Origin of the sequence: Pseudoalteromonas sp. Angola-4 (genome assembly GCF_028599265.1) — a bacterium.
GTDB classification, from domain to species: Bacteria; Pseudomonadota; Gammaproteobacteria; order Enterobacterales; family Alteromonadaceae; genus Pseudoalteromonas; species Pseudoalteromonas atlantica.
In genome coordinates, this window is the sequence record NZ_JAQREK010000025.1 from 1 (window position 1) to 41,051 (window position 41,051).

Consider the following 41,051-nt stretch of genomic DNA (forward strand, 5'->3'; position numbering starts at 1 on the left):
AAGCTGTATGTGCGAATATGAGAAAGCTCATCCATATATGTTTTGGTGTAATAAAAAACCAAGAAGCGTTTAAGCTCCAAGTAAGTTAAGTACGACCTTGAAGCTTAAAATGAGAGATGGTATCTACTGACAAAATTAACACCGAGGTAAATTACCCTGTAGACGCGCAGCTTGCTGGCGTTTTAAAAGCAACGCTTTTACCTGCTAAACGTATTCGTTAACGTTTTTCTTTAACTTTTACGTGTGATCATCAACGTACAAACGCCTGCAATTATTCCCCAAAACGCAGAGCCCACCGAAAGCATGGTTAAATTAGATGCGGTTACCAAAAACGTAACTATTGCAGCCTCTGTGTATTGGGCTGAGCTTAAAGCTTGCTGCAAGCTATTAGCAATGGTGCCAAACAACGCAATACCCGCTAAGGCTAAAATTAATGCCTGGGGTAAACTTGCCACTAAACCAACAAGCGTTGCTGCGCAAAGTGCCATAACAATATAAAATACGCCTGCGGCAATACTTGCCCAATAGCGTTTATCAGGGCTTTTATCTGCCTCGTCGCTCATACAAATAGCAGCGGTAATAGCGGCTAAATTAATAGAGTACGTACCAAACGGGGCTGTTAAAATATTAATAAAACCAGTTACATTAAGCGTAGCCGAGATAGGCGCTTTATAATTATGAGCCTTTAGTACAGCAATACCCGGTAAGTTTTGTGAGGTCATTGTTACTATATAAAGCGGTAAGCCAATACTTATACACGCTTGCAAGTTAAACACCGGCGCTATGTATGCAAATTCACTTATTTTCCAATGAATAGCGCCAGTATCAATATGCCCCATTTGCCACGCCAGTAGCACGCCTGCAACTAAAACGCTAAGCATGGCAAAACGCGCAAAAAAACGTTTTCCTAAAAAATACATAAGCACCATTAGGCCTATAACCAGTGGTAGCTCATTCATAAAATTAAATACATCTATACCAAAGGTGACCAATACGCCTGCCAGCATGGCACAGGCAAGTTCGCTCGGTATGCGGTTCATTATTTTTTCAAACCAACCGGTTACCCCCGACACAAAAACCAATGTAGCGGCAAACATAAATGCACCAATGGCTTCGCCTAATTGGTAGCCCTGCGCGCTGGAAATAAGTAAAGCCGCCCCGGTGGTAGACCATGCAATTAAAACGGGCACTTTATAATAATACGACAACCCAATAGTGGTTATGCCCATTACCAGCCCTAGCATTAAAAGCCAGCTTGCGACTAAATCGGGCGTGCCGCCAAGGGTTATAACAACTTGATAAATAAGCGCAATAGAACTTGAAAAACCAATAATAACAGCCACCAACCCTGCGGTTGCTCGATTAAGCAGCTGATCGGAAAACATCATAAAATCCCTCTTAATTTTAGATTTTTAAGCCCACAACATACGTTGCCTATTTACGCTTTGCAATTAGCGTTTAGGCTATTAAGCGTGAAAAATATTCATTATTTTAAAATTTTTTTTACCTATAAAGATCACACCTTTCATTGCCAAATTAAAAACAAAAACAATTATTCGCTTATGCTTACACCCCGCTAAAACTCTATAAAAACCCATCCTTTTTAGCTCAAAAAACCAAACCCATTATAGGTAAATTGTTTATTTACAATCATTTACAATGTAAATAATTAGCACTTTTATACTACCATCACCAACTTGATCTAATTCTCTAGATGATATAAAACGTAACAATTAGTTAACTAAAAACCCCGTAAGAGAAACAAATGAAACGCGCTATTTTAATAATTGTTGCCCTTGGTCTATCTGCATTTGCTATTTATAAGCTGCTATTTAATACCGAAAAACCTCAGCAGGTAACGGCGCCTGTTGCAGTGGATATAGTGCCCGTTGACTCTCAATTTGCAGCAAATAAAAAAGCACCGCAGCCCATAGATATGAGTAAAGATCCCGTTAACGTAAAACCTAAAACCATTGAGACACCAGCGCAAAGCAACCAGTTTGAGGCTATAAACAAGGTATCTGAAAAAGCTAAAGAGGTACTTACCAACGCCAACGTACTACCAAGCGATTTAAACAACGAAGCCTACATAGAGTTCGACCTAAATACGTTACACGCCCTTGAAGCTGGCGACTCGTTTGATATTTCAATCCCGCAAACCGTTGAAACCTACAGCGCCGAAATCACCTCGTTATCAGAGGCGAGTAATGGCGATAAAAGCATATTTGGCCAAGTTATTGGTGCCGATGGGCAATTACACACCACGGTTATGACCGTAGGAAACGATGCAATTTATGGGCAATTTACTGCACCTAGCGGCAATTACGTTTTTGAAAGTAAAGGGAAATATGGTTGGATTGCAGCAAAACGCGACTTATACCAAAACCACATAGAGCATCATGTAGATGCGCCCACACCAAAAACAGATAAAACCATCGATATGTTTGCCCCAAAAAAAACTGAACAACCCAACACGCAGTAACCCAACTAAATCAATCAGCAGTAAAACTTCCAACCACTACATAAGTAAGGAAATATAAAAATGAAAAAACTAATCACTACGGCAGCCATTGCCAGCGCGCTATTTGCAACCAGTGCAGCACAGGCAGTAACGATTGATATTGGTATTTTATATACCGACCAATCGGCCGCAGCTACGAGTAACATAAATACTAAAATAAACCAGCTGATCGCCTTTAGTAACCAGGTTTATAGCCAAAATGGGGTAGACATTACACTGCGTTTAGCGGGAACAGAAAACCTAGGCGATTACGCAATTACACCGTCTGAAGATTGGTTAGATGCAGTAACTAACAGCAGCTACGTAGATGGTTTACGCACTAGCTGGAAAGCCGACATGGTTGCCGTACTTGGTACCGGCCAAAGTGCGGGTAATGGTTTAATCTCGTGTGGTTTAGCTTGGGTTGGCCAAGGCACTAACGGTAATTTATACAGCTCAATGAGCGACCGTATGTACTCTATTACTGCTATTGACTGTGGTGCCACTACGTTTGTACACGAACTTGGTCATAACCAAGGCCTAGCGCACTCACGTAAACAAGGCGATACATCGGGCGGCGTATATGTTGATGGTATGGGCCACGGCGTACAAAACGAATTTGCAAGTATAATGGCTTACCCGCATGTTTACGGTAGTGCAACGCAGTACGATTACTTCTCTAACCCTAATTGGAGCGTAAATGGCTTGGCTTTTGGTGTAACTAACCAAGCGTATGCTATTCGTACGGTTACCGACACTAAAACAAGCATTGCTAACTTTAAGTAAGTGATTTAAAGCAGGCTGCATATAGCCCACTTATAATTATTTCCCTTTAGAGCGCATTTGCGCTCTTTTTTATTTGGCTTAAGGTTTGTTGATCTTTCAAGGTTAAGTCACTAAAAGCCTAAAAGTGCGCAGCTAATTAATGCACTACTATTTTTTGTTTTATAGCAGGCATTAACGTTTTACCGTCACCATCTACTTTACTTAAAAGCTTAAGCCCCATTACTTTGGCAAGTACCGGGTAAATATCAAGATTATTTACCTTTTCAAGGCTTAGCCCTTGTTTAAAAGCAGGCCCTACAGCAATTAACGTAGCCGCCATATTATCGGTATAGGCATAGCCATGAGTACCTAAGTACATTGCTTTGCCTTCGTTAGTAAATACCGCTGGCGCATTAGTTTGCACAACAATATCGCCCACACGGGTGCCCTTACTATAATGATACCCAGCTAATTGCTCGTCGTTTAATACCGTATAACGCCCGTTTGCTGCTTGTTGCAAACGTTGTTTGTAAGTTGCAATTTGCTCGCTTGTTACAGCAGGCTTTGCATAAATAAGTAACCGCGGGCCGGTATTTTTAACTATAAAATTATCGTTTTTAGGCAATGTAGAAACATCAATACTTTGCTCTGGGTTTACATGCGCCATACCGTGATCGGATACAATAACAAGGTTAATCTCTTGCTCTAGCTTGCTCAAACGGGTTTGTAATTGGCCCATTAGTTCATCTAATTGTTTTACCGCATCGCGAGTTTGCGATGCGTCTGGGCCAAACTCGTGGCCCATGCTATCAACAAGTGAAAAATAACTTGCCACAAAACGTGGGCGCTGCGCTTTAGGTAAGCTTAGCCACTGTATTATTTGATCAACACGGCCTTGGTACTCACTGTATTTAGAATAATGAAAGTAATAGTCGGGCGTCATACCATTAAAGCGCGCATCCGACTCTGGCCAAAAATAAGTAGCCGACTTTAGCCCCTGCATTTTTGCTAAATTCCAAAGTGGAATGCCGTTTACCCACGTGCTATCGCGCATGCCTTTACCCATACTGTAACATTCGTTTTTACGGGCTTTATCACAAAAGTTATTATCTACAATGCCATGATTTACCGGCAGCAACCCTGTAATAATAGAAATATGATTAGGAAACGTTTTTGTTGGGTAAACCGGCATTAGCTTTTGCGCGCGTACACCCTTAGCAGCCATTGCTTTTAAATTAGGCGCGCCGTGTTTTTCTATATAATCCCAACGCATGCCATCTATTGATATAAGTACAACGGTTTGCTCTTTTGCCGCATATGCCGCTTGGCTGGTTAACACTAAAAGAGCCAACATCATGGCCTTTAAAAATACATACTTCATTACAAATACTCGCCTACATTAAAATGCGTTAAATACTGAAAAATATAGCTTTATAATACAATTGCCAGGCCTTAAATGATACAAGCACCTGTACCGAACTCGTCTAGATGTATATATTAACAAGTAAGTATTTAAAACGAATGACAACGCGCATTTACTTTGCCAGTCGTCACCACTAAGCAAGGACTCCGATGACTATCGACTTTAGTAAAAAAATAACCCCAGCGCGCATGTATCGCACGACTGCAAATTTACAAATGGCGATGGAAAGCGATCGTGGTCGTATAATTAACAGTGCAGCTATTCGTAGGTTGCAGCAAAAAACCCAAGTTTTTCCGCTGGAGCGAAACGCAGCGGTGCGCTCGCGCTTAACTCACTCACTAGAAGTACAGCAAGTTGGCCGTTTTATAGTACAGCGTATTTTTGCAAATTTAAGCTTTGAGCAACAAACCGAGTTTGGCTTAAAAGGGCTAGAGCGCCCACTAGAAAGCCTAGTAGAAATGGCCTGCCTAATGCACGATATAGGCAACCCACCCTTTGGACATTTTGGCGAAGCTGCCATAAATCACTGGTTTAATAACAATTTAGCAAGTGTTACACCAGCGCGCTGCCAAGAGCAAAATACCGGTATAGGGGTTATTTTTAAGCACCTAGCGCACGATATTTGTAATTTTGAAGGCAACGCCCAAGGCATACGCATAATACATTCGCTACTGGGGTTAAACTTAACTTATTGCCAAAGCGCGGGCATTTTAAAGTACACCCGCCCCGCGGGGTTAAACCCAAAAGACATACCGCAAAATAAAAACTACTTAATGAAAAAAGTAGGTTACTACTACAGCGAAAAAACCTTTGTAGAGGCATTGCAAAACGAGCTGGTTATAGAGCCATACTGCCGCCATCCGGCAAGTTACATTATGGAAGCCGCCGACGATATATCCTATTGCTTAGCCGACATAGAAGACGCCGTAGAAAAAGACATAATAACCACCGAGCTACTTTGTCAGCAGCTAAAAAGTGAATATAAAAAAGCCCTTATAAACCTAACCATTGACGACACCGAACACCTAAATTTTGTAAATAAAGCAGTAGATTACGCACTAGAGCGCGCCAACGCGCAGCCTTACAACTTTAATAGCGAATTTTTTATTTACCTACGCGTGGCCTTACTTCACCCGCTTGTAAACCACGCCGCCAAGCGTTTTATAGAGCACATTGAGCCTATTTACCACGGCGACTTTAACCAAGCCCTATTAGAAGATAACAGCCACCTACACGCCGTTACTAAAACCCTTAAACAGGTGGCACTTAAGCATGTGTTTTCTCACAAAGAGGTAGAAAAACTCGAACTACAAGGCTATCGCATAATTAACGGCCTGCTCGATTGTTATAAACCACTGCTACAACTTAACAGCGACGATTTTAAACGCGCATTAAATGGCGACTCACGATTATTAATCGAATCGCGTTTGGTTAAAAAGCTCTCTAAAAAGCACTTAAATAGTTATCAGCACGCCATAGATGCCATGCAAGAAGAGCCCGACCACTTTGCCGCTTACGAGTTTTACTACCGTTGTAGGCTAATTCAAGATTACATAAGTGGCATGACCGACCAATTTGCCTACGACGAGTACCGCAGCCTAATGGTGATTGACTAACGAGGGCGTGCTGTTGGATGGTTTTTAAAAACCTAACGCCGCGATTTAACCCCCTTAGATTGAACAAATTTTCAATCCACAAAGGTCAACACGCCCTTAGTGCCTAGATATATTTTAATTTTGCGCTTAAAATCAGACTATTGATACTTAAGCGCCGTGTTTTATGATTATTAGACTCTCTCAACTTATTTTTTGCTTTGCTTTATTTTACAGCAACCAAAGTGCTGCCTATAACGAAGCCATGTGTATTTTAATTAAGCAAGAAATGCAGCAGTACAGTAATAATAAAGCCAGTGCTAAATACCGCAGCGCCGCACGCGATTTTAAAAGAAACTGTAATAAACCCAAGCAAGTACAAACAAAACCAAAACCAGTAGAGCCGCCAGTTGTTGAACAAGAGCCACAACCACTTGCCCTTACCCCCGAGCAAGAACAACAACTGCTTGAGCAAATAACTGCGGCCGAAAAAGCTATAAAACAAAGCGCAAGCAAAGCAACTACAAGCTCTCAGCCTACAAATCAAATAAGCCAGCAAAGCTCAGAAACTAACGAGCCAGAGACTGCGCCAATTAATACAGTAAAGGATGCGCCAAGCACACCTAAGGGTGAACTTGCGCCTAATAGCAGCGAGTTAATACCTACCACTAGCCAAGCGCAGCCGGTGGCCACTGAAACAGCCCCAAAAGCAGCGCCTAAAATAGAGCCTAAAAAAGAGCAGCCAACGGTTAATACAACGCCCAAACCCGCACCTGTACTTATACCTGCGCCAGTTGCAGAGCCACCAAGTTCATTATTGTTACCAAGTTTGCTACTGCTTATTGTGGTATTAATTGGCGCCATGGTGGTTATACGTCTACGCCGCGCTAAACAAAATAAGCCCGAGCCGCCTGTTGCTCCACCGGCTACAGCCCCAAAAAATAACAACATAAGCGCAGAGCAAGCAGCACCATCCAAAACGGCTCCAGCCCCAAGTGATGAACTTTCAAAACCAGTTGTGCCACCGGTTTCGGCCTCGAGCGTGCCAGAGCCTGCAAGCTCTAATGCACCAAAAAACGAGGCAATTAACGAGCCACTGCCTGCCGATACGCAAGCCGCAGAGGCTGAGCCAGAACAAGCTAAACCAGAAGAAGATGCACCAGCACCTGAACCTAAAAAAGTAGCGCCAGAGCCAAACACCGCAGAGTTTGAAGCCGCCGCAAAAAATACATTAGCGCGTATTCAAAATGCAAAAGGCTTTGCAGAGCCCGAGGTAAGAGAGTTTAACCCAGACGCACCTTCGGTTAAGCGCACGCGTAAGCACAAAGCCGCCGCAGTAGAACAGCCAAAAGCAGAGCCCATTGAAGAAGTAAAACCACAAGAGTCTACTCTTATAAACGAACCGGCTGCGCCTAGTAACCCTATCAATGAGCCTAATACCAACGCGCATCTGCATACAGCCGATAAAAACAGTGAGCTTGATCAAACCACGTTAAATAGCGAACACGACTTTAAAGAGCCCGAAATTCGTACCTACAATCCAGATGCCCCTTTAAAACCAAGTAAAGAGCCTGCACAAGCTACAGTTTCAGCAAAACCAAATAACGAACCCACGTTAGATGCGCCAATATCAACAGCTCACCAACCACAGCCAGCTCAAGAAAAGCCAGCGCAACCAGAGCCTGAAAGTACGCCCAAGCAAAGTGATTCTAGCAACCCATTTGCAAACCTTTCGCTAGATGAAAGCTGGGACCCAAACTCAGATAAAAAGCCCGTGATTGAGGAAAAAAAGAAAGCGCCTAAATCACAAGCCTTAATAGAGGCTGAAGAACGCGCTAAAAACATGCAAACAAAAGAATAGCCGAGCAAATAAGCTTGATATTATTGCTCTAAACAAACAATTTTTAACGCAGCAAATACGCTATTTAAAGATAAAATTGCTATTACTCAATTACCAGCACAAAAAAGCGGCCACAAGGCCGCTTTGTCGTTTAAAAGTATAGAGTTGTATTAGTTCGCTTAATTATTTTAAGAATGGGAAAACGTTTTATTGCTAAAAATGCCTTGTTTAGTTGTTAAAACTAACTAGTTGTACATTGCTGTACTTTTAGCATCTTTGTATTTGTAACACAGCTAGCGCCAAGTTTGGCGGCTTAAAGTAATTAACTATTATTACGCTTAGTATTATTCGGGGGGCATGTTTTTAATATTTAAATCGTATTGTAAAATACCATCGTTATTAACCGCCACACCCGCTAATTGCACAGAGTGATTAGCAAACTCTTCAGACGCCGACAAATGCGCTAACACGCCGGCTATGTCTTCGTGTTTAGGTTGGCCGTCGGTTGCCACAATACCTGCATTACAATCGTTTTGCTTACACTCAAAGCTGTATAAAAATAGCGACTTTTCAGCAAAGCTGCTTTGCACTTTATCTAAAAACACTTGCTCTGACTGCGCTAAATCAAGCGTACTCTGAATTTGAGCAGCGCCTTCTAGTTCAGAGTATTCACCTACCTCTTGGGGAGTAATCACTATTTGCTCGGTAAGTGCAGTACCTTCTTTATTAGTTACATCGTGGCTACTTTGCATTGCTTGTATATCTACCACCAGAGGTTGAGCAGGCTGCACAGCCGTGGTGTTAGTTATTGAGTTGGGTAGATTATTTTGAGCCAAGGCGGTCAAATCGTTTTTAAACACGTACAAAGTTGCAGCAGTGATAGCGCATGCAATGAGTAATTTGTTCATAATACTTCCCTCCTTCAACCAATTTACGCAATACAATTAAGTGAAATGCTTTTTAAGTGTAGCCAATGTTAATATTATGTTTTGTTTGGGTGTGTACTGTCAATCTTTAATACTAGACAGTGCAAATTAAAAGAACAATTTTATCAATGTTAATATTTAATGAACCACTGGTAAGCTCAGCGCGCCACATTATAATGCTGGCAATAGCTACACGCTCATTTTGCAACCAAGCAGTACGTTATTTATTTGTAACAAACTGTAAAAAGCAACTCTTTTTATGACCACACCCCAAGCAAAAAGTTTGCGTTTATTGTTACTAAAACTTAAATAAAATTACCCAAAGTAAATAACCGCATAATTAAAACCGCACACAGCAGCTTTAATTTGCTAAAAGATGCAAAGATTACATAAAGAAAGGCACTAACATGTAGGCGCGAAACTTGCTCGCACAAAATGACAGGAGCGTACCTCACGTTTGGTATGAAATTTTTCGCGGCATATAAAGCCGCTGCTACTAGTTAATTGCACCACAAAGGGCACAGAGGCGCTTCGCCTACACGGAGAAAACACAGGAATAAGTAAGTCACTTCTCCTGCTCTTCTCGGTGGTGACATAATCACTTTTGAACAGAACCAATGCGCGTCTACCACTAAATTAAAATACTGTTTTGTAGAGCGAATTCTTACTTATGTGATCATTTATTAAATCACTTATGCTCTAGCTCTAAAAGCGCAGCGTCTCTTAACCTCTTTGTGAATAATTGGCTTAACTTGTTTTTCACCACCGAGGGCACAGAGGCGCTTAGCGCTACACAGAGAAAATACGGGGGTTAATTGGTCACTTATCACTGGTGACATAATCACTTTTGAACAGAACCAATGCGCGCCTACAAAGTTAAATTTTACGCTGACGTGGATGTGGTGCGTAGGCGCGATTTTATATCGCGCTTGTAGATACAAGACGTTGAGCTTGCTCACGTTAGAAATGCAGCTTCTCATTACTTAATAAATTAACACCGTAAAAGCCCTGCTTTTAAACGAAAGCAATGCGCGTCTACAAGGTTACTTCAAGATTTGCTGTTAGCACTCGATGTAGGCGCGAAGCTTGCTCGCGCTCTGTATTTTTAGTTCCCTATGTCGCGTTGGCGTTGGCAACCAAGGGGCGCAAACGCATCAGAGCGCGCAAGGTAACTTTTACCATAATTAAACTCACCTCGGCCAGTTTGTGTATTTAACTTAAAAAAACCACAAATTATGGGGCTGTCTTCTAAACCGTCAATAAATACATAAGCTTCAGAAGTCATCGTTAATCACCTGAGTCTTATTGCTTTTACGCTGTCTTGCATTATAACCGCCCACATCTGCGGCTAGCTCGTTAATTTCATCCAGCAATGAGCCTTGCAATTGAAGAACAACAAGGGCTTCAAACAATATATCGCTTTTTACTACCTCTCCTTGTTCAAGCTTTTGTACCGTGGAGCGAGATACACCAATCATCTTAGCGAACGTGCTCTGGGTATAAAGTAAAGTACGATGCTGACGAATTAAATCACCCAAGCGACGCGCCAACTTTAATGCTTGTTCAGATCTCATAAATGACTACCTAATCGGTCATTAATAAACTAATGATTAGTTTAGCGGTATTTAATATGATTGCAATATTATTTAAATAGAGACGTAATGAGCTTCGAGGAGCGGCGTTCAAGCTTACCTTAGGGGCGAAGCTTGCTCACGTTAGAGGCGCAGCTTCTCATAACTTAATAAATTAACACCGTAAAAGCCTAGCTTTTAAACGAAAGCAATGCGCGTCTAACAAAACAAGCTAAAAATTATGTGGCTTAAATGGCGTTTTTAACCATTTTGAATAGTCATGATTAAACGCAGGAAACTGTTTAAATAACATCGCGTTTAATTGATCTTTCGAAAGCTTGTTACAGGGGTTTTTCTGCTCTGCCAGCATAATATTTTTAAGTAATACTCTGCCTGATTGGGTATCCATTAAAAAATAAATTGCAGCCCAGCTACTAGCGTAAAGTATACTGCTGTCGCCTTTTTGCCACGTATTATTTAACCCGGTTAACCGATTAAGTCTAAACACGTTTTTAGTAAGCTTATTATTACGTACCCAGGTTTGATTTGGCTCTACAATAGCAGTTTGCATATTGTTATGGGTAAACTCAAAATACTCAGCAACCCCTTCATTTAACCACCTAGGCGTGTACCCTAAAACTGCTTTATTAATAGCATGCACTGCTTCGTGCACTGCCGTTCTCATGGTGTTTTTTTCGCCACTAAAATTAATAAACGCAGAGTTAGTTGCATGAAAATACATTCCTGCTGTATTTTCTGGGTTGCCGCCACTGTTCCTAATAGCGGCGTTATAAGCCCTACGGTTAGGTAATACAGTTAAGTTTAGTTTTACCTTTTTTAGAGCATGCGCACCAATAATTTGTCCATACACCTTAAATACTGTATTGAGTTTTACTTGTAGCTTTTGGTTAAATGAAGGCGGTAAATTTGGCGTGTTTAAATTAAGGTCAAAATAATCCAGTGGCTCAGAAAAATTACTCTCGTACGTTGCAACAGCAAAGCTAGGCTTGGTATCGCTAAAATGTGCAATACCCGCCTTGTCGGTCCAAGTGTATATATCACCGTTACGCTTATATTTTACGTCGCCTAATGATACATCTGTACATTGTGTTTTATCTGCTTGAGGCAAGTGATTACGCGTAGGCACAAAAGAGCTGCTGCCCGCCGGCGTTTTTATAGAGTTTACGGGTTGTACTTTAACTAAAGGCTTACTTGGCTGAGTTACGTTTAAATCGTTATAAATACGCTTAACTTCACCTATCGGGTCGTGATAATTAAACACCCGCCCTGTAAAATGATTAGCAATAAGCGCTGAGGCAATAAGCATTACAACAAACATAAATACTATGCGAAGCTTAGTATTAAACATAGTTACGGGCGCCCCTGCCATTGGGTCTCAAATACTTGCTTTTGCGCTACTCTATACTCGCTACACCAAACAAAATCGCTTGTCTCCATCCCTTTTTTACGACACCGCTTAGGCAATCTATAAAATTTAGACCACGCCTCAAGCTTAGCTTTGTTTTTATAGCTGGCACTGTGCAAGGTCATGTTTGATACCTTTTGATTGAGTAACCAGTTGGTGTTCGCCGAATGTGTAGCATGCGGGCGGTATGAGTTATTACTCTTTTTAAGTTTATTACAGTGCTTTGCCAATTGGGTAAATAACACTTTGTCGCGAGCAGTTAATCGCTCACCTTTTTTAATGCTATAACCCTGCCTAAATTGAGAGCGAATAGATTCACGCTCCTTTTCTATGCTTTCGCACTTACTTTGCATGTAGGCCTCGCCTGCATATGAGTGCGTTGAAATAAAACTAAGCAAAACTAAAATCCATTTAATCATTATTCACTCCTTTAAATAACATCTTAAATAAGTGTACCTATTTAAGGTTGGTAGCGCATTAAATATTGCCCTTGTTTTGCTTCATTAGTACTTACGGTTTAGGAGAAATTAGCCGCAGAGTTGGCTCAAGTTAAATGGTCGATGTTTAATTTTTCTTGTAGACGACCTTGCTCACGTTAGAAGCGCAGCTTTTAAACAAAAGCAATGCGCGTTTACAAGGTTACATCAAGCTTTTCTTTTAACACTCGATGTAGGCGCGAAGTTTGATCACGCTCTTTTTTTAAAGCTTCTTTTACCGCTTTAGCCATGACTATCAAATGGCCTTCTTTTTAAAAATAAGCTCTGCTGTAAATTAATTATCATTAATCAATTTCGGGCGTGGACATAATAGGAGTTATCTCTGCAGCCGCCTTCAAATTTGTTGTTAATAAAAACGTTGGAGATATTTGACTAAAAAATATATGCGATTTATTATGGTGTCGTACCCATTAAAGTAAAAGGAATTACCATGGCGATAGATATAGTTATTTGTTTTGATCCAATTACAAAAAAAGCAGTTCAATGCAAAACAGACAAAAAAGACGTTTTTTCAAAGGACAACAGCCATATAAAAAATGAAGTAATAACTTCTGGTACACCATATATCTGGCGCAAAGAATATTCTCAACTCTCAGATAACCCTACCTCAGAACAAAAAAATATACTCAGACAATTTTCGCTACTACCAGCTCAATCAAAAAGAAATATTGCAGGTATGTTACGTGATTTTGGGAGTGAAACCTTGCTTGCAATTTCTGACTTTCAAGCTCAAGTGATACCATTTTTAGAAAGTAACACACATGCTATTGTTGGTTCAGGTGCCACATCAATAGAAGCTCGCAGTTCAAAATTTGTTGCTTTGGCGGGTAAATATGAAGCATCTTTAAAAGACATTCGAGCCGCACATAAATCAGGTATGCCTAAATACCACATGCTTGCTTTAGAGCAAAAAGCACTTGCTATATTTAAAGACCTGCAAGTTAAATACCAAGCTGAATTACAGCGTTTTATGAATACTAACCGTGCAAGTCGAAGAGGTACTGTTTGGTCTAACCCTGACCGTGGTGTTCATATAGCCAAAAGTGCCAGACATTCATCTAAACTTGATATAAATAGTACTGCTGAATTAAACAAAATAAAACGCCTCGAAAATAATGCTCGTTGGCTAGGTTATGGGATGATTGCCTTCGATGCTGTTGTGCGAGGAGTTTCTGTTTATAGTGATTATAAAAATGGTGGTGACTGGCATAGAAGTATATCAGCTGAAATGGCTGGTTTTGGAGTTTCAACTTTAGCGGGAATTTATACTGCTACAGCTACAACAACAGCCTTATCGACAATTTTAATGCTAACTCCTTACGGTTGGGTCGTAGCTGTAGGAATAGGCTTACTTGTTGGTTTTGGAGCTAGCTTATATGTTAATGAAAAAGCAAAAAAGATTACTGAGAATTTATATGATAGACAACCTCTAACAAAAGAACTTTTCTAATGCCCATACTAGAAATACTATTATACAGCACTATCTTTTTCTTTTTTTATCTTATGATAATGGCTGTTTTATTCCCGCGAGTTTCAATTAAATACATTGATAATAAAATGATACTAGATGGAATAAGCTCCCCAAGCTGGGATAAAGGAATCGGTGCAAGCGCGCCATTTTACGCTATGGCTATTTTTTTTAAAAGGGCACGAAAACCAACTCCACTATTTGATGGTAGCCATGTTGCAAAGTATGCAAGACCAATAGACAAGTTTTTAGCTTTTTTGCACCTTATTTCTACTACAGGCTTTTTGTTGAGTCTATTTTCTATGATGATTTTAGAGGCTTTTTTTTACTAGGCCGACAAATTACTTATACATGTCGCATTGGCGATGGCAATCAAGGGACGGATATCGCCCCTTGGAACCCCACGGCGATGGGTGGGTTATTGCGTTAGGTGTAGGACTATATGTCGGTTTTGCTGCGAGTAATGAAATGAGGAAATTTATGAAACAAACCTCTAAAAACATATACGACAGAAAACCTATATTTGAAGGGGTATTTTAGATGCCCGCAGCGCATTTTGCGGGGTATTCTCTTATCATCTTTATGATAGGTACTTTTGCCTCTGGCATATTGTTTTCAAGAATTTCTGTTAAACATATTAATAAAAATATGGAAAAGGATGGTGTACTTCCCCCAAATTGGGATGAAGGTATTGGCGCTAGTGTTTCATTTTATGTATTTGCGATGTTTTTTGAACGCTCCCGCATTCCAACTCCGATGTTTGATGGTCGTTTTGTTGCCAAATATGCACGTCCCGTTGATAAAACAATAGGCATGATCCACTTAATTTCAGTTACAGGGATGATACTGTGTCTGTGTATTGTTTCTTATTTTTCTGGCTAGTTACCTATTAATGCATACCCATAATGTATTAAACGCACCTCTTAAACGCCAACAAGTTTTGCGTCTACAAGATATAAACACAGCTATTTACTCAGGGTTGATGATTCGTTGTAGGCGCCCAGCTTGCTCGCGCGAAAAGCTAAGCTCTTGAAATAATACAAACAATTAATAAATATCGCGTTGGCGACGGCAACCAAGGGGTCATAGCGCCAAACGCCCCTTGGAACCCTTCGACGCCCCGCAACTTCACTTATCTTCAAACACAAAATTAATATGAACGTAAACGCGATGAGCGCACAACTTTCACATCCCTGTACGCTGCCCAGTTCGGGTTTCCCTACCCTCTCGTTCAAAACTACGTTTTTCACCCATGTGCAAGCATCGCTTTACTCGCATTGCCTAAAGGGATTTAGGTACTTGGAATTTGTCGGGAACAAAATTCCGCCATGCGAGGTAATTACTCATTAATTATGTGTTTGCAGGCGAAGTCGAAGGGGGAAGTATTTGAGCTACAGCCTTAAAATTTGCAGTAGGCGCGAAGCTTGCTCGCGCGAAAAGCGTAGCTTTTAAAATAATTTACAAATATTGCGTTGGCGATGGCAACCAAAGAGAAGTAACCGCCGTGTATTCGCCGTCCATGGCGAAGTCACGGCTTCGCTTGCTTCCATGCAATCAATTACTCATCAATTGAGTCTCTTCGGGCAAAATGACGGGGTGGATTGTCTTAACAGCGGCCTTTAAATTTGTTGTTGGTATTACCGTTATGTATATTTAACTATCTTAACTGTTTGAGTAATTTTAATGGACACTAACTCACCGCCACCTCTAAGCTTCCCAAAATACCGTGATTTAGTAAAAAAGCTCACACATGGTAAATCACTACCTACTGCCATTTATTTACATAAAACTGCGTTGAATGAAGCCCTACCATCTGAGTTACTAAGCTTTATAAATACTACAATTATAAAACTTGGAGTAGAACAACCGTGGAACCTTATAAAGCTATATAAACGAGACTTAAAATTTACTCTACTTAACTACCCTGACTTTGATGAATACGCATACCCCGCACTCCATACCAGTTATACAATTGACGCCGATGAGCTAACAATAAAAACAACAAATTACAGTAGCTCAAATAATCCGCCTATTTTGCACCGTAAAGAAACCTTTGTACTACCAAGTTACCCGCTCTACCAAGTATTTAAAGATATTACCGACGAAGGTGAGCGAATAGGCCTGTACCAAAACACCAAGAGTATTGGTTTTAAACAGCAATGGGAAAACTCAATAAAGCGCAAAGGCTTTAAACTTGATGAGCAAGGCAGACTGCACAAAGTAGCTGAGTTATCAGAGCCGATAGTTGAAAATGAACCACAAACAATAAAGCGACATTTAACAGCTATAAATCGTGATAGGCTTTCTGCGCCTTTTCAAAAACTAGCAAAGTACGGTTATTTAAATGGTGATTATTCAATACTCGATTACGGCTGCGGCCTAGCCGATGACGCAACAGAACTAGAAGCACACGGGTTAAATATTAACGCATGGGACCCAGTACACAGGCCAAACGGAAATAAACAAAAAAGTGATATTGTTAATTTGGGCTTTGTACTCAATGTAATTGAAGATCAACAAGAGCGAAAAGACACATTAAAAGCAGCCTATCAGTACACACAAAAACTCCTTTTAGTATCAGTAATGCTTGCTAACGAAACTAAGCAAGAACACTTCAAACAATATAAAGACGGCGTAATCACTAAATGGAACACCTTTCAAAAATACTATAGCCAAGCCCAAATAAGAGCCTACATAGAGCAAGCCCTTAACGTTAAAACAATGGCGTTGGGGCAAGGCATAATTGCTATTTTTAAATGCCCGCAATTAGAAGAGGCGCATCATTTAGAGCTACAATTTCAAAATTATAATTGGCAACATATAACCCAAAGGCCGCAGCCAAAAGCTTTACCCAAAGCCCAGCAAAAAACCTTGTTTGAAAAACACAAAACTCTGCTTGATGATTTTTGGCAACATTGCCTGCACTTAGGCCGTTTACCTGCAAACGATGAGTTTGAACAAAGCGAAGCATTGCGTAAATACTTTGCCAGCCACAACAAAGCATTTACCTTGCTGCAAAATTACTATGAACAAAATGAATTTGAGCAAGCGCAACAAAAACGAAAACATGATTTACTGGTTTATTTTGCTCTTAGCCTATTTGGTAAACGTCAAGCTAAAAGCCATATGCCTGCAAGGCTGACGCGAGATTTAAAAGTACATTTTAGTGACTATAACCAAGCATTAGAGCAAGCAAAGCAACTGCTATTCTCAATTGCAGAGCCTGCTAATATTGGCAATTCCTGTTACCAAGCCTTTGAGCAAATTCAGCTCGGTGAGTTACACGACAATCACTCATATATTTTACCCACTCGTTACTTAAACCAGCTCCCCTCAATACTGCGTGTATACATAGGCTGTGCGGTGCAATTGTATGGCGATATTGACGACGTAGATTTAGTAAAAATACATATGCGTTCAGGCAAAGTAACATTTTTAAAATATGATGACTTTAATAAAAAACTGCCATTACTTACTGAGCGAATAAAAGTAAAAATGCTAGAGCAAGATATAGACTATTTTTACTACGGCGAGGTTTACCCCTACCAGCCCTTTTATAACAAAGTAGATTATTTACAAAAAAGCAGTAGTGAATACAAAAGCCAACAACGCTTTGATAAAAAGTTAGCTGATATGCTCAAAGGCGTAGACAAAGCAGAGTGGCCCAACTGGCCTATTTTACTCAAGGTGTTTGACTATTGGGCTGTAGAGTTGAAGGGAGATAAATTTTTTAAGAAATAAAAACTATTCATAACAAGGAACTAGGTTTTCATGCAGCTACGTTGTGATAAATAAAACAATAAAAACTGTATTTATCACGTAAGGTACGTAATAATATTACGTACCTTACGTGATGAGATTAAACTATGAGCAACCTTGAAAGCAATTATTGCTACAGCTTCCCCGCAGTTCGTGGCCAACAGGCTGGCAAACCATTTTATATAGCAACCTGCCCTTTAAGGCTTATACCTAAAATCTTCATGTATGACGAAGAAGAAGTCCCCGTAGAGCTCAGAGCACAACGTACTCTCAATAAAGGCCGCATACCAGAAATGGCTCGTTACTTAGTTGAGTCACCGCACGATTATGTATTTTCAGCTATAACCGCCTCAATTGGGGCTGAAATTGACTTTATCGAAGTAGATAAAAACAGCAACATTGGGAGCTTAAAAGTACCAATGGATGCGCAAATTTTAATAAACGATGGGCAACACCGTCGCGCAGCTATTGAAGAGGCTATAAAAGAGCGCCCAGAGCTCAGCCAAGACAACATAGCCGTATTATTTTTTGTAGACGAAGGCTTACAACGTAGCCAACAAATGTTTGCCGATTTAAATAAATACGCAGTACGCCCTAGCCCATCGCTCGGCACCATGTACGATCACCGCGATCAAGCATCTGAACTTGCTCGTTATTTAGCTTTAAATACAAAACCTTTTGCAGGATTTACTGAGTTTGAACGCTCTACAATTGCCGTTAAAAGTAGTAAACTGTTTACCCTTAGTGGCATTAAACAAGCAAACCGCGTTTTACTTGGTAAAGGGACTAAGGAAGGCTTTAACGAAGACGAAAGGCAAATTGCCGCAAAGTACTGGGAAGCACTAAATATTTATATGCCAGAATGGATACAAGTACAAAACAAACAGCTTTCGGCTGCTGAGTTTCGACAAGAGTATATTTCGGCACATGGTATTGGTCTTCAGGCACTTGCACTAGTTGGTAAAAGCTTACTAACTTTGAGCGAATCAGAAAAACAAAAAAAGCTTAAGTTAATTGCCAACATCAACTGGCTTAAAAGTAATCCTGCTTGGGCTCATAGAGCAATGCAACATGGCAGACTTTCAAAAGCTATGAGCAATATTTTCCTTACCAGCATGCAAATAAAACGTGAAATTGGCCTCCCTCTTTCGAAAGAAGATGTACAAAAAGAGAATGAATACTTAAACGCATGAAATTATTAAACCAGTACGATCTAGAAGACTACATCGAATTTATCGAAAACGAATCGTTTGCAGGTAGCCAGCTACATAACTTTGTAGCCGACACCCAACGTGTCTACATGGCTGACAAACGCCCATGGGTATTAGGTTACAGTGGCGGTAAAGATTCATCTGCCGTAATGACCCTAATTTACTTTGCATTACTTGGTTTAAAACCAGAAGACCGCCATAAGCCCGTTTTTGTAGTTGCGTCCGACACCTTAGTTGAAACACCTATGGTGGTTGATCATGTTGAAAAATCATTAAAACTAATTGAAGAAGGTGCAAAGCGCGAAGGCTTACCAATTACTTCACATAAAGTAGTGCCAAAATCAAACAATACATTTTGGGCTAACTTACTTGGTAAAGGCTACCCTGCACCAACACGTAACTTTCGCTGGTGTACCGAGCGAATGAAAATCGATCCTGTAAGTACCTTCATAAAAGAGCGCGTAAGCGAATACGACGAAGTAATTGTTGTATTAGGTTCTCGCTCACAAGAAAGCGCATCGCGTGCGCAAGTAATTAAAAAACACAAAATTGATGGTTCAGACTTAGCCGTACACACCACTTTAAGCAACGCCTTTATTTACACACCAATTGATACATGGAGTGTTGACGATGTGTGGAAAATTCTACGCCTGTGTCACTTAAAAACCGAAGAAACGCCGTACGGTACTAAAAACAAATGGTTTGATAAATACGACCTAGAATGGGAAAACCCATGGGGCGGTAAAAATCTTGTGTTATGGAACCTATACAAAGATTCATCAGGCCAAGGCGAATGCCCAATGGTTATTGATGAAACCACGCCATCGTGTGGTAACTCACGTTTTGGTTGTTGGACATGTACCGTAGTAACGCGCGACCGCGCAATGGAAAGCCTAATTCAAAACGGCGAGCAGTGGATGACACCACTACTTAAATACCGCAATATTTTATCGCGTAGTACATCGCCTAAGCTTAAAAAGAAATACCGCAATCATATTCGTCGCGATGGCCGTTTAGCGTTTAAAACCCTAAAAGAAGACAAAGAGCGCGTATTAACAGACGACTACACAACAGGCCCATACAAATTAAAGTATCGCCAGCATGCCATGCGTTTATTGCTTAATATACAAAAGCAATTTAACGACCAAGGCCGTGATGTAGAGTTAATTACCGTTGATGAATTACACGCAGTAAGGCACGAATGGTTAAACGACCCCAACGAGCCAGATTGGGACGATACCCTACCCGGTATTGTATTTGATGCGCTAGGTATAAAGCTCGACTGGACAATAGACGACTCTAACCAATTTAGCTTAACCGAAGGCCAGCTGCTCAACGACATTGCACCTAAGCATGGCGTATCGCCGCAAATGGTTAAAAAGCTAATAGATGTTGAAACCCAAATGAGTGGCCTTGCTCGTCGTACAGGTATTTTTAATCGCATTGGCCGCTTAATTCAGCAAGATTGGGAAAGCGCCGAAGTTATTATTGCCTCTAATTTAGATATTCGTCAGAGCCAAATGCGCCAAAGTAACGAAGTAAAAGCGCTAGAAGACGATCTAAAACAAATTACTGCATTGCTCAAAGCTGAGGGCATAGAATGATTTTTAAAACACTGACCCTAAATAACTTTCGAGTTTTTAACGGCCAAACCACTATAGATTTAAACCCGCGTAAAGAAGGCATGTTTGAGCGCCCTATTATTTTATTTGGTGGCTTAAACGGTGCGGGTAAAACCTCTATTCTTACTGCCATTCGCTTAGCCTTATTAGGAAAGCGTGCGTTGGGTGCTGTAATCACTAAAAAAGATTACCTAAGCTACTTAAACGAGCAAACTAATAAAACCGCGACCAAAGCCCAGCAAAATGCCGAAGGCAGTATAACGCTAAGCTTCTCTCATACTCATCAAGGCAAACATAACCTTTACGAAGTAACCCGTAAATGGCAACTTGAGGGCGATGAAAAGTTAACGCTTACTATTAATGGCGAGCAAGATACCTCGTTAAACTCAGAGCAAGTACAAGCGTTTTTACATGAAATAGTACCGCCGGGTATCGGCGATCTATTCTTTTTTGATGGTGAAAAAATAGCAGAGCTTGCAGAAGACGATACCGGCTCTTACTTAAAAGAAGCCGTACAGAAACTGCTAGGTATCGATATTATAAACCGCCTAAGCAACGACCTTGATATTTACTTAAAAGGCCTAGGCGCAGAAACTGCCGATAAAGACACGCTCAAAAAAATTAAAGCCGCAGAAGATCAAAAACACCAAATTACCCAGCAAGTCAATGCCACAAGAGATAAAGCCGATAGCATTGGTGCGCAATTAACAGAGCTTAAAAACAAAATAGCCACTAAAGAGCACGAAATACAAGCCCAAGGTGGCGCATGGGCTAAAACCAAAGATCAAGAGCAAGCAAAAGCCTCAGAGTTGATAGAGCTTGAAAAAGAGCTAACCGCTAAAATACGCCAAGAGCTAAGTGGCAGCTTACCAATGGCACTTGCGCCAACGGCAATGCAAAACTTAATTGATCAGCTAACCAGCGATCAACAAATAAAACAAGCCAAAGCATTTGGTAACGAGCTAGTACAAGCGCTACCTAATCTTGAAAATGCGCTTAATCAAAAGTTTGATGCTCAAAGCAGCGATATAATGGCAACGGTAAATAGCTATTTTGGTCAGCTGATAAATCAAACCGCGCTTGCCGAGCCAAAACTTGATATTTCAGACTCTGAATTTGCACTTATAAACGCACAAGTAACAGAGGCTTCGCAATCGCAAGCATTAATAAAAGAGCTTTCAACAGCGCTTACACAAACGCAAAATAAATTGAGCTCACTTTCAATTAATATTGAACGAGCGCCAGATGCTGCCGACTTACACGAGTTATATACAGCGCTGCGCGAACTTGAAAAGCAACGCGATGCTACAAGCAAAGAGTACATAAGCGAACTCCTTAAAGCTAAAGAATTTAAAGCTAAAGAGTTAGAGCTAGCTAAACGCTTAGAGAAAGACTACGCCAAACTTAAAAACAATCACTCAGCCGATAAAGCAGTTGAACGTGTAGAGCTTAGCCAATACGTATTACAAGACTTTAAACACGCCCTTACAGAGCTGCGTGTAACGCAATTAGAAGAGCTATTTGTAAAAGCATACCGCAAGCTTGCCCGTAAAGAAGATTTAAAGCTCTCAGCTAAAATAGACCCAGCCAGCTTTGACGTAAACCTAGTCGATGCCGAAGGCGTTATTATTAACCGAAAATCAATGTCGGCAGGTGAAAAGCAAATATTTGCCTTTGCTATTTTAGAAGCACTCGGCAAGCTATCAGGTAAAGTACTGCCTGTAGTAGTTGATACACCACTAGGCCGTTTAGATTCAAAACACCGCGATAAACTTATTAAGCACTATTTCCCAGAGGCCAGCGAGCAAGTAATACTGCTTTCAACCGATACCGAAGTAGACGAAGACTTTTACCAAGCCATTGAACATAAAGTATCTCACGCGTTCGAGATTGAGTTTAACCAACATACTAATTGTTCAACCCTGCGAGAAGGTTACTTTTGGGCAGAGCTTGCACAGGAGGCCATATAACATGCTCCCACAAACTATGTGGCTTAACAAAGCCGTTGAAGAACAACTGCAAACCCTAAAAGGTAAAACAGGCGTTACACCAAACGTAGCCGCCCGAATCGCATTTTTTCGCTCTATTGAGAAAGGCTTTACTTTCAATAAAGAGAAAGACTACAAGCTCTCTGGTAGCCTTAAACTTGATAAATTCACGTGGCTAGGTAAAACCCAAATGGTGACTGAGTTACTGCTTGAACAGCGCTACCCTGAGTATTCTGATAAAGAATTACAAACAGCTTGGGCAGCACATGTTGAGGATGGGGTTTCTGCGATAAGAAATCATAAATCGCTATTACCTTTGGTAGGTGATTTATGAAACAAGAAGTAGATCCAATAAGTGATAAAAGCAATCCTATCCAGAAGCCAACTGAAGGGTTATTAGGATGTAATACAGTAACTTTTATAACTCAACCATCTAAAAATAAAGCGATAGACTCTTTTAAATTATCTGACGCAATTACACCTACAGCATCGATATTAACCGCTCTAATCTCATTAGTATTAGCATTTAAAACTATAAAAAAATACTCAAACGATCACAAATTACAAATAGAGCAAGTAAAGTCGGAAAAAAGGAAAGATGAGGTATTAAAAGCAAAAGATAAAATTGAAAAGTTTTATGGTCCTATAAACGCTTTACTAGAAGAATCCAGCACTATATATGCACATTTTGCACTCCAAGAAAAAGAAGCACTTAAAAAACAAAATGGATATTTCAGAACTTTAAGGTTCTTAACCGAAGATGGAAACGAGGACTATAATGGAGTAGAAAGACTATCAAAACATGATAAAGAGCTATTTAGACACATTATAGATATATCAGATAAAGTGACTGTTTTAATCGAAACAGAAAGTGGCCATATTGACAATCCAGCTCTACATATTCTTCTAGGTAAATTAGCTGCCCACTATCGCATAATCAAATCTGCGTATGAGGGCAAGTTGACTGGTCAGAGTGAGTACCTAGAAAGCATCGTTTTTCCTCTTGAGATAAATGGGGCAATAAATAGTGAGATTTGTAAATTACTAGAAATTATCAAATCTGATGATCAAGAAACACTTTCACGTCCAGTAAAGTCAAAAACAATTAATTATTACGATCAGAACTATATAAGTTATTACAACAAAACAAATGATTTAGATATGTTAGATATTTATAAAAAAGTCAGAATGTATGTCCAAAATGGCTCTAATATTTTAGATGCAGGCTGCGGTGTAGGAAGGGACACTCAGTACTTTATCAAACATGGTTTTAAAGTTACATCCTTTGATGCGTCACCGAGGATGGTCGAGTTATGTAATGAATACCCATTCGCTTTTTGCGAAGAAAAATCATTTTTAACTATCAATTATCCACCTATCTTTGACTTAGTTTGGGCATGTGCTTCTTTGCTACATCTCGATGCGCTTAATTTTAAAGAAGCCATACTAAGACTTCACAGATCATTAAAGCCTGGAGCTTATCTTTATTTTTCATTAAAAAAACATATTGATCCCTCAAAGGTAGATGCAAGGGATTTTTACTCTTATAGTACGGATGAAGTTGATAAAATACTTATAGACCTTTATAAAATGGAAAAAGTTGAAACGTGGGAGTCGAACAGTAATCTAACTCAAAGTGAAATATTCGTAAATTATATCTATAGAAAACTATAAAAGAGCATACGATATGAACTATTCAGCTTTATTTTCACGTTTATTAAAAGGCACTACAAATTCTTATAAATACCTATTTTTAAAAGCTATAACGGTAAGAGTCATTAATAATGAAAAACTCATTCTTATCGATGACTTAATTCTTGATATGTTAGTTTTAGCTTGGTACCCAAGTCAGTACTTTAAACTATCTCTAGGCCTTCAAGATCAAATTGGCAATATTTTCTTTAAACAAGGTTTTAACTATAACTCTTCGGTATCAATAACTTCCTCCTCTTTTAAAAAACAGCTAAAGAAAGACATCGCTAATAATATCGATATAAGTGGAATTAGAAATAAATTAGCTGAATATGTTCAATATCGTTTATTAACTCCATTTTTTAATGAGGAGCTTAGGGGTAAAGAAGACCAAGAAAAAAAATCGGCTAATTTTTTCTCTATCTAACAAGTACTTTGAAAGTAAATGCCCTCTGTACAAAATAAATTCTGATAAAAGATCAATAGAGTTAAATTCATTGTGGTTCGATTTTATTAGAACAAATATTTCTGTTCTTGACAGTTATCAACAGCTTGAATGGGTTCATTATTTACAAAAAAACAACCCAAACATACCTGCAATTATCTATAAAACAGAGCCACCAACTCAAAGAAGCAGCTTAAAAAAACAACAAAAATTTTGGATGGAATTTATTTCTAAAAACCCAGAAGAAAAATGTATCTTTACTGGTAAGAAGTTAATAACATTAAACGTGACCATAGATCATTTCTTACCATGGTCTTTCATATGCCATGATAAACTTTGGAATTTAATACCTACAGATCGCAGTACTAATAGCAGTAAAAGTAACAATTTACCTGATCTAAGTACTTATCTACAACCATTCATTGAGCAACAGGTGAGAGCAATAAAGTTTCATGCCAAGGAAACAAAAAATTGGGAAAAATATGCTGTCACATATGTTCTTGACTTAGGTTTTAAAGATCACTTGGAACTTTTAAACGAACTGAGCTTTTCAAAAAACCTTGGTCAAATAATTGAGAGCCAATATAATTTAGCAAAGAAATCAGGGTTTAATTCTGAATGGGCAGCGCAAGCATAGATAAAAATTCTACTAAGTAAAATGAAGGCAGAATTAAAAGTTTAATTTTATCTTAAAATAAGGCTTGTACCGCCGCACGAACAATATCGCTTAATAAAGCCTTAAAATACTAAAAGGAAAAACAGGTGTTACACCCAACGTTGTAGCCATTATCTCATTTTTTCGCTCTATCGAAACGGGTTTGTATTTAATAAAGAATAAGACTACAAGCTCTTTGGTAGCATTAAGCTCGATAAATTCACGTGGTTAGGTAAAACCCAAATGGTGACTGAATTGCTTCTTAAGCAGCGCCACCCTGAGTATTCTGATAAAGAATTACAAACAGCATGGGCGGCGCATGTTGAGGATGGAGTTTCTGCGATCAGAAATCATAAAAATTTATATGGGTTAATCGGTGCTTTATGAGGAATTTTCTTTCTAAGTTTAAACTGAAAGCTACTTGATTACCTTTGGCAGCAACCAGTTTAAACTCCTGCAAGGAATTTAATTCGAACCGTCCTAATTACCTATTTCACACTGTAAATTAAATAAGATCTTCTTCAAAACATATAATGTCATCAACGAGTTTGAATGCAGGTATTTCGTTGATGAAATTCATATCCTTAGATATAAGTAAAAGTCTTAAACGGTCAAATATAATATTAGTAGGGTGCCTTATATCAGCATCATGATTAAAGGTTCCTGTTGAATTTCTACCATCATAAGGAATAAATAAGCAAACAGTCATTGGGCCTGCTTTATCAATATACCTTGCTAGCTTTGCGGGTTCATCTTGCTTTTTTATCCAATCTCGACCAGTTGCACATTGGCCAATGTACAATGGTGTAAACTTAAAATTATCGTCGCCCAAAAAAGGTGACCAGGCGATTAGATCTAGCCCACCGTCACCACTGTTCTTTTCTGAAAAGTAATGTTCTTCATACAATGTCTTTGTTTTAGTATCTTTAGCTAGTAAATCCAACTTATCAGTTATATGACCTTTATACCTTTGTTCTTGTATACCCGCTTTACCCATAATATGACATGTATCACTTTCCCTAAGATACCTTTTAAGCATGCTATTTGAAAAACGTTCGAAATCTCTTCTCACAATAGATGCATTTTCAGTACTTAAATATTTCGAACATGAACATAACAAAAGAAAAATATAAGCTTTGTGTAAATCACTGAGAAGATCTTTTAACTTTAACTTACTGCCATTTTCTATGATGAAAGGGTAGCTGTCTGTCCCATAAGCAGAGAGCCTATACATAATCACTCCTGCACAATCTTCAGAAAGAGATTTTAAATTGGCTTGTATTTTATCTGTAGGTTCAGATTCATAAATGCTTGCAAAGTCATTAAGGTCCACACCTAAATCATTATTAATTAAAGCATTCAACTCAATAAAATCAGCGTGATAATGGGTATTGAAATATGGATCAGATGGTGGACTATCCATTTTTAAGAGTAAATCAGGCATTAAGCTTTTCTTTCATTTATAGCTGATGACAAGGTTGTCACTATATTCTTTATCTGCTTTAGTAACTCTAAATCAGTTTCACCAAATTCATCAACTTTGTATGATTCTGATAACGCATTTTCCAAATATTCGTGAGCTGTTTTAATTTTGTGGTGAAATGAAATAGCATCAGTAAAGAGAAGCGCCTCTGCAGCATTTATATCATTGGTTTCAATAAAGTAATTTTTAGTCTTTTCATTCGCTAAAACGTTATTTAGCATTGTTAAATGACGGCTATCACCAAGTAAGACCGTTTTATTCTTACTATTTTTTTCAAAAAACCAATGAATTAACAATTTGAAGTTTTCTTGATACTCGCTCTCTGAATTCAAAAGACCTAATGGGTCTTCTATTTTTGGAGATACTCCAATATATGAGCAAATATGCTCCCGATTCAAACTATCCATTAAATAGTTGAAGTACAATGTATTCTCATTTAAGCCTGAAATATTGTAATAATTATCTTCTTCAATTTTATCAAATAAATTTAAAGCGACTAAAACTCTTCTTATATAATCAGCTTTACTGCCGATCATTTTAGCCAGTTCTCTATAAGTATTTTCAATGGTAATATCACCTAGCCCTGGGATCAATCCTCTTAAGTATCTTGCCTTAGCTAATAAACTCCATTCTTTAATACCAGTAATATGGCGGAATCCTAAGTATTTATTAACTTCATTTCGACTGGGAAATTTAATGCATGGGATTGAACTAGGTCTTTTATCTGTAAGTTCCATAACACGTGAGATACTTTTTTTCATTTTAGTTGCTATATTCGGATCCTTGAGAAGCTTTAATGAAGACAACCTTCTATTTCCTTCAACTACGATGTTTTTTCCATCTTCTTCAACAATTAATAATGGTTCACCTGGGAAAAAACCATTAGTTCCTATTGCAAGCATCAACTCAATCAATGAAGCATCTTCAAGCATCCAGTTAATAATCTCTCTAGTATCTGAATGCTGTAGTGAGCGCGGAAGCCTAGGATTATTGAGATCTAAGTGTAAATCCTCTAGAGCAATTTCTTCGTACTTTTGATTCATATTTTTCTGCTTAAATTTTAAAATTCGATATAAATAATATCATTAATTAAGTTTTGGGTAACTGCTCAAGTCCATAAAAGCGACAATCAATATTATCGCATAGAATCGTGTGACATTGAGCTAAGCAATTTTAATACTTAATGCCCCGTATTAAAACATAGAACAACTCCGCAAGTAGCTCAATTAGCGTCATGTAGTAACTCCCAAAACGCTTTATCTTTAATACGCTTGATCTGTTTTTCACCATCAATATAAAGGCTGGTGTGCTTTTCAAGCTCGCGAATATTTTTCATCAAGAGTTCTTGCTCTGACTTATCATCTTTGTTGAATATACCTTTAATATCTTGGGTTTTTATTTGCGCTACGCGATGCACAATCCAGCTTAAAATATACGCTGAATAGTCGTTTTCACTGGTTTTAAAATGTGTAATATCTTGGGTTGATAAAATAACGCCCACGCCATATTCACGGCCTTCTTTTAATATTTTGCGAAGGCTTGGGAAGTTTTGCGACATGAAGTTATCGGCTTCATCAACTAGCACTAATTTAGTAACCTGCCTAAAGTCGCCTTGCACTTCTGGTTTGCCTTGTTTTTGCATTTGCGAGTAAAACAAATCGAGCGTAAGCGCGACAATGAGGTTTTGAATTTCACTAGGGTAACCTGCAAGCTCAATCACCGTTATGCCGTCAATAAGCTCATAGAGGCTAGTCATTTTTTCAGGCTGGTTTTCAAAAATTTTGAAGCGAGCTAGCTTAGATAACGCTGCATAAAGTGAGTCTTCTTCCACTTTTTCTTGGTTTAAAAATAACTGCCAAATATCTTCAATAGTTGGAGCTGGTTTCGACCATGTACTTGGGTTTTCAGAGCTAATTCCAGCCAAGTCATAAGCATCTAAAATAATGTTTTCTAGTTTGAGTTGCTGCTTAGGCCCTAGGCCATATGCTTTAGACATTGTTTGTGAGAAACCTGCCGCAGTATGAATCGGCAGCATAGGTGTATCACCAAATAAACTCAAAGGATTATATGGAAGCTTGAACAACTTATACTTTTTAGCATTAGTCGCATCAATAAACTTATCGTCTACGTAATCCGACTTGTAATCAAAAATGAGTATACCAATTGGTTTGCCATCAACATTATTGTGCTGATTACGATAAAGCTGAGTCACTACCGATTTAGTACACTGGGTTTTACCCGTGCCCATAGTGCCGATAATACCCGAGTTGGTATTCATAAATTTAGCAGTGTTGGTCGGCTCCCAGTAAACAGGCTCATTATTCTGCATAACATGCCCAACTAGTACTTTTAATGAGTCTGTTGACGTTGGCTTTGCAACAATGTTTGATGCTGCTTCTTCGGCAACTTTAGGTAAAGGCTCACCTATGGTTTTTGCTGCATCAGGATCCACTTTTTCGATAGGCTTTATTGGTGTCACGCTACTTTTATATACTGCTTCACCTTCAAGAATATATTGCTCGGGTATATAACAAAGCTCACTACTTTGAATATTGCTAAGTAATGTTTGCAAAGGCGTGCTTATAAAACGGTTTAAGTTAGCGCTTGGTAGTATGATTTGCAGAATATCGTCTTCAACGGTGTATTCTTCTTTGGCAAAATCGGCGTTTTCAAAAAATGCCATCATAAAACCTTGCGGGTAGTCAGCTAAGTCAGCTACTTGGTAATCACCTTGTAACCACCACTCACGATTATTTTGTAGTTCGTTAAAGTAATCATTCTCGTAGACTTTATATAATTCAAACTTATCAACTTGCATCAATACTTGACGAATAAACAAGCCTCGGTATAAATGCCCTGCGAGATCGTCACGGCCAAATAAGTTTTCAACTAAGTAACGCTTAAGCTCTTTAGCTTGTTGTATGCCTTTGCCATGTGTGCGCTTTTTACCAATTTTAACTTCTAGCGGTAGCAAGTACATGTTGCTGCCTTTAAAGCCAACAAATAAAACGTCGTCAGAAATTGCGCCGCTTTTTATGTTTTGAGAATAGCGCGAGAAGTCGCTATCACTCATTTTTAAGCCAATATTACCTGCTACACGGAGCATTTCGGCCACACTCATTGGCACCCATGTGATATCGCTTTGATGCAGCAAGCAGTTTACGTATTTATAAGCACCTATTATGCTTTTTTTCTCTTTGCGGTCGTTGTCGTTACTGGTGATCATTTTGAGTAACCATTCACCATTAAACGCATTAAACTCGTCTATTAGGCCTTTAATTCCTTGCGAAAGTACTTGGTCGTATAAGTCTCGGCGCTTGGTAACAGTTATCGCATCGTAATTTGCAGAGTTAGTAAAGTTATCTGAGTAGTGAATAAGTACCGCATCTTTTTGGCCTTTAAAAAACTCAAGTGTCACTTTAGGGTCAATAATCACCGTCCAGACTGAATTTTCATAAACGCCTTCAAGCAGCTCTGACAGCTGCCCAGCCACTTTTAAACCTAAACCATTACTAGTTTCGTACTTTTGCCCGCACCATGCCGCTTTTGCCAAGCTGTTAAATTGACTGCTTAGTTTTAACGGAGCTGTGCTATTAACATCGAGTTTATTAAGACCAAAGGTTGTAAAGTACGTATTTTGCTCTTGATATGCGGTTTCGCCAGCTAATAAGCCATGGCAGGCAACGCCTGTTTTTTCGGTGAGTACATCAACAGGTACTGGCTCTACTGTTGTATCGTTACGTACAAAGCTAATGTGTGCATAGTTAAATGTTGGCTCTTGTGCATTTAACTTAAACTTACTGTACGTTATGCGATTTTTAAGCATATCGGCGATAGCATCGGCTTTGTCTTTTTCGCTACCGAGCTCTGCTAACTCTTTTAGTTCGTCGTAACTTGGCGCATCTGCAAAATCATCAAAGTAAGTACGTTGCAGTGATTTGTCGTAAATATTTACGTGAATGCGGTTTGCTTCGTCAGGGGATTTCTTTTTTAGGTAATCAACTAAGCCTAAAAATAGCGCGGTGTTGTTACCATTATTGATAGAGTTAATATAAACGGTTTCTTTACCGCCTTTATCAAAAAGGACATCAAACGCTTTTGTAAACTCACTTGTTTTTTGCCTTACTAATGGGCGTACATATTCAAGTGCTGCTTTTTTGTTAGAAACTAGTTTGCACCACATACGGTTCTCGGGCACAGCTTGGTTGTATGCAAAGCCGTCTGTTGCATGCCATACAAATGGTAATAAGCCTTCTGCATTTAAACGTTTAATTGTGGCATTTGGTAACGTATTAAAGCTATTGTCGTTTTCATCACTCGCACTAGTAACTAATTGGGAAAAGTATGCGAGAGTTAACGGGTGAAGCGGCGTTATGTATTCTTGCTCGTCAAACTCAGCTATACCTATATTTACCAGCATATTCGCTTGCGGAGATAACAGCGATTTGGTTTCTAATTTATCAACTTGCGCTAAGTAGCACTCAACAACTTTATTTGCTAAACCTAAAAACTCGGTTCCCCACGAGCAAGTGCTTATTAGTGCTTTTCGCTCGTCTAGGTAATCAAATAGTGATTGGTAAGCTACAAATAGATCTGGGAATGCGCTTTCAATATTGTCTAATGTAACTTCTGGCCTACCAACAGTTTGTGTTGCAAGTATGCGCTCATCTTGTAGTTTTGCTTCCCAATTTAATAGGGTTTTACGCATACCAGTTGGGTTTAAGTCTTTCCCGTCAATAACGACTTTTTCTTTCGCGCGATTGTATAAGCCGTTAAAATTATCATTGTATAGTCGGTTAAACAGGTTGGTATCAAGCACTAGTGGTAGGCTTAATGTATCTGACGAAACAGCGCCATCTACTTCAAAATTAAGTACATGCGATCCACTTTGAACTGCAAAGGTTAATGTGTCTGTTTCATTGGCAAACTGTGCAAAGTCGACAACCTGTGTTTGGTCAACCAGGAAAGTTTGGTTTGATTGCGTAACTTTTGCAGGAGTTCCTTGTTCAGCAATCTGTAAAATCCCTGCATTTGTTTGCAAAGTTATAAGTTGCTTACGTGGTACGAGCAAAAAGCTATCAGCTAAATCATCAAGATAAAAAGCGCCCTTTGGAATAACTAACACTCTGTATTTAAAACGCTCTTGCGGTTTTTCGCGTTTAAAATCAACACTAAAATAAAGCGGTTGATTATTAAACGTTCCCGAAATTTCAGCAATGCTACGTTTGTGAGACCGATTATTTACATCAAGAGTAATTTGTTCTTTAGTGTGCTGTAGTTTTAATTCATTTTTTTGAATTTTACCGCCCACAAAGCTCGCTTCAATTTTAAAGTAAGTTTTATCTGCGGGCATTTGAATGATTAAATGGCGCTCTTTTTTATTCTCGCGTGCTATAAAGTCTATATCTGTGACTATTTCACTTTCAAACGACAGTAGGTTTTCTTTATTGTCTCGGCGCTCTTTTATAATTGCGCCAAAATCAAGTTCCTCCCAATTTTGGCCATCTGCAAAATGAGTATTTACAAACTTTTCGCTAAGTTCTAAATCGCCCAGCTTTTCGACAAGCTCTTGCGGGTACTTTTCAACAATTTCGCTAATATTGCCGTATAACTGGTGGTTTTGTGATAGACGTTTATCTATCTGGTCTGTATCGTCCCAGCTTACAATTGTGTTGTCGTTAAATAATCCTAATTCGCTGAATTGAATAACGCCATCTTCTAGCGCATCATAAAGTTCGGTAAAACCGAACATAGTTGCGCCGTCTTCGATAATTAGTTTAAAACGGTGATCGAGCAGGCACTGCGATACTTTATCAGTACCGCTTATTGACGAAATAAGCTCACTGAGTGATTTTTTGATTGTTGAGGGATGCCAAACTTCACCAGCTTTACCTATGTCACGTGCTGAATTAATTAGCGTATCTAAATAAGAGTTGTGGATAACGAGTAATACACAGCCTTTTAAAGGGCCGTCTTGAGCTGATACTAAATCGCGTAAATGTGAGATAAAGTTTTCACTCAGCCCTTGTGCGCTTTCACTATGTACAACTGGTATTAATGTAGTATCGCCAAAAGTTATAGCGGGTAGTGTTTGATCTATATCATTCGTTTTCAATTCAACACTTGTATCTGCCTTATTAAGCATTGCATGATAAAGCTTTAAACTATTATCACTATCTGGCGAGCGAAACTGAAAGCGGCTTTCACCTTCAAAACCTTTAGTTGCCCACAGGCAAAAGTGCTCAACTAAAAAGTCTTCATATAGTTTTTTTGACATAAACTGCATCTCCGCTATCACTCATTCTTTCTACGTTACCCATTCTTTCAAACAAATCGATTAAGCATTCTTCACTGCTTTTATCAAAAAATACACCACGTTTTTGAAACTCAATTAACAACTCATGGAGCCTTAACTTTTCATTTTCACCAATACACAAATTAGTAAGTAATAGTAAGTAATCTTGGTTTAATACTAAAAATGAGCCTGCTCGGCGGCGGTTTTGTTCAAATGGCTTAATTAATGTTTCTCTTGTGGCTTTTACAAAGTTGTTAAACGCTGTCTCGCGTGTTGTACCCTTTTTAAACTGTTCAACAAAAAGCTGGGTTAAATGATTAATAGATTCGTCTATAGTGGTTGGCTGTTTCTGCTGACTCGTTAAATTTCTATCAATATAAAATTTATTAGCATAAGAATTTAATGCCTCAATGTCGGTATCCTTAATCTCATCGATTAACTGCCACAGAGGGCTAATAGCTGTTTTTGTATCTTGTAAACTTTCATTTAATGCTAAATAAGGAAACAACGCATAACTAGACTCAATAACTTGCTTGTGTCCATGTAACTGCAATTTAGTGCGCTCTTTACTGGCTTTTTCACTATCTAAAATAAAGTAGCAAGGCTTTACCTCAGGCTTTTGCGCCCAGCCTTTTATATTTAGCGACAATTGCGCCGTATACAAAAAGCCGTACAACTTTAAAAAGGCCTTAATATTTTGTAAAAAATGCTCTGGATAGCTAACTAAGAATTTAAGATCTTGCTGAAACTGCTCTGACAAAAAAGGCAGGTAAGCAATATGTTGCTTGCGTATTTTTTGATTTTTATTAGTAACAAGTGGTGAGTCAAAAACTTTTTTTACTTCTTGTTCTAAAAAATTAAGCTGCGCTTTTGGTGCATTAGCGACTTCCACATCGCCCATTAAGCTATTAAATAATGACGTAAGCCGCTCATCACCTGAGTTACTTTTATCTGGGTTTAATACTTTCAACACTTGCATCTCAGGCGCTATATTTAAGACCTGCTCGTTATCAAAGTACATTTTTTCGATAACATGCCAAAACGGTTCGCCATCTAACTTATTGGTAAAATGCGTTTTACAAAGCTTTTTAAAGTCGTCGAGTGACTCAATGTTTTTTTCCAGTTTAAGACTGTGGAGAGACTTGATGAAAAAACCAACTACAGTTTCCCAATCATACTTATTATTAGCGCTATTAGCTGAAACAGGGAAATAACTAGCTGCACTATTATTTTTTGGTTTTAACTCTTTTAATAATGGCATTTATTAACCCTCACTAACCATAATGTCTTCATCATCAAGCTCTAGATGATATTTACCATCTACACCTGTAATGACTATTTCTTTGGCGGCCTTTGCTTGCTGTACAATTTCTGCGGCTAATTCATCTAGCAGTATTACCGAATTTTTGTCATGCTTATTAGGTCGATAACCATTGTTGATATTAATCAGTAGCGACAGAAGGTTAATATTAATTGGCAACTTAAACTTTTTATCCTGCAGCTTTAAATGCGCATTAAAAAATGCACTACTGGTGGTCGAAGAGTTTGAAATAGATTTAGAATCCATAGTGAGATCTGCTGGCGCCGCAATTTGGTAATTGCCAAAATCAGACAGTAAAAAGAACTTTTTACCCAATTTTGGTGCGTTACGGTTTATATAGGTGCGAATAGCCGCAATTAGTGTATCTCTATAAAACTCTTTTAAGTTATTTTTTTGACTGCTATCGCCATTGTAAGCTTTATGTAGCTGGTAAATAGAAATGTAACTTTCGATTAGTCCTTCGTTGAAGTCATCTGTAAAATTATAATGATAATTATTAGCGAAATCGTCGTACTTAAGTAGGTAAAATAAACGTAAGTACTGCTCACCGGTATCAATATTAGTAATACCTAACTGGTTTAATGCATTCTTGAATACATCAAACTTCCCATCTGGCAAACCAAGATCGTAAGCAAGAATAAAACGATCAACTTCTTTGGTGCGAAAGTGTGCTGGGTCAAAATTTTCAATTTTATTTGCAAGTTCGTTATCTCCACCGGCAAATAAGTTGTCGAATAAATATCCTTCACCGAGTAAAAGCTCGTGCATAAAATCGAGTAATGCACGCGCAGTTAAAAATTGATCTCGCATTAAACGCGCTTTAAGAAGCAAATCAATAATCACTTTTTGAACAGAAGGTAGACTAAGTAATTCAAAGTTTGCTATTAACCGCGAGGTTGATGGATCAAGTAATTGAGCTTTTTCTTTTTCAAGAAGTTGTCTAATAATATTATCTTTGGGTTGAGTGATTCTTTGTAATAGCTTTTCTGCAAAATCACATTTATAACCATCTTCACCTATTTCAAATTTTGGATAGTCTTCAAAGTTAATAAAAATAGCAGTGTCATCTTGGGTATTTTTATTTTTAAGGTATTCACTAATTTTGCTACGTATTAATTGATTTTGACCTTCTTCAGCATAATTACCTAGCATACCAGCGTTTATGCCAACAACTAGGGGTGAGTTTGAAGCTTCAAACTCATTAAATACTTTATCTAATGTTTGAATTGCTGTGCCATGGGGATCAAAACTGTGAGTAGCATCTAAATGAAATTTTACTCTAGAGCCAAAATTAACTTTAGCTTTAGTTAATAGTTCTGATTTACCGTCGCCACTACTACCGCATAAAAACAATATTTTTTTATCGTTTGCACCAAAAGACGAGATAGCTTTGTTTACAGCAGTTTCGATTGGCATTTGAATATACAAGTATGACTTTACATCATCCAAAATATTTTGATTTGTAGAGCTGCGCTCTGTAGACACAGCATAAGGGGATGACTTTGATAAGACGCTGAGGGCTTCTTTCAACCGCATAATAATATTCCCAATACAGAGCGGCTTTATTAAACCGCTCCTTGGTTTGTCTGTTTAAAACTAACTTACCGTTAAGTTAGTATTCATTTAGAAACAATTTACATGATAAAGCTTTAAAAATATAGGCTTTTTAGGTAGATACGGTATGAAAATAGTACGCCTATATCATTAATTATTGTGATTGCTCAAATTATCGATAATACGTGCTCATTATTTAAACTTTGTTTATAAACAATAAGCTACTATTGAATATTACCAGTATTATTAGCAGTAGCGCTTTAGCATAGTGCTGTAGTTAGCAATAATTATCTCCTTAAAGCCTTAACCCTCACCTTTTTAGATACATTTTTTTACAACTTTAATGATTCCTTCACCATTATATTATTTTGCTAGGTTATACTGTTTTAATAACGTACAAAAAAAGCTTACCTCAGAGTCTTAATGGATAAATTAATAACCTTATTATTGTGTGTGTTGTTTAGTGCCTCTTGGGGTGTGTTTGCCTGCGAAAGAACGCTTAGCGTTGGCGCGCATGATGCTTTTTGGCCGCCTTATGTAATGGGCATTAGCGGCCAGTTACAGGGTAAAGAGGTGGATGCGTTAACTATTATTTTTAAAGACTCGCCTTTTTGTTTTGAAATAAAAATGCTGCCTAATTCTAAACGGGCTTTTACCGAGCTGCGCCATGGCCGAATAGACATAGGCTGGGCGGCAAGTTACACCAGTGAGCGCGCTAAATATGCTCATTATACAAAGGCCTACCGCACCGAGGTTATGCGTTTATACGAAAACAAAAACAATCAACACAAGGTTAAAAACTTAGCTGATATTTTTAACCAAGGTTTAACCATAGGCGCTAACTTTGGTAGTTATTATGGCGAAGAGTTTGAGCAGTATAAAAAAAGCCATAAAAAACAAATAGAATACACCAGCGCAACCAGTAAGCGCTTTGAAATGCTTAATAAACAGCGTATAGATTACGCAATAGAAGACGAGCTAGTAGGCAATTATTTAAGTAAGCGTGGTAACAGCTTAATGAAGGCGCCTACCATACCCGCTATTAATAAAGACCAAATACACTTAATGCTGAGCAAAAGAACAGTTACGCCTGATGAGGTTAAAATTATTAACGCGCATATAACTAAAAATAAAGCGGCACTTAAGGCGCTGTTTGAATGAATGTTTTGAGCTGTACGCGTGTGTTTTTATTGATGTGGGTAACGTGTTTGGGGTTATTTAGCGCTAAAGCCCAAGCATGCGATAAAACCATTAATGTAGGCACCAACGAGCGCTACTGGCCGCCATATGTGGTACTAAAAAACAATACGTTAACGGGTATTGAAATAGATATAATTAAAACCATTTTTAAAGACTCCCCTTTTTGTATAAATTTTACGTTATTACCTAACTCCTTACGTGCCTTAGAAGAGCTAAAACACGGCCGTGTAGATTTAATGTTTGCAGCAAGTAAAACCCGCGAGCGCCAAGCTTATGCCCATTTTAGTTTGCCTTATCGCGAAGAAGTAATGTTGTTGTATAAACATGCTGGCTCAGCAAATATTAGTTCGTTAGAGCAGTTATTTAAAAAAGGCTTAACAGCCGGCGTTAATCGCGGCAGCTTTTTAGGGCACACGTTTAAAGCGTTAAGCGATAAATATAGCAAGCAAATAGTACTTACCAGCGATGCCGATAAACGCTTTGCTTTATTAAATAAAAAGCGGGTAGATTTTGTAGTAGACGATTCGTTAGTGGCGCACCATTTTGCTAAAAAATACACGGCTATTTTACCCGTTGAGCAAGTAGCGCCTATTAACGTAAATAATGTGCATTTTATGATGAGCAAAAAAACGATTACTTTAGAAGAAGTTAACACTATTAATGCGCATATTGTAAAAAATAAAGCGGCGCTTAAGGCGTTATTTAAGTAATAATACCAACCCACATTAATACTTAATCATTTTCAGGGGCTAAATGTGTCGCTATCTGCATTAAAAAATTCTCATTTAGAACAACTAAATAGCGATTTTTTTGCCTTGCTATCAACACGTTTATCCATCCTCAAAATAGATCACTTAATTATGCGGATTGGTATAAAAGGACGTTTTATGAAGATGTTTCTGTTAGCGTTTATAGTTTTGGTGGCGCAATTTAATGCGCTGGCATGCACTAAAACGCTAAAAATGGGCACCAACGAAACCAACTGGGCGCCCTATTTAATTAAACAAGGCGATGCCTTTGTAGGCGCAGAGGTAGATACGGTTAACGCTGTTTTTAAAAATTCGCCTTTTTGTATTGAGTGGGTTTATTTTCCGAGCTTATCACGGGTTCAGCAAGAGCTAAAAACAGGCCATATTGATATTACCTTTGCAGCAAGTTATACAAAAGAGCGCGCCGAGTACTCTTATTTTACTGATGTATATCGCGATGAAGTTATGCTGCTTTATAAGCATGAAAACGCCAAAGATGTAATTAACTTAGCGGCGCTTTTTGAACGTGGCTTTATTGTTGGCGTTAACAGAGGCAGCTTTTTTGGCGCTGAGTTTGAAAAAATAAGAAAACACTACCCCAACCAAATAGTACTTACCGCGGATGCAAATACGCGCTTTGGTATGCTTAACAAAAAGCGAGTTGATTACGTGATTGACGACTCTGTTGTCGCAAAATATTTTGCTAAGCGCTACAACACCATTTTGCCGGTAAAAACGGCGCCAGCTATTAATGTTAATGGCGTACATTTTATGATGAGTAAACAGTCGGTCACGCTTGATGAAGTAGCTGTAATTAATCGCCTTATTAAAAATAATAAAGCGGCCATAGAGCGCATTTACAAACCCTATTAACCCGCGGCTTTACACTTATATAGATTCATAGCCCAACGTGCTGCCATTTTAGGTATGTATCTTTTAACTTTCATTACCATGGGGGGATCTGTATAATTCGCCAGCTAATTTACCCTATTGCTTGGTCTTGTTTGTGGCGTTTTGCTGCAGTTGGCCCCTGTCAGTACTCATTCTAGGACTAACTTTTTGATCTCCACCGCAAATATTACGATGCAGTTTGGCGCAGAGCCGTTGTTTGAAAACATTTCAGCTAAATTTGGTAACGGTAACCGTTACGGTTTAATTGGCGCTAACGGCTGTGGTAAGTCGACCTTCATGAAAATTTTAAGCGGTGCGCTTGTGCCAAGTGCGGGTAATGTGTCGATTACACCGGGGCTTAAAGTAGGTAACCTAAGCCAAGACCAGTTTGCGTTTGAGCAATACAGCGTTGTAGATGCCGTAATTATGGGCGACGTAGAGCTTTGGAAAGTAAAGCAAGAGCGCGACCGTATTTACTCATTACCCGAAATGAGCGAAGAAGACGGCATGAAAGTGGCCGACCTTGAAAGCGTTTTTGCCGAAATGGATGGTTACACAGCCGAAAGCCGCGCTGAAGAAATACTATTAGAAGCGGGTATAGATAAAGAGTTTCATTATGGGTTAATGGCAAACGTTGCCCCAGGTTGGAAATTACGTGTGCTTTTAGCGCAGGCGCTGTTTGCAAACCCAGACATACTGCTACTCGATGAGCCAACCAATAACTTGGATATTCATACCATTACGTGGCTTGCTAATGAGCTTAATAAACGTAAATGCACCATGATTATTATTTCCCATGACCGCCACTTTTTAAATTCGGTATGTACACACATGGCCGACATTGATTACGGTGAGCTGCGTATTTACCCAGGCAACTACGAAAAGTTTTTAGAAGCGGCGGGCTTACAGCGAGAGCAATTATTAGCCGAAAACGCTAAAAAGAGCGCTGAGATTGACGAGCTTCAAGACTTTGTTAACCGTTTTGGTGCTAACGCCTCTAAAGCTAAACAAGCCAGTTCGCGTGCTAAAAAAATGGATAAAATTAAGCTTGATGAAGTAAAAGCGTCAAGCCGTATGAGCCCATCATTAAGTTTTGACGAAGGCAAAAAAATGTATCGCCAAGCGCTTGAAGTTAATAAACTTGGCCACGGTTTTGATGGCGAAACATTATTTAGCGGCGGCGACTTTTTACTAGAAGCTGGCGCGAAGCTTGCGGTTATTGGCGAAAACGGTGTGGGTAAAACTACCTTTTTACGCTGTTTAGTAAACGAGCTTAAAAGTAATGAAGGCGAAATTAAATGGTCTGAAAATGCGACCTTTGGCTACTGCCCGCAAGACAGCACAAAAGATTTTGATAACGATTTAACGTTATTTGATTGGATGTCGCAATGGCGTACAGCCAAGCATAACGATTTAATGGTTCGCGGCATGTTAGGGCGTTTGTTGTTTACCGCCGACGATTCAAACAAAAAAGCGCGTAACTGTTCTGGTGGTGAAAAAAACCGTTTGTTGTTTGGTAAGCTAATGATGCAAGACGTAAACGTACTTGTAATGGACGAGCCAACCAACCACATGGATATGGAAGCCATTGAAGCGCTAAACAATGCACTTAAAGATTTTGCGGGCACGCTTATTTTTGTAAGCCACGACCGCGAGTTTGTATCGTCTTTAGCAACACGTATTATTGATATTAAAGACAAGCAGGTCATTGATTTTCAAGGTACGTTTGACGAATACCTAGCAAGCATAGAAGAGAAAAAAATCGCTTAAGTTGTAGCAGCGATTTTATATCGCGTCTGTTTTAGGTTTAAGCTTTTAGGTTTAAGCTTTTAGGTTTAAGCTTTTAGGTTTAAGCTTTTAGGTTTCAAAAACTAAAAATAATGCCTAAACCATTTTAAAAAGGTGCTGTTTAGCGCCTTTTTTTGTGGGTGTATGAATATGCGGGCGCGCATTGTTTTAGCCATAATAAGCTAAACCCTGCTCTGTAGACGCACAGCTTGCTGGCGTTTTAAAAGCAACGCTTTTACCTAAGTGTAACCACCTTTTCCAAAGCCATGAGAAGCTACGTTTCTAACGTGAGCAAGCTCAACGTCTACAAGTCAAACTAACGCCGGAGCTAACCTCTACCTTGTAGACGCACAGCTTGCTGGCGTTTAAAAGCAACGCTTTTACCTAAGT

31 protein-coding genes and 1 pseudogene are annotated in these 41,051 nt (G+C 38.8%); 20 read left to right on the forward strand and 12 right to left on the reverse strand.

Annotation, left to right across the window (positions count from 1 at the left end):
• Positions 1 to 230: 230 nt before the first annotated feature.
• A complete protein-coding gene (locus PSH48_RS19065) occupies positions 231 to 1,388 on the reverse strand; it encodes a benzoate/H(+) symporter BenE family transporter (RefSeq protein ID WP_273612126.1) in 1,158 nt (385 codons plus the stop codon).
• Between the two features lie 377 nt (positions 1,389 to 1,765).
• Here PSH48_RS19065 and PSH48_RS19070 point away from each other — a divergent pair, with 377 nt between their 5' ends.
• Together PSH48_RS19070 and PSH48_RS19075 are read left to right on the forward strand one after the other, a co-directional pair.
• Complete coding sequence (locus tag PSH48_RS19070) at positions 1,766 to 2,482, forward strand: hypothetical protein (protein WP_273612127.1); 717 nt, start codon at positions 1,766 to 1,768, stop codon at positions 2,480 to 2,482.
• A 60-nt stretch (positions 2,483 to 2,542) separates the two neighbouring features.
• Entirely contained in the window at positions 2,543 to 3,286 is a 744-nt protein-coding gene (locus PSH48_RS19075) for a zinc-dependent metalloprotease family protein (protein ID WP_004589607.1), read from the forward strand.
• A 136-nt stretch (positions 3,287 to 3,422) separates the two neighbouring features.
• On the opposite strand, the gene PSH48_RS19080 is transcribed toward PSH48_RS19075, so the two are convergent.
• Complete coding sequence (locus PSH48_RS19080; RefSeq protein ID WP_273612128.1) at positions 3,423 to 4,646, reverse strand: alkaline phosphatase family protein; 1,224 nt, start codon at positions 4,644 to 4,646, stop codon at positions 3,423 to 3,425.
• Between the two features lie 191 nt (positions 4,647 to 4,837).
• Here PSH48_RS19080 and dgt point away from each other — a divergent pair, with 191 nt between their 5' ends.
• Entirely contained in the window at positions 4,838 to 6,304 is a 1,467-nt protein-coding gene (gene dgt, locus PSH48_RS19085; RefSeq protein WP_273612129.1) for a dGTPase, read from the forward strand.
• Positions 6,305 to 6,467: 163 nt separating this feature from the next.
• Positions 6,468 to 8,141 carry a cell surface protein gene (locus PSH48_RS19090; RefSeq protein ID WP_273612130.1) on the forward strand — a complete coding sequence of 558 codons (1,674 nt, stop codon included), beginning with the start codon at positions 6,468 to 6,470 and terminating at the stop codon, positions 8,139 to 8,141.
• Positions 8,142 to 8,464: 323 nt separating this feature from the next.
• On the opposite strand, the gene PSH48_RS19095 is transcribed toward PSH48_RS19090, so the two are convergent.
• The 5 genes and pseudogenes from PSH48_RS19095 to PSH48_RS19115 all read right to left on the reverse strand — a co-directional run bounded on the left by PSH48_RS19095 (position 8,465) and on the right by PSH48_RS19115 (position 12,462).
• Positions 8,465 to 9,028 carry a hypothetical protein gene (locus PSH48_RS19095; RefSeq protein WP_273612131.1) on the reverse strand — a complete coding sequence of 188 codons (564 nt, stop codon included), beginning with the start codon at positions 9,026 to 9,028 and terminating at the stop codon, positions 8,465 to 8,467.
• A gap of 1,162 nt (positions 9,029 to 10,190) precedes the next feature.
• A pseudogene (locus tag PSH48_RS19100) lies at positions 10,191 to 10,331 on the reverse strand (type II toxin-antitoxin system HipA family toxin); the annotation flags it as partial.
• A complete protein-coding gene (locus PSH48_RS19105; protein WP_004589614.1) occupies positions 10,321 to 10,620 on the reverse strand; it encodes a helix-turn-helix domain-containing protein in 300 nt (99 codons plus the stop codon). The gene PSH48_RS19105 and the pseudogene PSH48_RS19100, both read right to left, overlap by 11 nt.
• Positions 10,621 to 10,849: 229 nt before the next feature.
• Complete coding sequence (locus tag PSH48_RS19110) at positions 10,850 to 11,986, reverse strand: DUF1570 domain-containing protein (protein WP_273612132.1); 1,137 nt, start codon at positions 11,984 to 11,986, stop codon at positions 10,850 to 10,852.
• A gap of 2 nt (positions 11,987 to 11,988) precedes the next feature.
• A complete protein-coding gene (locus PSH48_RS19115; RefSeq protein WP_273612133.1) occupies positions 11,989 to 12,462 on the reverse strand; it encodes a hypothetical protein in 474 nt (157 codons plus the stop codon).
• A gap of 508 nt (positions 12,463 to 12,970) precedes the next feature.
• On the opposite strand from PSH48_RS19115, the gene PSH48_RS19120 reads away from it, so the two are divergent.
• The 12 genes from PSH48_RS19120 to PSH48_RS19175 all read left to right on the forward strand — a co-directional run bounded on the left by PSH48_RS19120 (position 12,971) and on the right by PSH48_RS19175 (position 25,767).
• Positions 12,971 to 13,990, forward strand: a complete 1,020-nt coding sequence (locus PSH48_RS19120; RefSeq protein WP_273612134.1) for a hypothetical protein — start codon at positions 12,971 to 12,973, stop codon at positions 13,988 to 13,990.
• Entirely contained in the window at positions 13,990 to 14,340 is a 351-nt protein-coding gene (locus PSH48_RS19125; RefSeq protein WP_138578931.1) for a hypothetical protein, read from the forward strand. Before PSH48_RS19120 ends, PSH48_RS19125 begins: the two co-directional genes overlap by 1 nt.
• Positions 14,341 to 14,548: 208 nt before the next feature.
• Entirely contained in the window at positions 14,549 to 14,890 is a 342-nt protein-coding gene (locus tag PSH48_RS19130) for a hypothetical protein (RefSeq protein ID WP_273612135.1), read from the forward strand.
• 801 nt (positions 14,891 to 15,691) lie between these two features.
• The gene (locus PSH48_RS19135; RefSeq protein WP_273612136.1) at positions 15,692 to 17,749 is read left to right on the forward strand and encodes a DNA phosphorothioation-associated putative methyltransferase; all 2,058 of its coding nucleotides are present in this window, start codon (positions 15,692 to 15,694) and stop codon (positions 17,747 to 17,749) included.
• A gap of 125 nt (positions 17,750 to 17,874) precedes the next feature.
• Positions 17,875 to 18,960, forward strand: a complete 1,086-nt coding sequence (gene dndB, locus PSH48_RS19140) for a DNA sulfur modification protein DndB (RefSeq protein ID WP_058550467.1) — start codon at positions 17,875 to 17,877, stop codon at positions 18,958 to 18,960.
• Positions 18,957 to 20,582: a DNA phosphorothioation system sulfurtransferase DndC gene (locus tag PSH48_RS19145; protein WP_054452431.1), complete on the forward strand. Its 1,626-nt coding sequence runs from the start codon at positions 18,957 to 18,959 to the stop codon at positions 20,580 to 20,582. Before dndB ends, PSH48_RS19145 begins: the two co-directional genes overlap by 4 nt.
• Positions 20,579 to 22,570 (forward strand): DNA sulfur modification protein DndD, encoded by a 1,992-nt coding sequence (dndD, locus tag PSH48_RS19150; protein WP_273612137.1) that lies wholly within the window; start codon positions 20,579 to 20,581, stop codon positions 22,568 to 22,570. Before PSH48_RS19145 ends, dndD begins: the two co-directional genes overlap by 4 nt.
• A 1-nt stretch (position 22,571) precedes the next feature.
• Complete coding sequence (gene dndE / locus PSH48_RS19155; protein WP_273612138.1) at positions 22,572 to 22,922, forward strand: DNA sulfur modification protein DndE; 351 nt, start codon at positions 22,572 to 22,574, stop codon at positions 22,920 to 22,922.
• Complete coding sequence (locus PSH48_RS19160) at positions 22,919 to 24,262, forward strand: class I SAM-dependent methyltransferase (protein ID WP_273612139.1); 1,344 nt, start codon at positions 22,919 to 22,921, stop codon at positions 24,260 to 24,262. Before dndE ends, PSH48_RS19160 begins: the two co-directional genes overlap by 4 nt.
• Before the next feature lie 13 nt (positions 24,263 to 24,275).
• Positions 24,276 to 24,707 carry a hypothetical protein gene (locus PSH48_RS19165; RefSeq protein WP_273612140.1) on the forward strand — a complete coding sequence of 144 codons (432 nt, stop codon included), beginning with the start codon at positions 24,276 to 24,278 and terminating at the stop codon, positions 24,705 to 24,707.
• A gap of 70 nt (positions 24,708 to 24,777) precedes the next feature.
• A complete protein-coding gene (locus tag PSH48_RS19170) occupies positions 24,778 to 25,362 on the forward strand; it encodes an HNH endonuclease domain-containing protein (protein WP_273612141.1) in 585 nt (194 codons plus the stop codon).
• Positions 25,363 to 25,623: 261 nt separating this feature from the next.
• On the forward strand, positions 25,624 to 25,767 hold the full coding sequence (locus tag PSH48_RS19175; protein WP_273612142.1) for a DndE family protein: 144 nt from the start codon (positions 25,624 to 25,626) through the stop codon (positions 25,765 to 25,767).
• A 118-nt stretch (positions 25,768 to 25,885) separates the two neighbouring features.
• Here the strand turns inward: PSH48_RS19175 and PSH48_RS19180 are convergent, their stop codons facing one another.
• From PSH48_RS19180 to dptF, 5 genes are all read right to left on the reverse strand, one after another.
• On the reverse strand, positions 25,886 to 26,824 hold the full coding sequence (locus tag PSH48_RS19180; RefSeq protein WP_273612143.1) for a hypothetical protein: 939 nt from the start codon (positions 26,822 to 26,824) through the stop codon (positions 25,886 to 25,888).
• On the reverse strand, positions 26,824 to 27,906 hold the full coding sequence (locus PSH48_RS19185) for a hypothetical protein (RefSeq protein WP_273612144.1): 1,083 nt from the start codon (positions 27,904 to 27,906) through the stop codon (positions 26,824 to 26,826). Before PSH48_RS19185 ends, PSH48_RS19180 begins: the two co-directional genes overlap by 1 nt.
• A 179-nt stretch (positions 27,907 to 28,085) precedes the next feature.
• The gene (gene dptH / locus PSH48_RS19190; protein ID WP_273612145.1) at positions 28,086 to 33,140 is read right to left on the reverse strand and encodes a DNA phosphorothioation-dependent restriction protein DptH; all 5,055 of its coding nucleotides are present in this window, start codon (positions 33,138 to 33,140) and stop codon (positions 28,086 to 28,088) included.
• On the reverse strand, positions 33,121 to 34,419 hold the full coding sequence (gene dptG / locus PSH48_RS19195; protein WP_273612146.1) for a DNA phosphorothioation-dependent restriction protein DptG: 1,299 nt from the start codon (positions 34,417 to 34,419) through the stop codon (positions 33,121 to 33,123). Before dptG ends, dptH begins: the two co-directional genes overlap by 20 nt.
• Positions 34,420 to 34,422: 3 nt before the next feature.
• A complete protein-coding gene (gene dptF, locus PSH48_RS19200; RefSeq protein WP_273612147.1) occupies positions 34,423 to 36,015 on the reverse strand; it encodes a DNA phosphorothioation-dependent restriction protein DptF in 1,593 nt (530 codons plus the stop codon).
• Between the two features lie 441 nt (positions 36,016 to 36,456).
• Here dptF and PSH48_RS19205 point away from each other — a divergent pair, with 441 nt between their 5' ends.
• The 4 genes from PSH48_RS19205 to PSH48_RS19220 all read left to right on the forward strand — a co-directional run bounded on the left by PSH48_RS19205 (position 36,457) and on the right by PSH48_RS19220 (position 40,643).
• Positions 36,457 to 37,194 (forward strand): substrate-binding periplasmic protein, encoded by a 738-nt coding sequence (locus tag PSH48_RS19205; protein WP_273612148.1) that lies wholly within the window; start codon positions 36,457 to 36,459, stop codon positions 37,192 to 37,194.
• The gene (locus PSH48_RS19210; RefSeq protein WP_273612149.1) at positions 37,191 to 37,943 is read left to right on the forward strand and encodes a substrate-binding periplasmic protein; all 753 of its coding nucleotides are present in this window, start codon (positions 37,191 to 37,193) and stop codon (positions 37,941 to 37,943) included. Before PSH48_RS19205 ends, PSH48_RS19210 begins: the two co-directional genes overlap by 4 nt.
• A 177-nt stretch (positions 37,944 to 38,120) precedes the next feature.
• A complete protein-coding gene (locus PSH48_RS19215; RefSeq protein WP_273612150.1) occupies positions 38,121 to 38,855 on the forward strand; it encodes a substrate-binding periplasmic protein in 735 nt (244 codons plus the stop codon).
• A gap of 186 nt (positions 38,856 to 39,041) precedes the next feature.
• Positions 39,042 to 40,643 (forward strand): ABC-F family ATPase, encoded by a 1,602-nt coding sequence (locus PSH48_RS19220; protein ID WP_083901829.1) that lies wholly within the window; start codon positions 39,042 to 39,044, stop codon positions 40,641 to 40,643.
• The last annotated feature ends 408 nt before the right edge of the window (positions 40,644 to 41,051 follow it).

Coding starts and splice junctions, on each gene's coding strand:
- PSH48_RS19175 (WP_273612142.1), top strand. CDS start 25,624: ATGGTGACTGAATTGCTTCTTAAGCAGCGCCACCCTGAGTATTCTGAT.
- PSH48_RS19115 (WP_273612133.1), bottom strand. CDS start 12,462: ATGATTAAATGGATTTTAGTTTTGCTTAGTTTTATTTCAACGCACTCA.
- PSH48_RS19205 (WP_273612148.1), top strand. CDS start 36,457: ATGGATAAATTAATAACCTTATTATTGTGTGTGTTGTTTAGTGCCTCT.
- PSH48_RS19110 (WP_273612132.1), bottom strand. CDS start 11,986: ATGTTTAATACTAAGCTTCGCATAGTATTTATGTTTGTTGTAATGCTT.
- PSH48_RS19070 (WP_273612127.1), top strand. CDS start 1,766: ATGAAACGCGCTATTTTAATAATTGTTGCCCTTGGTCTATCTGCATTT.
- PSH48_RS19180 (WP_273612143.1), bottom strand. CDS start 26,824: ATGCCTGATTTACTCTTAAAAATGGATAGTCCACCATCTGATCCATAT.
- PSH48_RS19185 (WP_273612144.1), bottom strand. CDS start 27,906: ATGAATCAAAAGTACGAAGAAATTGCTCTAGAGGATTTACACTTAGAT.
- dptH (WP_273612145.1), bottom strand. CDS start 33,140: ATGTCAAAAAAACTATATGAAGACTTTTTAGTTGAGCACTTTTGCCTG.
- PSH48_RS19130 (WP_273612135.1), top strand. CDS start 14,549: ATGCCCGCAGCGCATTTTGCGGGGTATTCTCTTATCATCTTTATGATA.
- PSH48_RS19090 (WP_273612130.1), top strand. CDS start 6,468: ATGATTATTAGACTCTCTCAACTTATTTTTTGCTTTGCTTTATTTTAC.
- PSH48_RS19125 (WP_138578931.1), top strand. CDS start 13,990: ATGCCCATACTAGAAATACTATTATACAGCACTATCTTTTTCTTTTTT.
- dndE (WP_273612138.1), top strand. CDS start 22,572: ATGCTCCCACAAACTATGTGGCTTAACAAAGCCGTTGAAGAACAACTG.
- PSH48_RS19135 (WP_273612136.1), top strand. CDS start 15,692: ATGGACACTAACTCACCGCCACCTCTAAGCTTCCCAAAATACCGTGAT.
- PSH48_RS19065 (WP_273612126.1), bottom strand. CDS start 1,388: ATGATGTTTTCCGATCAGCTGCTTAATCGAGCAACCGCAGGGTTGGTG.
- PSH48_RS19215 (WP_273612150.1), top strand. CDS start 38,121: ATGAAGATGTTTCTGTTAGCGTTTATAGTTTTGGTGGCGCAATTTAAT.
- dndB (WP_058550467.1), top strand. CDS start 17,875: ATGAGCAACCTTGAAAGCAATTATTGCTACAGCTTCCCCGCAGTTCGT.
- PSH48_RS19120 (WP_273612134.1), top strand. CDS start 12,971: ATGGCGATAGATATAGTTATTTGTTTTGATCCAATTACAAAAAAAGCA.
- PSH48_RS19160 (WP_273612139.1), top strand. CDS start 22,919: ATGAAACAAGAAGTAGATCCAATAAGTGATAAAAGCAATCCTATCCAG.
- PSH48_RS19165 (WP_273612140.1), top strand. CDS start 24,276: ATGAACTATTCAGCTTTATTTTCACGTTTATTAAAAGGCACTACAAAT.
- PSH48_RS19095 (WP_273612131.1), bottom strand. CDS start 9,028: ATGAACAAATTACTCATTGCATGCGCTATCACTGCTGCAACTTTGTAC.
- dptG (WP_273612146.1), bottom strand. CDS start 34,419: ATGCCATTATTAAAAGAGTTAAAACCAAAAAATAATAGTGCAGCTAGT.
- PSH48_RS19080 (WP_273612128.1), bottom strand. CDS start 4,646: ATGAAGTATGTATTTTTAAAGGCCATGATGTTGGCTCTTTTAGTGTTA.
- PSH48_RS19105 (WP_004589614.1), bottom strand. CDS start 10,620: ATGAGATCTGAACAAGCATTAAAGTTGGCGCGTCGCTTGGGTGATTTA.
- PSH48_RS19075 (WP_004589607.1), top strand. CDS start 2,543: ATGAAAAAACTAATCACTACGGCAGCCATTGCCAGCGCGCTATTTGCA.
- PSH48_RS19210 (WP_273612149.1), top strand. CDS start 37,191: ATGAATGTTTTGAGCTGTACGCGTGTGTTTTTATTGATGTGGGTAACG.
- dndD (WP_273612137.1), top strand. CDS start 20,579: ATGATTTTTAAAACACTGACCCTAAATAACTTTCGAGTTTTTAACGGC.
- dptF (WP_273612147.1), bottom strand. CDS start 36,015: ATGCGGTTGAAAGAAGCCCTCAGCGTCTTATCAAAGTCATCCCCTTAT.
- PSH48_RS19145 (WP_054452431.1), top strand. CDS start 18,957: ATGAAATTATTAAACCAGTACGATCTAGAAGACTACATCGAATTTATC.
- dgt (WP_273612129.1), top strand. CDS start 4,838: ATGACTATCGACTTTAGTAAAAAAATAACCCCAGCGCGCATGTATCGC.